Source organism: Corynebacterium sp. ACRQP, assembly GCF_022345915.1.
Taxonomy (GTDB): domain Bacteria; phylum Actinomycetota; class Actinomycetes; order Mycobacteriales; family Mycobacteriaceae; genus Corynebacterium; species Corynebacterium lehmanniae.
The window spans coordinates 1-56,451 of record NZ_JAKRMZ010000001.1 but is presented as its reverse complement, the minus strand read 5'-3'; the positions used below and the strand labels follow the sequence as shown (position 1 = coordinate 56,451).

General features: G+C 66.5%; 53 protein-coding genes and 1 pseudogene (1 of these 54 only partly in view). 35 read left to right on the top strand and 19 right to left on the bottom strand.

Features of this window, described 5'->3' with window-relative positions; genetic code table 11:
* Window positions 1–1,612, bottom strand: partial view of a maltotransferase domain-containing protein gene (locus MHY23_RS00265; protein WP_239305930.1) — the 5' portion only. 416 nt of this gene lie to the left of the window's left edge; 1,612 of the gene's 2,028 nt are visible here — the first part of the coding sequence; its start codon is at window positions 1,610–1,612; the stop codon falls past the left edge of the window.
* A gap of 139 nt (window positions 1,613–1,751) precedes the next feature.
* Between MHY23_RS00265 and MHY23_RS00260 the strand changes: the two genes are divergently transcribed.
* From MHY23_RS00260 to MHY23_RS00240, 5 genes are read left to right on the top strand one after another with little or no spacing between them, the layout of a single operon-like run.
* Entirely contained in the window at window positions 1,752–2,546 is a 795-nt protein-coding gene (locus MHY23_RS00260) for an ABC transporter ATP-binding protein (RefSeq protein ID WP_239306089.1), read from the top strand.
* Window positions 2,547–2,564: 18 nt separating this feature from the next.
* Window positions 2,565–3,440 (top strand): NUDIX domain-containing protein, encoded by an 876-nt coding sequence (locus MHY23_RS00255; RefSeq protein ID WP_239305929.1) that lies wholly within the window; start codon window positions 2,565–2,567, stop codon window positions 3,438–3,440.
* Entirely contained in the window at window positions 3,430–4,569 is a 1,140-nt protein-coding gene (locus MHY23_RS00250; RefSeq protein ID WP_239305928.1) for an SAM-dependent methyltransferase, read from the top strand. Before MHY23_RS00255 ends, MHY23_RS00250 begins: the two co-directional genes overlap by 11 nt.
* Window positions 4,570–4,578: 9 nt before the next feature.
* Window positions 4,579–5,688 carry a cysteine desulfurase family protein gene (locus MHY23_RS00245; protein WP_255713727.1) on the top strand — a complete coding sequence of 370 codons (1,110 nt, stop codon included), beginning with the start codon at window positions 4,579–4,581 and terminating at the stop codon, window positions 5,686–5,688.
* Between the two features lie 51 nt (window positions 5,689–5,739).
* Window positions 5,740–6,804: a glycoside hydrolase family 25 protein gene (locus tag MHY23_RS00240; RefSeq protein ID WP_239305926.1), complete on the top strand. Its 1,065-nt coding sequence runs from the start codon at window positions 5,740–5,742 to the stop codon at window positions 6,802–6,804.
* Here the strand turns inward: MHY23_RS00240 and MHY23_RS00235 are convergent.
* On the bottom strand, window positions 6,801–7,415 hold the full coding sequence (locus MHY23_RS00235; protein ID WP_239305925.1) for a GPI inositol-deacylase: 615 nt from the start codon (window positions 7,413–7,415) through the stop codon (window positions 6,801–6,803). The two genes, MHY23_RS00240 and MHY23_RS00235, sit on opposite strands and share 4 nt — an antisense overlap.
* A gap of 20 nt (window positions 7,416–7,435) precedes the next feature.
* On the opposite strand from MHY23_RS00235, the gene MHY23_RS00230 reads away from it, so the two are divergent.
* Both MHY23_RS00230 and MHY23_RS00225 read left to right on the top strand, forming a co-directional pair.
* Window positions 7,436–8,656: an alpha/beta hydrolase-fold protein gene (locus MHY23_RS00230; RefSeq protein ID WP_239305924.1), complete on the top strand. Its 1,221-nt coding sequence runs from the start codon at window positions 7,436–7,438 to the stop codon at window positions 8,654–8,656.
* A complete protein-coding gene (locus MHY23_RS00225; RefSeq protein ID WP_239305923.1) occupies window positions 8,653–11,061 on the top strand; it encodes a bifunctional lysylphosphatidylglycerol flippase/synthetase MprF in 2,409 nt (802 codons plus the stop codon). The genes MHY23_RS00230 and MHY23_RS00225 overlap by 4 nt, the downstream gene beginning before the upstream one ends.
* On the opposite strand, the gene MHY23_RS00220 is transcribed toward MHY23_RS00225, so the two are convergent.
* On the bottom strand, window positions 10,976–11,797 hold the full coding sequence (locus tag MHY23_RS00220) for a spermidine synthase (RefSeq protein ID WP_239305922.1): 822 nt from the start codon (window positions 11,795–11,797) through the stop codon (window positions 10,976–10,978). The genes MHY23_RS00225 and MHY23_RS00220 overlap by 86 nt on opposite strands.
* Before the next feature lie 6 nt (window positions 11,798–11,803).
* A pseudogene (locus MHY23_RS00215) lies at window positions 11,804–11,923 on the bottom strand (DNA-binding response regulator); the annotation flags it as partial.
* Window positions 11,924–12,127: 204 nt separating this feature from the next.
* Here MHY23_RS00215 and MHY23_RS00210 point away from each other — a divergent pair.
* Window positions 12,128–12,316, top strand: coding sequence for a hypothetical protein (locus MHY23_RS00210; protein WP_239305921.1), 189 nt, complete (start codon window positions 12,128–12,130; stop codon window positions 12,314–12,316).
* Window positions 12,317–13,041: 725 nt separating this feature from the next.
* On the opposite strand, the gene MHY23_RS00205 is transcribed toward MHY23_RS00210, so the two are convergent.
* Window positions 13,042–13,329: a metal-sensitive transcriptional regulator gene (locus MHY23_RS00205; RefSeq protein WP_070844118.1), complete on the bottom strand. Its 288-nt coding sequence runs from the start codon at window positions 13,327–13,329 to the stop codon at window positions 13,042–13,044.
* 31 nt (window positions 13,330–13,360) lie between these two features.
* Window positions 13,361–15,307 carry a heavy metal translocating P-type ATPase gene (locus tag MHY23_RS00200; RefSeq protein WP_370645778.1) on the bottom strand — a complete coding sequence of 649 codons (1,947 nt, stop codon included), beginning with the start codon at window positions 15,305–15,307 and terminating at the stop codon, window positions 13,361–13,363.
* Between the two features lie 30 nt (window positions 15,308–15,337).
* Between MHY23_RS00200 and MHY23_RS11945 the strand changes: the two genes are divergently transcribed.
* The 4 genes from MHY23_RS11945 to MHY23_RS00185 all read left to right on the top strand — a co-directional run bounded on the left by MHY23_RS11945 (window position 15,338) and on the right by MHY23_RS00185 (window position 18,022).
* On the top strand, window positions 15,338–15,562 hold the full coding sequence (locus MHY23_RS11945; protein WP_370645777.1) for a hypothetical protein: 225 nt from the start codon (window positions 15,338–15,340) through the stop codon (window positions 15,560–15,562).
* 114 nt (window positions 15,563–15,676) lie between these two features.
* The gene (gene mnmA / locus MHY23_RS00195; protein ID WP_239305919.1) at window positions 15,677–16,774 is read left to right on the top strand and encodes a tRNA 2-thiouridine(34) synthase MnmA; all 1,098 of its coding nucleotides are present in this window, start codon (window positions 15,677–15,679) and stop codon (window positions 16,772–16,774) included.
* Window positions 16,775–16,784: 10 nt separating this feature from the next.
* Window positions 16,785–17,642, top strand: coding sequence for a methionine synthase (locus MHY23_RS00190; RefSeq protein ID WP_239305918.1), 858 nt, complete (start codon window positions 16,785–16,787; stop codon window positions 17,640–17,642).
* A complete protein-coding gene (locus MHY23_RS00185; RefSeq protein WP_181888268.1) occupies window positions 17,639–18,022 on the top strand; it encodes a hypothetical protein in 384 nt (127 codons plus the stop codon). The genes MHY23_RS00190 and MHY23_RS00185 overlap by 4 nt, the downstream gene beginning before the upstream one ends.
* 7 nt (window positions 18,023–18,029) lie before the next feature.
* Here the strand turns inward: MHY23_RS00185 and MHY23_RS00180 are convergent, their stop codons facing one another.
* Both MHY23_RS00180 and MHY23_RS00175 read right to left on the bottom strand, forming a co-directional pair.
* Window positions 18,030–18,704, bottom strand: a complete 675-nt coding sequence (locus tag MHY23_RS00180; RefSeq protein WP_181888269.1) for a 3'-5' exonuclease — start codon at window positions 18,702–18,704, stop codon at window positions 18,030–18,032.
* Window positions 18,705–18,747: 43 nt separating this feature from the next.
* Window positions 18,748–19,371, bottom strand: a complete 624-nt coding sequence (locus MHY23_RS00175; RefSeq protein ID WP_239305917.1) for a Fic family protein — start codon at window positions 19,369–19,371, stop codon at window positions 18,748–18,750.
* A 254-nt stretch (window positions 19,372–19,625) separates the two neighbouring features.
* Here MHY23_RS00175 and MHY23_RS00170 point away from each other — a divergent pair, with 254 nt between their 5' ends.
* Both MHY23_RS00170 and ligA read left to right on the top strand, forming a co-directional pair.
* On the top strand, window positions 19,626–20,366 hold the full coding sequence (locus MHY23_RS00170) for a cyclase family protein (RefSeq protein ID WP_239305916.1): 741 nt from the start codon (window positions 19,626–19,628) through the stop codon (window positions 20,364–20,366).
* Window positions 20,367–20,396: 30 nt separating this feature from the next.
* Window positions 20,397–22,424, top strand: a complete 2,028-nt coding sequence (gene ligA / locus MHY23_RS00165) for an NAD-dependent DNA ligase LigA (protein WP_239305915.1) — start codon at window positions 20,397–20,399, stop codon at window positions 22,422–22,424.
* Here ligA and MHY23_RS00160 read toward each other — a convergent pair.
* The 4 genes from MHY23_RS00160 to MHY23_RS00145 are packed head-to-tail and all read right to left on the bottom strand — an operon-like array spanning window position 22,369 to window position 24,838.
* Window positions 22,369–22,647, bottom strand: a complete 279-nt coding sequence (locus MHY23_RS00160; protein WP_070474869.1) for a hypothetical protein — start codon at window positions 22,645–22,647, stop codon at window positions 22,369–22,371. The two genes, ligA and MHY23_RS00160, sit on opposite strands and share 56 nt — an antisense overlap.
* A complete protein-coding gene (locus tag MHY23_RS00155) occupies window positions 22,644–23,657 on the bottom strand; it encodes a serine hydrolase (RefSeq protein WP_070474870.1) in 1,014 nt (337 codons plus the stop codon). The genes MHY23_RS00160 and MHY23_RS00155 overlap by 4 nt, the downstream gene beginning before the upstream one ends.
* Window positions 23,657–24,121, bottom strand: a complete 465-nt coding sequence (locus tag MHY23_RS00150) for a helix-turn-helix transcriptional regulator (RefSeq protein WP_070844130.1) — start codon at window positions 24,119–24,121, stop codon at window positions 23,657–23,659. Before MHY23_RS00150 ends, MHY23_RS00155 begins: the two co-directional genes overlap by 1 nt.
* 51 nt (window positions 24,122–24,172) lie before the next feature.
* A complete protein-coding gene (locus MHY23_RS00145) occupies window positions 24,173–24,838 on the bottom strand; it encodes an amino acid-binding ACT domain protein (protein ID WP_070844132.1) in 666 nt (221 codons plus the stop codon).
* 82 nt (window positions 24,839–24,920) lie between these two features.
* Between MHY23_RS00145 and MHY23_RS00140 the strand changes: the two genes are divergently transcribed.
* The 6 genes from MHY23_RS00140 (at window position 24,921) to MHY23_RS00115 (ending at window position 30,892) form a co-directional block, all read left to right on the top strand.
* Window positions 24,921–26,060 (top strand): cytochrome P450, encoded by a 1,140-nt coding sequence (locus MHY23_RS00140; protein WP_239305914.1) that lies wholly within the window; start codon window positions 24,921–24,923, stop codon window positions 26,058–26,060.
* A 67-nt stretch (window positions 26,061–26,127) separates the two neighbouring features.
* Entirely contained in the window at window positions 26,128–26,427 is a 300-nt protein-coding gene (gene gatC, locus MHY23_RS00135; protein WP_070474874.1) for an Asp-tRNA(Asn)/Glu-tRNA(Gln) amidotransferase subunit GatC, read from the top strand.
* Between the two features lie 6 nt (window positions 26,428–26,433).
* A complete protein-coding gene (gatA, locus tag MHY23_RS00130; protein WP_239305913.1) occupies window positions 26,434–27,915 on the top strand; it encodes an Asp-tRNA(Asn)/Glu-tRNA(Gln) amidotransferase subunit GatA in 1,482 nt (493 codons plus the stop codon).
* Window positions 27,890–29,200, top strand: a complete 1,311-nt coding sequence (locus tag MHY23_RS00125) for an MFS transporter (protein WP_370645775.1) — start codon at window positions 27,890–27,892, stop codon at window positions 29,198–29,200. The genes gatA and MHY23_RS00125 overlap by 26 nt, the downstream gene beginning before the upstream one ends.
* A 10-nt stretch (window positions 29,201–29,210) precedes the next feature.
* Window positions 29,211–30,242, top strand: a complete 1,032-nt coding sequence (locus tag MHY23_RS00120; protein WP_239305911.1) for an ATP-dependent 6-phosphofructokinase — start codon at window positions 29,211–29,213, stop codon at window positions 30,240–30,242.
* A gap of 125 nt (window positions 30,243–30,367) precedes the next feature.
* Window positions 30,368–30,892, top strand: coding sequence for a mismatch-specific DNA-glycosylase (locus MHY23_RS00115; RefSeq protein ID WP_239305910.1), 525 nt, complete (start codon window positions 30,368–30,370; stop codon window positions 30,890–30,892).
* Here the strand turns inward: MHY23_RS00115 and MHY23_RS00110 are convergent.
* Complete coding sequence (locus tag MHY23_RS00110) at window positions 30,850–31,653, bottom strand: PrsW family glutamic-type intramembrane protease (RefSeq protein WP_239305909.1); 804 nt, start codon at window positions 31,651–31,653, stop codon at window positions 30,850–30,852. The genes MHY23_RS00115 and MHY23_RS00110 overlap by 43 nt on opposite strands.
* A complete protein-coding gene (locus tag MHY23_RS00105; protein WP_181888284.1) occupies window positions 31,653–32,174 on the bottom strand; it encodes a hypothetical protein in 522 nt (173 codons plus the stop codon). Before MHY23_RS00105 ends, MHY23_RS00110 begins: the two co-directional genes overlap by 1 nt.
* A 75-nt stretch (window positions 32,175–32,249) precedes the next feature.
* Between MHY23_RS00105 and MHY23_RS00100 the strand changes: the two genes are divergently transcribed.
* Window positions 32,250–33,197: a GNAT family N-acetyltransferase gene (locus MHY23_RS00100; protein ID WP_239305908.1), complete on the top strand. Its 948-nt coding sequence runs from the start codon at window positions 32,250–32,252 to the stop codon at window positions 33,195–33,197.
* 36 nt (window positions 33,198–33,233) lie between these two features.
* Window positions 33,234–34,736: an Asp-tRNA(Asn)/Glu-tRNA(Gln) amidotransferase subunit GatB gene (gatB, locus tag MHY23_RS00095; protein ID WP_239305907.1), complete on the top strand. Its 1,503-nt coding sequence runs from the start codon at window positions 33,234–33,236 to the stop codon at window positions 34,734–34,736.
* Window positions 34,737–34,941: 205 nt separating this feature from the next.
* Here gatB and MHY23_RS00090 read toward each other — a convergent pair whose 3' ends face one another.
* Window positions 34,942–36,345: a hypothetical protein gene (locus MHY23_RS00090; RefSeq protein WP_239305906.1), complete on the bottom strand. Its 1,404-nt coding sequence runs from the start codon at window positions 36,343–36,345 to the stop codon at window positions 34,942–34,944.
* A gap of 178 nt (window positions 36,346–36,523) precedes the next feature.
* On the opposite strand from MHY23_RS00090, the gene MHY23_RS00085 reads away from it, so the two are divergent.
* Window positions 36,524–37,387 (top strand): DoxX family protein, encoded by an 864-nt coding sequence (locus MHY23_RS00085; RefSeq protein ID WP_239305905.1) that lies wholly within the window; start codon window positions 36,524–36,526, stop codon window positions 37,385–37,387.
* Here the strand turns inward: MHY23_RS00085 and ilvD are convergent, their stop codons facing one another.
* Both ilvD and MHY23_RS00075 read right to left on the bottom strand, forming a co-directional pair.
* Window positions 37,388–39,226: a dihydroxy-acid dehydratase gene (gene ilvD, locus MHY23_RS00080; RefSeq protein WP_239305904.1), complete on the bottom strand. Its 1,839-nt coding sequence runs from the start codon at window positions 39,224–39,226 to the stop codon at window positions 37,388–37,390.
* Window positions 39,227–39,231: 5 nt separating this feature from the next.
* Window positions 39,232–39,780 carry a PH domain-containing protein gene (locus MHY23_RS00075; RefSeq protein ID WP_239305903.1) on the bottom strand — a complete coding sequence of 183 codons (549 nt, stop codon included), beginning with the start codon at window positions 39,778–39,780 and terminating at the stop codon, window positions 39,232–39,234.
* Window positions 39,781–40,024: 244 nt separating this feature from the next.
* Between MHY23_RS00075 and MHY23_RS00070 the strand changes: the two genes are divergently transcribed.
* The 3 genes from MHY23_RS00070 to ilvC all read left to right on the top strand — a co-directional run bounded on the left by MHY23_RS00070 (window position 40,025) and on the right by ilvC (window position 43,498).
* Window positions 40,025–41,887, top strand: coding sequence for an acetolactate synthase large subunit (locus MHY23_RS00070; RefSeq protein ID WP_370645774.1), 1,863 nt, complete (start codon window positions 40,025–40,027; stop codon window positions 41,885–41,887).
* Window positions 41,888–41,889: 2 nt separating this feature from the next.
* Complete coding sequence (gene ilvN, locus MHY23_RS00065) at window positions 41,890–42,408, top strand: acetolactate synthase small subunit (RefSeq protein ID WP_181888292.1); 519 nt, start codon at window positions 41,890–41,892, stop codon at window positions 42,406–42,408.
* 73 nt (window positions 42,409–42,481) lie between these two features.
* Window positions 42,482–43,498 (top strand): ketol-acid reductoisomerase, encoded by a 1,017-nt coding sequence (ilvC, locus tag MHY23_RS00060; protein ID WP_239305902.1) that lies wholly within the window; start codon window positions 42,482–42,484, stop codon window positions 43,496–43,498.
* Window positions 43,499–43,628: 130 nt separating this feature from the next.
* Here ilvC and MHY23_RS00055 read toward each other — a convergent pair whose 3' ends face one another.
* A complete protein-coding gene (locus MHY23_RS00055) occupies window positions 43,629–44,267 on the bottom strand; it encodes a hypothetical protein (protein WP_239305901.1) in 639 nt (212 codons plus the stop codon).
* Between the two features lie 270 nt (window positions 44,268–44,537).
* Here MHY23_RS00055 and MHY23_RS00050 point away from each other — a divergent pair, with 270 nt between their 5' ends.
* The 8 genes from MHY23_RS00050 to MHY23_RS00015 are packed head-to-tail and all read left to right on the top strand — an operon-like array spanning window position 44,538 to window position 53,913.
* Window positions 44,538–45,434: a cation diffusion facilitator family transporter gene (locus tag MHY23_RS00050; RefSeq protein WP_239305900.1), complete on the top strand. Its 897-nt coding sequence runs from the start codon at window positions 44,538–44,540 to the stop codon at window positions 45,432–45,434.
* A 22-nt stretch (window positions 45,435–45,456) separates the two neighbouring features.
* Complete coding sequence (locus MHY23_RS00045; RefSeq protein WP_239305899.1) at window positions 45,457–47,226, top strand: DUF262 domain-containing protein; 1,770 nt, start codon at window positions 45,457–45,459, stop codon at window positions 47,224–47,226.
* Window positions 47,227–48,084 (top strand): hypothetical protein, encoded by an 858-nt coding sequence (locus MHY23_RS00040; RefSeq protein ID WP_239305898.1) that lies wholly within the window; start codon window positions 47,227–47,229, stop codon window positions 48,082–48,084.
* A 60-nt stretch (window positions 48,085–48,144) separates the two neighbouring features.
* Window positions 48,145–49,161, top strand: coding sequence for a 3-isopropylmalate dehydrogenase (locus tag MHY23_RS00035; protein ID WP_239305897.1), 1,017 nt, complete (start codon window positions 48,145–48,147; stop codon window positions 49,159–49,161).
* A 10-nt stretch (window positions 49,162–49,171) separates the two neighbouring features.
* Complete coding sequence (locus MHY23_RS00030; RefSeq protein ID WP_239305896.1) at window positions 49,172–50,620, top strand: cell wall-binding repeat-containing protein; 1,449 nt, start codon at window positions 49,172–49,174, stop codon at window positions 50,618–50,620.
* A 42-nt stretch (window positions 50,621–50,662) separates the two neighbouring features.
* A complete protein-coding gene (locus tag MHY23_RS00025) occupies window positions 50,663–52,528 on the top strand; it encodes a DUF294 nucleotidyltransferase-like domain-containing protein (RefSeq protein WP_239305895.1) in 1,866 nt (621 codons plus the stop codon).
* Between the two features lies 1 nt (window position 52,529).
* On the top strand, window positions 52,530–53,087 hold the full coding sequence (locus tag MHY23_RS00020; protein ID WP_239305894.1) for an exonuclease domain-containing protein: 558 nt from the start codon (window positions 52,530–52,532) through the stop codon (window positions 53,085–53,087).
* Between the two features lie 34 nt (window positions 53,088–53,121).
* Window positions 53,122–53,913: a fumarylacetoacetate hydrolase family protein gene (locus MHY23_RS00015; protein ID WP_239305893.1), complete on the top strand. Its 792-nt coding sequence runs from the start codon at window positions 53,122–53,124 to the stop codon at window positions 53,911–53,913.
* On the opposite strand, the gene MHY23_RS00010 is transcribed toward MHY23_RS00015, so the two are convergent.
* Window positions 53,914–55,029: an isochorismate synthase MenF gene (locus tag MHY23_RS00010; RefSeq protein ID WP_239305892.1), complete on the bottom strand. Its 1,116-nt coding sequence runs from the start codon at window positions 55,027–55,029 to the stop codon at window positions 53,914–53,916.
* Window positions 55,030–55,114: 85 nt separating this feature from the next.
* Between MHY23_RS00010 and MHY23_RS00005 the strand changes: the two genes are divergently transcribed.
* Window positions 55,115–56,167: a PHB depolymerase family esterase gene (locus MHY23_RS00005; RefSeq protein ID WP_239305891.1), complete on the top strand. Its 1,053-nt coding sequence runs from the start codon at window positions 55,115–55,117 to the stop codon at window positions 56,165–56,167.
* The last annotated feature ends 284 nt before the right edge of the window (window positions 56,168–56,451 follow it).

Genomic DNA, 56,451 nt, shown 5'->3' with positions numbered 1-56,451 from the left:
GCGAGGCTCCCTTTTCCAGCGCGGCGGCGAAGTCGCGGTGGCGCAGCTGGTACTTCTCGCTGTCGTGGTACTCCTCGCTGCCCTCGCTAACGGGGCGATCTTCGTAGAGCTCGTAGCCGGAGTAGACACCCCACAGCGGGCTCATGGTGGCGGCCAGGGTGGCGCGCAGCGCAAACGCCGCCGGGCCGCCCTGCTGCAGCGTGGCGTGCAGGATGTCGGGGGTGTTGACGAAGAGGTTGGGGCGGGAGACGTCTGCGACGTCGACGAGCAGCTGGGCGAAATCGGTCAGCTCCGCCTTCGTGGTCTTCCACGTGAAGTGGGTGTAGGACTGCGAGAACCCGGCCTTGGACAGCCCGTACATGCGCGGCGGGCGGGTGAACGCCTCCGCCAGGAAGATCACGTCCGGGTCGGTCTCGTGCACCTTCGCAATCAACCAGTGCCAAAAATCCACCGGCTTGGTGTGCGGGTTGTCCACGCGAAACGTGGTCACGCCCAGGTCCACCCAGTACATGAGCACGCGGTAGATCTCGGCGTAGAGCTTCTCCGGGGCGTTGTCGAAGTTCAGCGGGTAGATGTCCTGGTACTTCTTGGGCGGATTTTCGGCGTACGCAATGGTGCCGTCGGCCAGCACGGTGAAAAACTCCGGGTGCTCTTTCGCCCACGGGTGGTCGGGGGCGGCCTGCAGGGCGAAGTCGAGGGCGATTTCCAGGCCTAGCTCGTTGGCGTGGTCCATCATGTCGAGGAATTCGTCCTCGCCGCCCAGGTTCGGGTCGAAGGCGTCGTGGCCGCCGTGCTTGGACCCGATCGCCCACGGCGAGCCGACGTCGCCGTCCTCCGGGGTCAGCGTGTTGTTGCGGCCCTTGCGGTTGACCTCGCCGATGGGGTGGATCGGCGGGAAGTACACGGTGTCGAAGCCCATGTCGGCCACGCGCTGCAGCTGGTCCGCGGTGGTTTCCCACGTGCCGTGGACGGGGTTGCCCATCGCGTCCACGCCGCCGGTGGAGCGGGGGAACAGCTCGTACCAGGAATTCACCAGCGCCTCGCGGCGCTCCACCAGGATGTCGGCCACGGGTCCGCGGGTGACCAGCTCACGCAGCGGGTACTCGGCCAGCACGTCGCGCACCTCACTTGAGACGCAGGGCGCGATGCGGTCGGCGAGCGGCAGCGTGTCGTCGAGAAGCAATGTGCGCGCGTTCTCCAGCACCTGCGGCGAGGGGGTCTGGGCGATGGCCGCGGCGAACAGGTCCGCGCCGTGGGCGATGTCGTTGGCGAGCTCCTTTTCCGACTGGCCGGCAGCGAGCTTCTTCTCCACCGCATTGCGCCACGTGGCCATCACGTCGCTCCACGCGTCCACCCGGTAGCGCCACAGCCCCTTTTCGCGGGGGATGAAGATGCCGTGGACGTAATCCGGGCGGTAGACCTCCTGGTGCATCGGCACCGAAAACTGCTCGCCGGACGGAGAAACCAGCACCAGCGTCGCCGCGATGGCGTCGTGGCCCTCGCGCCACACCAGCGCCGAAATAGGCACCACCTCGCCGACCACCGCCTTCGCGGGCAGCGTGCGCCCGGAAACCTGGGGGCGCACATCGTCGATGCCAAAGCGAGCAACCATTTTTCAGACCCTCTCAACCTGCCTGCATTCCATCAGCCAGGGTAGCGCGGGCCTCCCACACACGCGGGCCGAAATAGGTAAAGATGGATGCGTGAATGCGAGTGAGGAATTGGTGACAGACCCGGACCTGCTGGTGGACATGCGCGACGTGGAGTTCATCCGCGGCGGCAACACCCTAGTGGGCCCCGTGACATGGCAGGTTGAGCTGGACGAGCGGTGGGTGGTCATCGGCCCCAACGGCGCCGGCAAGACCACCCTGATCCGCATGGCCTCGGCCCAGGAGTTCCCGTCCAAGGGCACCGTGTTCATCATCGGCGAGCGCGTCGGCGCCACCGACATGCGCGACCTGCGCGCGGCGATCGGCGTGACGTCATCTGCGGTGGCGCAACGCGTGCCGGACAACGAAAAGGTGGGCGACCTGGTCGTCTCCGCCGGCTACGCCATCTTGGGGCGCTGGCGCGAGGACTACGACCAGATGGACTACGACCAAGCCCTCGAAGTGCTCGAGCAGGTCGGCGCGATCCACCTGATTGACCGCACTTGGGGCACGCTGTCCGACGGCGAGAAGAAGCGCGTGTTGGTCGCGCGCGCGGTGATGACCAATCCGGAGCTTCTGATCCTGGACGAGCCGGCCGCAGGCATGGACCTGGGCGGGCGCGAGGACCTGCTGGCCTACCTGGGCGATCTGGCCATGGACCCGGACGCACCGGCGATTGTCATGATCACCCACCACTTAGAGGAGATCCCGGCGGGCTTCACCCACGCCATGCTGTTGGACGAGGGAGAGGTGGTCGCCCAGGGGCTTATCGACGACGTGCTGACCTCCGAGAACGTCTCGCGCGCATACCACCAGCCCATCGAGGTCACGGTGGACGAGGGCCGCTTTACTGCGCGCCGGGCTCGCGCCAAGCGCGGGGGTGCGCACCGGGCGTAAGCCTGGGGGTTTTCGGCCATGCCCACGAGAAGGAATCGCACCCAGGGCGTGCTGACGCACGACGTCGGCGACACCATCGACGTCCACGAGCGCAGCGGGTTTCAAGGTGCCCGCCTGTCCGCGACGGTGATGCTGCTTCGCGACGGTGCGGACGGGCTCGAGGTGTGGATGCAGGAGCGCGTGTTATCCATGCCGAATTACCCGGGCATCACGGTCTTTCCCGGCGGCGGGGTGGATTCGCGCGATTTCCCGCCGCGCGCGTGGGACGACGGCGAGCTGTGGCTCGGCCGCTCCGCCATTTCCCTGGCCCGCCAGCTGGGCGTGACCAAGTACAAGGCGCACGCGCTGCTGTTCGCGGCGGTGCGCGAGCTGTTCGAGGAAACAGGCACGCTGCTCGCAGTTGATGACGACGGCGTGCTGCTCGACGACGCACGCCCCTTCCACGACCACCGCCTGAAGCTGGAGTCGCACGAGCTTTCGCTTACCGACGTGCTCCGCGAGTCCAACCTCAACGTCTGCGCCGACCTCCTGAAACCGCTCGCGAGGTGGGTGGGCAAGTCTGAAAGCGGCAACTGGTTCGACACCTTCACCTTCGTCGCCGCCAACCCGGAAGGCCAGGAGCCGGATTCCAACACCGAGGAGGCGGACGACGCCAACTGGTTTCCGCCGCAACTGATCTTGGAGGGGTGGCGCCACGGCTTGGTGCGCCTGGCACCGTCGACGTGGGCGCAGCTGAACGAGGTGGCGCGCTTCGAGGACGCGGAAGAGGCGCTGGCCGCCGCCTGGCGCGCCGACCTGTCGCCGGTGGTGGGCGACCCGGTTGACGACCTGCGCTACCACGACTTCTTCTCGTTCACGCCCATCGACAGGATTGGACGCCGCGGTGGGATTTAGCGTTGCGGAAGCTCGCTTTCTAGCGGCGCACGCCGGGGAGATCGCAGACGTTGCGCCGGAGGTGGCGCTGACCAAGCAGTCCGTGTTTGCGGACCGCGCGGTACTCGATGCCCGCTTCGGCGAGTACGCCCGCGCTGTCAGCGTGCTCATCTCCTCCCAGCGCGTGGCGGCGGGGAAGTTCCCGGAGGATTGGCTCACCGATGCCGACGCCGTGCAGCAGGCCACCCCGGCGCGCGTGGCGCGCGTTCGGGCGCAGCGGATCGCGGCGGCAGGGGTGGAGTTCGTCCACGACGTGACCTGCTCGGTGGGCTCGGAGGCTCCGGCCTTTTGTGATGCTGACGTAACGTGGCTCGGCTCGGACCTGGACGCCGCCCGCCTGGTCATGGCACGCCACAACCTCGGACCGGACGCTTGGCTGGCCCGCGCGGACGCGCTTACGCCGGTGAGCACCGGCGGGGCGGTGGTGGCCGACCCCGCGCGCCGCGCCGGCGGCAAGCGGATCACCGACCCGGCGAAGCTCCTGCCGCCGCTGCCGGACCTGCTGGCCGCGCACACCGGCCGCGAGTTGGCGGTCAAGTGCGCGCCGGGCATCGACTACTCCGGGTGGGACGGGCTGGTCAGTGTCGTGTCCGTGGATGGGGGAGTCAAGGAGGCGTGCCTGTATACGCCGGGGTTGGCGGGCGGAGCGCGCAGAGAAGCAGTAGTGCTGCGGGACTCTGAGGAGCGCGTCACCGACGACGAGCCGGACGAGGTGGAAATCACCGCGCCGCGCAAATGGATCATCGAGCCGGACGGGGCGGTGGTGCGCGCCGGGCTGGTTCGGCAGTGGGCCGCGCGCCACGGGCTGAGCATGCTGGACGAGCACATCGCCTACACCACGGGAAATGCGATCCCGGAGGGTTACAGCGGCTTCGAGTTCATCGAGGCGGTGCCGCTGCGCGCGCTGAAGAAGACGCTTGCCGGCCACGGCGCGGGCAGCGCGGAGATCCTCGTGCGCGGGGTGGACGTGGACCCGGACCAGCTGCGCAAGAAGCTCAAGCTGCGCGGGGACAGGCAGATGGGCGTGGTGATCGCGCGCGTGGGCAACGACGCGGTGGCGCATGTGTGCGGCGCGCGCGTGCACGCCTAACCTGTGGGCATGGTCTACCTCGATCACGCAGCCACCACTCCCATGCGCCAAAGCGCCATCGATGCGTGGGTGGAGCACGCCGGCGCCCTCAACGCCGGCAGCCAGCACGCCGCCGGACGCAAGGCCAACGCGGTGCTCGCCGACGCCCGCGAGCGCATCGCCGCGGCCCTGGGCGCGGACCCGGTGGAGGTGGTGTTCACCGGCTCCGGCACCGAGGCGAACAACATCGGGGTGCGTGGGCTTCACGACGCCTCCGGCGGAGGCCGTGTCGTGTCCACCCCGATCGAGCACCCGGCAGTGCTCGAGGTAGTCAAGTCTCTGGGCCAGACCGAATGGCTGCCGGTGGGGCGAGACGGCGTGGTCTCGGATCTTGCCGCGCTGGATGCCCCGGCCGCGGTGGCGGCGGTGATGTGGGCGAACAACGAAACCGGCGCGATCCAGCCGGTGCACGAGGCGGTTGCGCGTGCCGAGGCCGCGGGCACCCCGGTGCACGTGGACGCGGTGCAGGCGGTCGGGCACATCCCGGTTCACTTCCACGAGCTCGGCGCGGCCACGCTTGCGGCCAGCGCCCACAAGTTCGGCGGCCCGCGCGGGATGGGCCTGCTTCTGGCGCGTCGTTCGCCGGCGCCGAAGCCGGTGATTCTGGGCGGCGGGCAGGAGCGCGGCATCCGCTCCGGCACGGTGGACGTGGCCTCGGCCGCGGCCACGGCGGCGGCGCTGGAGGAGGCTGTCGCCGAGATGGGGCAGGAGCAACAGCGGATCGCGGGCCTGCGCGATGCGGTGATTGCGGGGGTGAAAGAGGCGGTGCCGGAGGTGATCGTCGCAAAGCATGAGCCCTGCCTGCCGGGGCACGCGCACTTCATGTTCCCCGGGGCGAACGCGGACGCGCTGATCATGCTGCTGGATGCGCAGGGCATTCAGGTGTCGGCCGGCTCGGCGTGCGCCAGCGGTGTGCTGCGCATGAGCCACGTGCTGGAGGCGATGGGGTTTTCCGAGCGCGAAGCGATGGGCGCGCTGCGCGTAACGGTGGGGCGGACGAACACGCGCGAGGACGTGGAGAAGTTCCTCGCCGCGATCCCGGAGGTGGTGGAGCGGGCGAGAGCCGCCGGCGCGCTGTAACTTGCGTGTCGCGTGTGGTGCGTGTGACTTGAGTGGTTTAGTGTGTCGGTCATGCAGATTTCTCGCCGCATCCGTACCGCAGCCGCCGCCGTGACCGCGCTCGCCGTGGGCTTAAGCGTGGTCAACCCGGTGACCGGGCCCGCAGACGCCCAGTCCATCCCGGGTGTTGTCTCCGGCGTGGACGTGGCGGGCCACCAGCGCCCGGGCGGCGCAGCCATCGACTGGGGCTCCGTCCGCACCGCCGGCGGCCAGGACTTCGCCTACGTGAAGGCCTCCGAGGGCGACGGCTGGAAGAACGACTTCTACGACGAGGACGCCAAGGCCGCGGCCGATGCCGGGCTGAAGGTGGGCGCCTACCACTACGCGCGCCCGGCGGAGGACCCGGTGGCGCAGGCGCGCTACTTCGCCTCCGTGGTCAACGACGGCCCGGCCACCCAGCTGCCGCCCGTGCTGGACCTCGAGGTCGACGAAGGCCTGGGCCCGGTGCAGCTGGCGGGCTGGACGCAGGCGTTCCTCTCCGAGCTGGAGGCGCGCACCGGCAAGCGTCCGATGATCTACACGTACCGCTACTTCTGGTACGAGCGCATGAACGACACCCGCGCGTTCACCTCCTACCCGCTGTGGCTGGCGGCCTACCAGAACCGCCCGCCGGCCCCAGTCGGCGGCTGGGACAAGCTGACGTTCTGGCAGCGCAGCGAATCCGGCCGCGTGGTGGGCATCAACACGCCGGTGGACATGAACATCTTCAACGGCAACGGCGCGCAGCTGGACCAGTTCGCCGCAGGCGATCTGCGTGCAGGCGGCGGCGTGCTCGAGCAGTTCCAGGTGCAGGACTCCGGCGAGCTGAAGGTGCTCGAGCAGGACAGCACCAAGCTCGTGGTGGCCATTCTCGCGCTCGCCGCGGGCGGTCTGGGGGCGCAGCAGCTTATCGACGCCGCCCGCCTCGCCGGCTTCGACCCGACCGACGCGGACAACATCGCCAACCTCGTCCGCGCGTTGGCGGGCCAGGGCGAGCTGCCGATCGAGGACCTGCAGAAGATGATGGTCGGTGACTACCAGATCGGCGACCTGCTCATCCTGCTGGACAACGCCGCGAAGGAAGCGAACAGGGGCTAAAGACCGAGCGCACTCAGGATCGCCCCCGTCTGCTGCGGCAAGCGATTGTGCGCGACACCGTGCACTTCCACCACGCGGCCCAGACGCGATGACGCGGCCGGCACCACCCGGTCCGCGTCGGAGGTAACCGAGACGACCTTCACACCTTCCGGGATCTGAGGCGCGGTGTCGTGCTGGTCCAGCTGCGTGAACGATTCTCCGAGTACGCGGCGGATCAGCCATTTCGGGCGCCAGCCGGTGTCGGTGCCGCGCCAGGACGCGCCAAGGCCGACAAGCGTGTGCACGCGCTCGCGCACACCGGGCACCGCAAGGGTACGCAGCCCGACCAGGCCGCCGTAAGAATGGCCCACGATGTCTACCCGTTTCGTGCCCTCGGGCAGCGACATGACGAGTTCGGCGATTTGGGCGGAGCAGACGTCGAGAAGCTGGGTGCCCCGGCGCCCGTAGAACGGGGCGAAAAGCCCCACGCCCCGGACGGCCAATTCGTCCGCGAGCGCGCGGAACACGTGCGGTTCGCCGAGCGTGCCGTGCAGGGCGACCACGATGTGGGGCTGGGAGGTTGCTGTGGAGGGGTCGGGAAGACACCTCGGGATGTAGGACGCGAGCGCCATAGGGAGTAAACCTACTCACCGTGGAAGCAATTCGATCGATCCCGGTGGTCGGCCACGACGCCGCCGTGGTGATCTTCGCCCTGCTCGGCCTTGCCGCCTTTGCAGTGCTGGCCCTGCTGGGGCTCCGCCGCCGAACGCTGTGGGCGGTGCTGGCAACCGTTGTGGTGATGGGCGCGGTGGTCTTGGCGCTTTCGGTGTGGCCGAAGCCGTTCCCCGACGGCATCCCGGCGCCCGTCTATGCGAGCTGGGCAGTCGGCGTGTTTGCGTTGGCGGCGCTAATCTTCGGGCGGCGACGGGTGTTGTTGGCGTGCGTGGCGGTGCCCGCAGTGCTGCTGGCGTACCTGGGTACGAACACGCAGTACCAGCAGTACCCAACGGTCGGTGCATTCCACCCAGTGCCGGTGACCGTGAACATGACGCTCGAGCAATTCCAGAAGACCACGTCCGCGCCGCAGCTGCACGGCCGCGAAGTCGGCGCGTTGGTGACGGTGCCTGCGGCCCCGTTCCGCGACCTAGTGGCATACATCCCGCCCGCCTACTGGCACGGTGCGAACCTGCCGGTGCTGATGCTGCTCTCCGGCAGTCCGGGTTCGCCAGCCGGATGGTTTTCCGACGGCCAGGCCGCACAAGCGGCGGACGACTTCCAGCAAGACCACGACGGGAAGGCACCGATTATTGTCGGCGCCGACGGCACCGGATCGACCACCGGCAACCCGGCGTGCATCGACGGGCCAGACGCGCAGATGCAGACCTACCTCGCACACGACGTGCCCGAGGTGGTGAAGCAGACCTTCCGGGTGGAGCCCGACCAATCCAAGTGGACCGTCGGCGGGTTGAGCTACGGCGGCACCTGCGCGCTGCAGATCGTCACCAACAACCCGCAGTCTTTCGGATCCTTCCTCGACTTCTCCGGGGAACCTGAGCCGTCGGTGGGCAGCCACCAGAAAACCGTGAACCAACTCTTCGGCGGCGACGAGGGCGCTTTCCGGGCGGTGAACCCCTCCACGCTGCTTATCCGCGCGACGGGGACGCAGAAGTACGCAGGCATCCACGGCCGGTTTGTCGCCGGCGAAAACGACCCCATGAGCCGGACCGCGCTGCCGCACTTGAACAGGCTTGCGCGCGCCGCGGGAATGGACACCACCTACACGGCCCTGCCCGGCGGCCACAGCTACCAGGTATGGCGGGTTGCGCTGCGGGAGAACCTCGACTTTGTGGCGCAGCGGGGAGGCATCCGATGAGACTTGTCCGGACGATTCCCTTCACCCTCGCATTGGTGGTGGCGCTGTGGGCCTGCTTTCCTGTGCGAGGACAGCTCGGCTACGACCTGCCCGCAGACGCGCATCTGTGGCACCTGCTCACCTGCGGCGTGACGGGAAACAACCTCGCAGCCGCCGTCTACGCCACGTTTGCCGCTCTGCTGTTTGCCGCACCGGCGGAGCGGGCGCTTGGCTCCCGCGCCTTCGCCGTCGCTGCCGTGTCGTCCCAGGCAGTGGTCATGCCCGTCGCCTGCGTGGTGGGCGCAGCCATCGAACGAGCCGGATTCAACAGGTGGGGTACCGACCTGGTCAACGAGGTGTACTGCACTCCACTCGCCTGGATGATCGGCCCGCTCGCATTCGCCACGGCGCGCATGGGCGTGCTGTGGCGCAGGAGGCTGCGCCTGGTGCTGGCCACACTCACCGGCACCCTGGTGCTGTATTCGGGCACGCTTTCCGACGTCGTCGCGCTCACCGCCGTGATCGCCGGCGTGGCCGCCGGGGAAGTGGTGTGGGGCCACACCAGGCCGACGCGCAGCGCGTCGTTGCGCGAGTCCAGAGTGCTCGTCGCCGCCGGATTCGTCGCAGTTTCCGTCGGCCCGGTGCTCACCGCACTCAACCCTGCCGCGCAGGGGCCGTTCGCCGCGGAAAGCCTGCTCATGTGGGAGCCCGCTGTTGACGCGGAGGACGTGCGCAAACTGTGCGGGGACCCTACCGCCGCTTCGTGCGTGGAGGCGATGTCGATCAACCAACTCCACGGGATTGCGCCGCTGCTGCTCAACGTCGTGCCGGTGGCGCTCGCCCTTGTTGTGGCGCTCGGGCTCGTCCGCGGCCGCAGGCTAGCGTGGTGGGGAGCCATGGCGTTGAGCGTGGCGTCGCTCGCAGTGGTGGTCGGGCAAGTCGCAGGTAGGGAGAGCGACGTTGTCAGCGCGGCGAACAGCGCCTTGGTCGTGCTTCCGTGGGTGGCGTCGATCGTCGTACTTGTGGCAACACGGGGGAAGTTTCCCGTGGCGTCGGACTGGAGGCGTGCCGTGCGCCCGCTGGCAATTTCGCTCCTCGCGACGGCTGCCGCATGGGTCGCGGGATCGCTGCTGCTCGCGGACGGGTTCGTGGGGGAGGCTAACCTGCGCAACACGCTGTTCGAGCTGCCGTTGCGGTACTTGCCGCCCGCAGTGGCCGTCGAGCTGCCGCACCGCATGTTCCCGCACACTGCCGGCGCGTGGGTGCTGTACGAGTGGGTCGGCGTCGTGTTCTGGTGCGCGGCGCTGTGGGCGCTGTTCCGGGTGCTGTCGTCGGCTCCGTCACCCGCAGCAGAGGCAGACCGGGCACGAGCCCGCGACATCCTCGTCCACGGCACCGGCGACCACCTCGCATGGATGGGGCTGTGGGAAGGCAACCGCTACTTCTTCGCCGGCGATGCCGGTTACGTGGCGTACCGCGTCTCCCACAATGTCGCGGTGACGGTCGGCTCGCCGGTGGTCTCCGGAAGTAATCAGGCTGAGGTGGCGGGCGAGTTCGAGCAATTTGCCGCCTCTCAGGGGTGGCGCGTGGCCTGGTACTCCGTCCCAGAGGACTTCGCGCGGCCCGGGTTCAATACGGTCCACGTAGCGGAGGAGTCGGTGCTCTACACCGACAACCTGGAATTCAAGGGCAAGAAGTTCCAGAACATCCGTACCGCGAGAAACCGCGCAGGGAAGGAAGGGGTGCGCGCGGTGTGGACCACGTGGGCGGAGTGCAGCCTGGAGATGCGGGAGAAGATCGCTGCGCTGTCGGAGCAGTGGGTGGCGGACAAGGCGCTGCCCGAGATGGGGTTTACCCTCGGCAGCCTGGAGGAGCTGCGGGATCCGGATACCAAACTGTTGCTCGCCGTCGACGATTCCGGCCACCTGCACGGCGTGACCAGCTGGCTCCCCGTGTACGAACACGGCGCGGTGGCCGGCTACACGCTGGATTTCATGCGGCGCGACGCGGACGGATTCCGCCCCGTGATCGAATTTCTCCTCGCGGAGGCAGCGGTGGTCGCAGGCAGCGAAGGGTTGGGCTGGGTGTCGCTGTCCGGTGCGCCGCTTGCGCGTACAGACGAGCCTTCGGCGTTCCTCGATATCCTCCTGGACAAGACGGGCGCGACCATCGAGCCGCTCTACGGCTTCCGTTCTTTGGCCGCGTCGAAGCACAAGTTCCACCCGACGCACACCAGCTGGAACCTCGCCTACGACGACGAGCTCGCTCTCGCCTCCATCGGGCTGGCGGTGGTGAGCTGCTACCTGCCGGACATGAAGACCGCCGACGTGGCGGCGGTGGTCAGGGAGTTTCTGAAGCGGCGGGATCGGGGGTTGGATCGCGCCGAGGTTGCGTCGCCAGGCGGCGGCACCACGCCTCGTCCTTGAACTGCGCCGGCACCCCGCCTTTGAGCAGGTTGCGGGTGAGCGCGTCGCTCGCCTCGAGCGGTGAGTTCGCGCCGATGAGCACGATGTTGCCGTAGCGGCGGCCCTTGAGCATCGGCGGGTCCGCGATTGCCGCGACGTGCGGGAACACCTCCAGCATCCCCGCCAGCTCCTCTTTGGCCTCCTTCAGGTCCGAGTGCGACCCGCAGTTGGCCACGTAGAAGCCGCATTCGCTTAACGACGTCCACGCCGCTGCGTAAAACTCCACCGTCGTAAGGTTGCGCGGCGTGGTGGCGGAGGTAAACACGTCGCGGATGATCACGTCGCGGGTCGCCGGCTTGAACGCGTCGGTGACCTCGCGGGCGTCGCCGACGCGGATTTTCACGGTGGGGGACCGGGGGACGTCGAAAAGCTCGCGCGCAAGAACGGCCAGCTCCGAATCGATCTCCACGACCGTGCTTCGCGAGCCGGGCCACGCGGCGGCGAAGTAGCGGGCGAGGGTGCACGCGCCGCCGCCGAGGTGCGTCAGGCGCGACTTGGCGCGCTTTGTCTCCGGGTAGGCGGAATCGAGGAAGTCCGCGATCCAGCGCATGTACTCGAAATCCAGCCGGGTCGGCTCGCCCGGGACGATGTGGGAGCTGGGCACGCCGTTGACCAGCAGCACCATGGAGCCGTCGGGTTCGTGCAGGACTTCGGCGACGCCGGTGTCGATCTCGTGAAACTCACTTTTGGCAGCCATGGCAGGTCAGGGTACTAGAGGCGCGCGTGAGACTAACCCGGTGCGGTAGGCAAAAAGCGCCGGGTGCACCCGGTCGCGCGACTGCGTTTTAGCCAGCACCCGCCCCACTTGCGTCTTCACTGTGGGCCGGCGACCGTGCGGATCGTGTTCAAGAGCGCCAGGACGATGGTGCCGACGTGGGCGCTTTCCGCTACTGGCCGCCTCGTCGTACTGCGGTATGACGCTGGTGAGAATGCAAGTTGAACCTTGAAAATCAAGGTCTTGCGCTACGATCGCTAGTACTGATCCAGGGGATCGATGTCTAAGGTATCTACGCGGAAGGAGGGGCAAATGTCGACTCCGGTTACCAGGATGCTCTCGAACGACGAGATCATCCAGGAATTGGCCAACATCGAAGAAGAGATGCAACCGTACAACGTCGATGTCTTGCGTCGGCTTCGCGAGGCCGGTGCCCTGAAGTTCGAAGAAGAACGCCTGTTAGAACGTCACGAAGCGTTGTCGTGGATGCTCAACGGGTAGATGTCTTGTCTGAGCACGCCTGGATAGAACATGCAACGACGTTCGTTGGCGAAATACAGGATCTGCTCGAAAACACATTAGTAGGTACCACCACGCTAGAGACTTTCGAAACCTCCAAAGAGACCTTTCGCTCATGGTTCAAAATCTCGAAGGAACTCGCCATAGGTAGATCGGGAAGCAACCGTTTACACCTAGCTGTCGACTTCCGGCTGCGGCCAAGCAATTCCAGGAGTGGGGTTGCGGTTGAAAAAGCTCGATAAAGGTCGAATTCAAGGCGACACAACGTTTCGTACCAATTGTTCGCTTCGAGTTCGACCGCGAAGCCAGAAACAAACCCTCGAGCCATTTTAAGTTTCACGCGGAATCCGTACCGTTGGGGTTACTCCTAGCAAGAAGCGGCCGCTACGAGACTGCGGCGCAGCAGCAGAATATTCACTTTCCCCTCGGTGATTCGCAGTTCCGCGTCACGGTGGAGGATGTTGTGGAGTTAGTTGTTAGAGAATTCGATGCACAACCAATGCCGGGGTGGGAGGAACGCGTGGAGGAGGGGCGTAGACGATTCATTGAAATGCAAACTGAGGCAGTTATCCGGCGGGACCCCGCAAAGGCAGTTGAGGTATTACGCTCCGCCGGATGTTATGTGCAGCCTCCATCGGAGTGGACCGGCGTTTCACCTCTCGCTGAGTAGGGACACGCAACAGACGCACGAGTCCTCCCACGGCTGTCTAGGACTTCACCATTCGCGCGATTGCGGCGGACGCCTCTTCGATCTTGGCGTCGGCTTCCTGCCCGTCGCTGATCGCATTGGCAACACAGTGCTTCAAGTGGTCGTCCAGCAAACCCAGTGCTACGCCCTTCAGCGCCGCGTTGACCGCACTGATCTGGGTGAGGATGTCAATGCAGTAGGCGTTTTCGTCGATCATGCGGTGGATACCGCGGGTTTGCCCCTCGATTCGTTTGAGCCGGGCGAGGTAGCGGTCTTTATCGCTGATGTAGCCGTGGTCGTTCATCATGGGCCTCCTGAGTGGTGTGGACGGTGTCGGGTCACTTGGACCGGTTAAGCATCCGGTCGGCGCTGCTCTGCGGGGTGAGGTCGAGGCGGCGGAGCAGCTGCGCATTCAGCGCCACGACGACGGTCGAGGCCGACATCAGAATTGCGCCGACGCTCATCGGCATCACGAACCCGATTGGGGCGAGGATACCGGCAGCCAGCGGAACGGACAGCAGGTTGTAGCCGGCCGCCCACCACAGGTTCTGCTTCATCTTCCGGTAGGTCGCACGGGAGAGCTCGATGACCGAGAGCACCGATCGCGGGTCGGAGCTTGCCAGGACGACGCCCGCCGAGCCGATGGCCACGTCTGTGCCGGCACCGATCGCGATGCCGACATCGGCCTGGGCCAGCGCGGGGGCGTCGTTGACGCCGTCGCCGACCATGGCGACCTTGTGGCCCTCGCCTTGCAGTTCCTTGACTTTCGCGGCCTTGTGCTCGGGACGCACACCCGCGAAGACCCGGTCAATGCCCAGATCCTTGGCGACGGTGTCCGCGACGGCCTGCGCGTCGCCGGTGATCATGACGACCTGGGCGCCCGCAGAGTGCAGTGCGTCGACGGCGTCGCGGGACTCGGGACGGATCTCGTCGGCAAGCCGGAGTGCTCCGATCACTTCGCCGTCGGCGAGGACGTGGAGAATGATCGCGCCCTCCTTTCGCCACTCGTCTGCGATGGGGAGCTCTTCGGCGGAATGCTTCTCAAGCAGGTAGGGGCCGCCGACCTCGATTACCTCACCGTCAACAGTTGCCTTCACGCCCACGGCTGGCGACGAGGAGAAGTCGCTGGCACTCGGCACAGCCACGTCACGGGTCTCCGCCGCACCGGTGATGGCGCGAGCGAGTGGGTGCTCACTGTCCGCCTCGGCGGCCGCTGCCAGCGCGAGCACGTCTGCTTCCTCATATCCGCTGATGGTGTCGATCGCGGTGACGGTGGGTTCGCCTTTGGTGAGGGTGCCGGTCTTGTCGAACAACACGGCGTCGACGGTGCGCATGGATTCGAGAGCGAGCCGATCCTTGATCAGTACCCCACCGCGGGCGGCGCGCTCAGTCGCAATCGAGACGACCAGCGGGATTGCGAGACCTAGGGCGTGAGGGCAGGCGATGACGAGCACCGTAATGGTGCGCACTACGGCGTCGTTTGGCATGCCGACGACGGTCCAGACCACGGCGGTCAGAATGGCGGCGCCGAGGGTGAACCAGAACAACCACGCGGCGGCCTTGTCTGCGAGGCGCTGCGCCCGCGATGACGATTCTTGCGCATCGGTGACGAGCTTTTGAATGCCGGCCAACGCGGTGTCGCCACCCGTGGCTGTGACCTCGATGCGCAGACCCGAGTCTGTCGCGATGGTGCCAGCGACCACGTGCTCGCCTTCACCGCGCCGCACCGTTTTCGACTCACCGGTGACCATCGACTCGTCCATGCTGGCGCTGCCGTCGACGATTATGCCGTCGGCAGGCACGGACGCGCCGGGCCGCACGATCACGACATCGCCGACCTCAAGATCCGCCGGGGTGACCTTCACTACTTCGTCGCCGTCGATCTTCTCGGCCTCGTCGGGCAGAAGTGCGGCGAGCGAATCCAGGGCCGAGGTGGTCTGGGCGAGGGAGCGCATCTCGATCCAGTGCCCCAGCAGCATGATGACCACCAGCAGCGCCAGTTCCCACCAGAAATTCAGCTCGCGGTCCAGCAAGTTCAGGCTCGCACCCCAGGAGGAGACGAAAGCGACCGTGATCGCCAGGGCGATCAGCAGCATCATGCCGGGTTTTCGTGAGCGGATCTCGGAGACAGCACCCGTCAAGAACGGGCGACCTCCCCAGAAGTAAATGACCGTGCCCAAGAGCGGCGAGATCCAGCGGGTCCATTCCGCGTCAGGCAGCTGGTAGCCGATGAGGTGGGCGAAGGTTTCGTTAAATCCGACGACCGGGATCGCGAGAACCAGCATGATCCAGAAGAGCCTGCGGAACTGGGCTACGTGATCGCCATGGCCTGCGTGGCCCGCGTGGCCATGGCCTCCATGTTCTCCGTGGCCCGCGTGCTCTGTGTGGTTGTGGCCGGCATGGCCTCCGTGGTTGCTGTGTTCGTGATGGCTGGCGTGCCCACCGGGTTCGGTGCCGGAGTGGGCGTGTCTGTCGTTCATGGTTCTGTCCTCTCGTTGCAGTTCATCATTGTGGTCGGTTCGGTCGTGCCGGGGGCCTAGCACGACGGCCGTCTTCCACCTTAATACCCCAGGGGGGTATGTGTCGAGGGGGTGTTTCCACGCGACCAGCCGGACGTTTCACCTTTCGCCTTCACGGGACTACACTGCGCCGACATGCGAGTATTGGCGGCCATGAGCGGGGGAGTGGACTCCTCTGTCGCTGCTGCGCGCCTGGTGGAGGCGGGCCACGACGTTGTCGGCGTGCACCTTGCACTGAGCAAGGACGCGCAGCAGACGCGCGAGTCTGCCCGCGGCTGCTGTTCCCTGGAGGACTCCGCCGACGCGCGCCGCGTGTGCGACCACCTGGGTATCCCGTTTTACGTGTGGGACTTCTCTGACCGCTTTAAAGAAGAGGTCATCGACAACTTCGTGTGGTCCTACGAACACGGCGAGACCCCCAACCCGTGCCTGCGCTGCAACGAGAAGATCAAGTTCGCGGCACTGCTCGACCGCGCGGTGACCTTGGGCTTCGACGCGATCGCCACCGGGCACTACGCAATTATCGACGACCAAGGAAACCTCCGCCGATCCACCGACCCGAAGAAAGACCAGTCCTACGTGCTCGGCGTGCTCACGCGCGACGAGCTGGACCGCTGCATCTTCCCTGTAGGGGATACTGAAAAGCCGCAGATCCGCGAGGAGGCGGCCCGCCACGGGTTCGCCACTGCGTCCAAGCCGGATTCCTACGACATCTGCTTCATCCCCGACGGCAACACCCAGGCGTTTCTGGGCCGCTCGATCGGCATGCGCCCCGGCATGATCAAAGACACCGAGGGCCACGAGTTGAAAGAGCACGACGGCGCGTTCCAGTACACGATCGGCCAGCGCAAGGGACTGAACATCCGCGTGCCTGCGGACGACGGCAAGCCGCGCTACGTCACCGACGTGGACACCTCCACCGGCACGGTCACCGTCGGCCCGCGGGAGGCCCTGAAGGTCAACGAGATCACCGCTGACCGCCTGAAGGTACTGCACTCGGCGATGTCCGAAGCCTCCGTGAGCGGCGAGGAACTCGCTGCTCACGTGCAGATCCGCGCCCACGGCGGGGTCGTGCCATGCACTGCCCGCATCGAGGACGATCAGATGGTGCTTACGCTGCACGAGCCGCTCGAGGGCGTGGCGCGCGGCCAGGCTGCGGTGCTCTACCTGCCGGACCCGGACGGTTTGGGGGACATCGTGCTGGGCTCCGGAACCATCTGCGCCACTGCGTAACATCGGCTCCGTGACAACACTTCCTCCCACCGCGTTCGGCCTCGGGCCGCTGCCCGGCACCGACCTCACGCAAGCCGCGGACGTGGTGCTCTCCGAGTCGCCGCTGCCGCACGTCCCGCAGCTGCCGGACCGCGGCGTCGGCTCGGACCTGATCGGCCGCACCGCCGCGATGCTGGAAATCCCCGTGGCGCGCGGGCCCCGCGGCTGGCGCGTGGCGGCTCGGGCACGCAAGGATGCCGACCGCATGGAGCGCGACCTCGACCACCTCGAGGAGCTCTGGCACGGCAAGGCGGACACCGTGAAGGTGCAGCTGGCCGGCCCGTTCACGCTCGCCGCCGAGATCGAGATGGCCAACGGCCACCGCATGATCACCGACCCTGGCGCGCTTCGCGACCTCACAGACGCGCTGTTGGAGGTGTGCGTGGGGCACCGGAGGGACGTCGAGAGGCGGTTTGGCAAGAGTGTCTTGCAGTTGGACGAGCCACGCCTGCCCGAGGTCGTCGCCGGCACGCTGCAAGGCGCGACCGACTTCGAGACCATCCGCGCGATCCCCGAGCCGGAGGAGACGCTCGCGCGCTTCGGCGAGCACCTGCTGCATACGCCCAAGCTTGTCGACGTTCCGTGGCTCACCTGCGACCCGCGCCGCGCCGGCAAAGACGCGCTTGCCCGGCTGCTGGACGCCGGCACACGCATCGCGATTCCCGTTATGGCCCCGCGCGAGCTGTACAACCTCTTCGACGAGCTGCAGCTTGACCCGGCCACCACGACCGTGGACGTCTACGCCGAGCCGGCCGCCACACTGGTGGACAGCGCGGCGAACTACCGGGCGGCCCGGGAGATGGCCGAGGCACTTACAGTGGAGGCATGAGCGCACCGCTGCACTGGGACAAGAAGAAGGCCGACCTCTCCACAGGGATCGTTTTCGGCGTGATGTTCTTCGTCGTCTTCGGCCTCATGATGGACGACATGATTTTCGGCATTGCCATCGGCATCGCGTTCTTCGCCGCGTTTGGGCTTTTGTCGGGCAAGCGCGAGGCCGATTTTGACGGGCAGACGCTGCGCCTGGTGGAGAAGAAAGAGACCACAGAGCTCGATTCCGCCAGCATTGCCGACGTGATCATCAGCGAGTCGGGCGCAATGGTGGTGAAGACGAAGTCGGGGGAGACGTACTCGGTCGAATCCGAGGGCGACAACCGGGGTCTGCACGACTTCGCCGAGAAGCTGCGCGCGGAGCTTGCGCTCAACTAGCCCAGAACTAGCCGAGCATGGGCCAGCCGGGCAGCACGTTCGAAGCGTCGCGGCCCTGGGACTCGAAGTAGCGCTTCCGATCCTCCTGCAGCGTGAAGTACTGCACCGCCTGATATTCCATGAGCTCGCCGGTGTCCATCTGGGCAAGATCCGGGTAGAGCTTGCGCACCTGCATCCACGCCACACGCGCGGCGGCGAACGCGTCGGCGGTGGCCTCGTGCGCGTTGTCCAGCCGCACGCCGTAGTGCTCGCACATCGACGTCAGGTTGCGCGGGCCTTTTCGGTAGCGGTCCTTGGCGCGGTCGATGAGCAGGGGGTCGAATACCGGTCCGGTGACCGTGAAGTCACCGGTGAGCTGGCGCAGCACCGTCAGGTCGTAGGGGGCGTTGAACACCACCAGGGTCAGTCCGTCCTCCCAGCCCTGCTTGATCGCCTCCACGGTCTCGCGCACCACCTCGTCGTGGTCGCGTCCCTCCGCGCGGGCCTTCTCGGTGGTGATGCCGTGCACCTTCGCGGCCTCTTCCGGGATCTCCACCCCAGGGTCGGCGAGGGTTTCGTTGGCGTCGACCTCGGAGCCGTCGATACGCACGAGCGCAGAGGTGACCACACGGGCCTCGCGCGGGTTGGCGGAGGTGGTCTCCAGGTCGAAGGAGAGCATGCGGGAGGCGTCGAAAGTGGCCATGAGCGACATTGTAATGAGCGCGCCGACACGGGCAGCGGGCAAGTCATTCGCCGAGCGTACGCACGCTGATGAACTCCGACAGAGGCACTGGGTCGCGGTTGAGGTCGTAGGCGCGCAGCAGGCGGATGTATTCGGACTTATCCAGGTCCCAGTCGTACTCCTGCGCGTGCGGGAGGCGCTGCGCGGCGGCGAAAACGAGGTCTGCCATGAGACGGGTGACGCGACCATTGCCGTCCGAGAACGGGTGAATGCGGACGAGCTCTGCGTGGGCGGCAACGCCCAGCTGGCGGGCGGTGAGAAGCCTCTCGCTGGCCTGGTAGCCGAGGTTGCCAAACGCGGTGTGCAACTCCGTCGAAATCAGGTGCGGATCCACCCCAATGTTCAGACCCGTCCGACGCAGTGCCCCGGCCCACGTCCAGATGCCCCCGAAGAGCTGTTCGTGGAGGTGTACGAGAAACGACGTGGTGAGGATGTCGTCGAGGGAAAGCCGGGCGGCGTCGACGCTTTCGAGCAGCCTGGTCCGGGCGATGAAAAGCAACTCTGTTTCGAGGTCGTAGAGCTCAGCCTTGCTAGGAATTCGCCCGTACCGGTCGAGCACCAGCGGCTCCAGAGCATCGATGCGATCACCTTCGAGCGGTGTTTCGCCATACCCGGGGTTTAATCCCACCCGCGTGCCCTTCGGAGGTCAGAAAGAATGGTTGCCGTCGTTTCAGATCGTGTGTACTCGGGCGGAAGATTTCGGCCTTCGAGCTTCATCGATGCCACTGCAGCCTCACGGGAAAAATCCGTCGGGGTCGAAGTGGTGGTTGTTCGTGCTGCGGTCATGAGCTGTCCTCCTTTCCTATAACGCATTCTAGGTGCACCAGAGCACTGATGAATAGAAACTTGTCTGGAGCAGACAGGTCGCTGATAGTCAATTCCATGACAGAACTCAACGAATGGCAGAAGCAGATTCTTAGCGCAAAGCGCGTGGATCTCTCACACGACGTCCACGCCGGTATCCCGCGTTTCCCTGCTTTCAACCCGATGACTGAACGGACAGTCAACACGATTGAAGAGCATCGATTCTTCGCCAAGGAGTACACCCTGGCCACCCCGTACGGCACGCACATCGACGCGCCGGGCCACTTTGCAACAGGGAAGCGGCTCGTCGATGCGATCGGTGCCGACGAACTGATCCTCCCGTTGTTCGTACTGCACCTGGAAGATTCGGTCGCGCAGAACCCCGACCACGGAGTGACCGTCGAAGACATCGAGACCTTCGAAGCCGAGCACGGTGAAATCCCAGCCGGTAGCTTCGTTGCGTTCTCGAGCAATTGGCACAAGCGTTGGGAGGACCCGGACGCGTTTGTGAACCACGACGACAACGGCGTGCAGCACACCCCGGGGTGGACCCTGGACGCGCTCAAGTTCCTAGTGGAGGAGCGCAACGTTGCGGCTATCGGCCACGAGACGCTCGACACAGATCCTGGCGTGGTTGCTGCCGAAACCGGCTTTTTGTACGGCGAGCTCTACGTACTCGAGCAGAACATCTATCAGGTAGAGGTCATGGCAAATCTGGACCAGGTCCCTGCCACCGGTGCGGTTATCGTTGTTGGTCCTCCGAAGATCCAGGGCGCGCCGAGTATCACCTCACGCGTGTTCGCCCTCTTCAACAACTAGAGATCCGCACTATCTCTACACTGGCTTGCCGTGAGTGAAATTTCCGCTGATCTGCACCGTGAATGGGACGAGCTGGCCGCGAAGGTGCGCAAGCACCGGGACTTGTACTACAACGGCCAGCCGGTGATCACCGACGGCGAGTTCGACGAGCTGTTCCGCCGCCTTCAGAAGCTGGAGGAGGACCACCCGGAACTCGCCGTGCCGGACTCGCCCACGAAGGAGGTCGGCGCCCCCGCCACCGACACCGCGTTCGCGGACGTGACCCACCCGGAGCGCATGATGAGCCTGGACAACGTCTTCAACGAAGACGAGATGCGCGAATGGCTTGCCAAGGCACCCGGCCCGTACTTAACGGAGCTGAAGATCGACGGGCTGTCCATCGACTTGGTCTACGAAAACGGCGAGCTGACGCGTGCGGCCACCCGCGGCGACGGCACCACCGGCGAGGACATCACCGCCAACGCGCGAGTGATCGAGGACATCCCGCAGAAGCTCACTGGCGACGCCCCGGCGTTCCTCGAGGTCCGCGGCGAGGTGTTCATCCGCCCCGAGGACTTCCCGGAGCTCAACGAGCTACGCCAAAAGGAAGGCGGCAAGCCGTTTGCCAACCCGCGCAACACCGCGGCTGGTGGGCTGAGGCAGAAGAACCCGGAGGACGTGAAGAAGCGAAAGCTCCGCATGATCTGCCACGGCATCGGCGCGCGCGAGGGCTTCGCCCCGGAAAGCCAACACGAGGCCTACGAAAAGCTCGCCGAGTGGGGCCTGCCGGTCAGCGAGTACACGCGCCGGGCGGAGACCGCCGACGAGGTCATCGAGGCCGTCAACTACTGGGGCGAGCACCGCAACGACGCCATCCACGAGATGGACGGCCTGGTGGTCAAGGTCGACTCGGTTGCCGAGCAGCGTCAACTCGGTGCGACCTCCCGCGCGCCGCGTTGGGCGATCGCGTACAAGTACCCGCCGCAGGAGGTGACCACGAAGCTGCTCGACATCGAGGTTTCCGTCGGCCGCACCGGCCGCGCCACCCCGTTCGCGGTGTTGGAGCCGGTGTTCGTCTCCGGCTCGACGGTGTCCATGGCCACGCTGCACAACCAGCACGAGGTCAAGCGCAAGGGTGTGATGATCGGCGACACGGTGGTGGTGCGCAAGGCCGGCGAGATCATCCCGGAGGTGCTCGGGCCTGTGGCGGATCTTCGCGACGGCACCGAGCGCGAGTTCGTCTACCCCGAAAACTGCCCCGCCTGCGGCACGAAGCTCGCGCCCGCGAAGGAGGGCGACGCGGACTGGCGCTGCCCGAACACCCGCTCGTGCCCGGCGCAGCTGGCGACGCGTTTGGAGTACATCGCCTCGCGCGGCGCGTTCGACATCGAGGCGCTGGGGGAGAAGGGCGCGGTCGACCTTATCGCCTCCGGCGTGCTGGAGGACGAGGCGAAACTATTCGACCTCACCGAGGACGACCTGAAAAAGTCCAGCGTGTACACCCGCAAGGACGGCGAGGTCAACGCCTCCGGCAAGAAGCTCCTGGCCAACCTGGAAACCGCGCGGCACGCCGACCTGTGGCGCGTCATCGTCGCGCTATCCATCCGCCACGTCGGCCCCACCGCGGCCCGCGCGCTCGCGTCGCGCTTCCACTCGGTGCAATCGCTTATCGACGCCCCCGTGGCCGACCTCGCCGACACCGACGGCGTGGGCGACGTGATCGCCGAGAGCTTCAAAGAGTGGTTCACCGTGGACTGGCACCAAAACATCGTGGACAGCTGGGCCGCGGCAGGCGTGACGATGGAGTCCGCGGAGGAGGACCGCGCCCCGCAGACGCTGGAGGGGCTGACCATCGTCGCCACCGGCACGCTGGAGGGCTTCACCCGTGATGAAATCAAGGAAGCCATCCTGTCGCGCGGCGGCAAGGCGGCCGGCTCGGTGTCGAAGAAGACCGACTACGTGGTCGTGGGCGAAAACGCCGGATCGAAGGCCGCGAAGGCGGAGGAGCTGGGCCGGCCGATCCTCACCGAGGCGCAGTTTGTGCAGCTGCTCGAGGGCGGCCCCGACGCGCTTGCGTAAGGCGCGCGGCGCTCAGGCCGATCAGTGCAGCCGCCCAGACGGCGAGGGCCCACCACAGCCAGATGGGGAACTGGCCGTTCCAGTTCACGCCGAATGAGAGCAACCACACCACCGCTGCGGAGATCACAGCGTTGACGAGGGCGTAAGTGGGGCCCTTGGCGTTCCGCACGGCGCTGAACGTCGCGGACGCAAGGAGCAGCAGGATCATGACGAGTGCGATCATCGGGTCTCCTTCATAAGGTCGATGCCGAGCGCGTCCACCCAGGCTTCGGTGTCGCCCGCGACAAACGCGGCGCGGCTGTGGTCGGTGCGCTCGGGGTCCCAGACCAACATGGTGCGGAAGCCGCCGGTGCCGCCGTTGTGGAACGTGATCTCCTGTCCGTCTTCGTCGAGGCTTGCCCAGCCATAGTCGGGCACACCGTGCGAGGACACCCATTCCACGTATTTCGCCATGTCGGCAGCAGTGGAGCGGATCGCGCCGGCCGGGGCCCAGCCGTCCATGTCCCACGGGCCGGCGGGGTGCCCGTTGGCGGCCAGGCCTGTGGGTGCTTCGTCGACGGTGCCCGGTAGCGCCACGTAGGTCGACGTCATGCCGGCGGGCTCGAAGATGCGGGTGCGCAGCAACTCGTCGTAGGGCACGCCGGCATGCTTGGCAAGCAGTTGGCCGAGCAGCGCGTGGCCGTAGTTCGAGTACTGCTCCTCGCCGCGGTTGTTCAGCTCGGCGGAACCGGCGGCGTCGAGAATGTCTTGCGGTGTGTCGCGCCGGTAGGGGTTACCGCCATCGCGGATGTTGGCCGCGAACATGTCCGCGAGGCTGAGGCTTTCGGTGGTGGCGAGCCCGGAGGTGTGGTTGAGCAGCTCCTCGATGGTGACATCGGCAACGGGGGCGGAGGGGACGTCGATAAGCTCCTGCACCTGAGTGTCCAGGCGGAGCTCACCGGCCTCGATGAACTGGCGGACCAGCTCCGCATTGAATGTCTTGGTGATCGAGCCGATTTCGAACTCGCTGTGCTCGTCGGCGCCGAGGCCGCCGAAGCAGACCTCGCCGTCGTCGTAGGTGAAGGCGGCGAGGTTGTGGTGGCCGTTTTCCGCGAGGTGTTCGAGTGCGGAGGAGATTTCAGTATCGCCGGTGTGTTCAGAGGCCACGGAAATGTCGCGGGGGCCGGTGGAGAGCATCAACGCGGCGGCGAGGACAGCGGAGATTCCTCCGGTGGCAATGTTGGTAGCGCGCATCAGTGGTCCTCCCCGGCGATTACGATCGTCATGAGCGGGATGACGCGGGCCGGGGGAATCTCAAACATCCCGCCCTGCTTGCGCACCCAGCCGGCGGCCTGCAGTTCCTTCAGGTGGTGGTACGCGGTGCCGGTGGAGGAGACCAGCTCAGATTCGACCAGCTCCGTCACGCTCGCCGGTGCAGCTAAAAGGTGGCGCAGGATGGCGCCGCGGACGGGGTGCGCGAGAGCGGCGATGCGGTCCATCGCGTTGTCCCACGGTTGGTCCGTGATCCACGCCGTTGGGCGGATCCATTCGTAGGAGTAGGTGCCGGTCGGAAGCTCCACGTCGCCTTTGAAGGTGACTGTGCCTTGGTCCGCCTCGTTGCTGGAACTGGGGCGTGAGGTGGACTCGGGCGATGGGGCCTGTTCGAGCGCGGCGACGCGCGCTTCGAGGTCAGAGAGGCGTGCTTCAATCGGTTGCATGCTTTCTAGAATTACAGAAATCTAGAAAACGTGCAACGGTTGAGGCTTTGGCTAGCGCAGCATCGCGCCTGTGATGCAGCCGAGGTCGCCGATCTCGCGGACCTCGGACGCCAGGAAATCCGGCCCGCCCACGCGGCCGACCACCAGCACCATGTCGGTGCCGTGCAGGGGAGTGATGGTGAGCGATGTGCCGAGCTGGAACCAGGACTCCGGTGCCCAGTCGTCGAAGTCGGGCTGGAGGATGCGCGCGGCCTCGACGGGCGGCATCTGCGGGGTAGATCCGTCGTCCTCCGGCGCGGCGGGGGAGGCGGCGGCACGTGTGAGCCCGTCGTCGGAGGAATGCAGCACCACGGCCCAAGAAGAGGTCACAGCACTCGGCATGACGTCGACCAGCTCGCTGAGGCGGTCCTCGACGCTGCCGGACTGCGCCGCGATTTGGGCGAGCATCTGGATCTGCCCGCGGCGGTCCACGCGTCCGGTGAACGGGCGGATGGAATCCACCTCCGCGCCGTCGACAGAAGAGACGGCGGTGATCAGGGTGTCCGCCATCACACCGGTGGGCAGGGTGACCACGATGTCGTCGGTCACAGCGCCGTCGGTGGAGGTCTCCACAATGTCCACGGAGTTGATGTCGGCGTCGACCATGCCGAACGCCTCGGCGAGCTGACCAAGGCTGCCGGGGACGTCCGGAAGGGAAACGCGGATGAGGTACGACATGGCCTTATTTATAGCAATTCGGCACACCGGCAGCGGGTGTACGGTCGAAACCGCAGCAGTCTTCTAACTAAGGAGGAGCACGATGAGCCGCACCGAAATCCCGCAGACCACACTCGCCGGCGCCGAACCCCGCGCGGTCGGGGACGCGTTACTTCGCGACGGCGCGAAGTTGGCTCGCGACGGCAAGGAGGTCGTCGTCACGGGCAACGCTCTCGCCCGCGAAGTGGCGGAGAACCCGGAACAGTTCTCGTCGGGTGTGTCGCGATTTTTGCAGTTGCCCAACGGCCTTGACGGCGAGAAGCACACCGAGATGCGTGCGTTGATCGATCGTTACCTCGCGGCGGAGGAGGTCGATCAGCTCGCTCCGATGTTCCACAAGATCGCGCGCCAGTTGGCAGAAGGAGCGCTGTCGAACGGCAAGGTCGACGCCGTCGGCGACTTGGGCGCCCAGTATGCGGTCCGCGCGATGACCGCCTGGCTCGGATGGCCAAGCGAGCTCGACGACACCCTCATTGCGTGGGTGGCCGACAACAACGCGGCAACGCGGTCCGGCGAACTCGAGCGCACAGCGGCGGTCGCCGAGCGTTTCGACGACATCATTCGCTCCGTCGTGCAGCCCCTCCAGAACAGCCCCGACGATTCGGTCACCTCGCGTCTCGTCCACGACGACAGTCTCGGTCGGCGTCTGGAATTCGAGGAAGTGGTCTCCGTGCTACGCAACTGGACTGCGGGAGATTTGAGCTCGATGGCCTACTGCATCGGGGTTGTGCTTGAAGCACTGATCGAACGCCCCGAGCTCCAGGACCGCCTCGCAGGCGGCGTTTCGCAAAAGGAGTTCACTGCGATCGCCGACGAAATCCTGCGCGCCGACTCGCCGTTTGTGAGCAACCGGCGAGTGACCACGTGTCCGGTGTCGCTCGACGGGCACGATCTGCCTGAAGGCCAAAGGGTGCGCATCCACTGGACAGCGGCAAACCGCGACCCGGAAACGTTTGCAGACCCGGACGGCTTCGAACCGGAGACGAACGCCGACGAGAACCTGGTCTGGGGCGCAGGGCCGCACGCGTGCCCTGGCAAGACGTTGTCGATCGTTGAGCTGCAAGCGTTCACCGAAGAACTCCTCGCAGTAGCGCAGGTCTCCAGCGCCGGACAAGGCGAGCGGGAGGTGCACCCGGTGGGCGGCTGGGCTTCGCTGCCGGTGCGCCTCACCGCTCGCGGGTGAGCGAATTGCGTTGACGTAAGATAAGGCGCGTCATACGCAACCCACGCGATGTGGAAGGGATTGGACTGTGGCTGAGATTTCACGCGACGAGGTGTCGCGCATCGCACGCCTGGCGCGAATCGCGCTGAAGGACGAGGAGCTGGACGACATTGCCCAGCAGCTGGACACGATCGTGGACGCGGTCTCGAAGGTGCAAAGCGTCGACACGGAGGGTGTCACGCCGATGAGCCACCCGCACTCCATCGACGCAGGTATGCGCGAGGACGTGGAGAAGAAGACGCTGACGCAGGCCGAGGCGCTGGACCAGGCCCCGGCCGTGGAAGACGATCGCTTCGTGGTTCCGCAGATTCTCGGAGAGGGAGACTAGAAGGAAATGACGCAGTACACGATTCCGGCCGAAGGTCTCGTCGCAAAACCAGCGCACGAGCTCGCAGCAATGATCCAGTCCGGCGAGGTCTCCTCCCGCGAGGTCACGCAGGCGTTTTTGGACCGCATCGCTGAGGTCGACGGCGAGCTCGGCGCCTTCCTGCACGTCGGCGCCGAGGAGGCGCTTGCGGCGGCGGACAAGGTGGACGAGCAGGTCAAAAACGGCGATGAGCCGGCCTCCGCGCTCGCGGGCGTGCCGCTGGCACTCAAGGACCTGCTGGTGACCACCGACGCGCCGACCACCGCCGCGTCCAAGATGCTCGAGGGCTACATGAGCCCGTACGACGCCACCGTGGTAGCCAAGCTGCGCGCTGCCGGCATCCCCATTCTGGGCAAGACCAACCTGGACGAGTTCGCCATGGGCTCGTCCACGGAGAACTCCGCGTACAAGCAGACGAAGAACCCGCACGACCTGGAGCGCGTCCCTGGCGGCTCCGGCGGCGGAACCGCTGCGGCGCTCGCGTCCGGCGAGGCCCCGCTGGGCATCGGTACCGACACTGGCGGCTCGATCCGCCAGCCGGCGTCGCTGACCGGCACCGTGGGTGTGAAGCCAACCTACGGCGGCGTGTCGCGCTACGGCGTGATCGCGTGTGCGTCGTCGCTCGACCAGGTGGGCCCGTGCGCGAACAACGTGCTGGATACCGCGCTGTTGCACGAGATCATCGGCGGCCACGACGAGTTCGACGCCACCTCTGTGGACCGCGAAGTGCCGGCGCTCGCCGACGCCGCGCGAGAGGGCGCGAAGGGCGACCTCAAGGGTGTGAAGATCGGCCGCGTGAAGCAGTTCGAGCGCCCCGGCACGCAGGACGGTGTGAAGGAAGCCATCGACAAGGCGTATGCGCAGCTTGAGGCGCAGGGCGCGGAGATCGTCGAGGTGGACTGCCCGAGCTTTGAAGACGTGATGGGCGCGTACTACTTGATCCAGACCTCCGAGGTCAGCTCCAACCTCGCGCGCTTCGACGGCATGCGTTACGGCCAGCGCGCCGGCGACGACGGCACCCGCTCCGCCGAGGAAGTTATGGCCGCCACCCGCGGCGAGGGCTTCGGCGCCGAGGTCAAGCGCCGCATCATCCTGGGCACCTACGCGCTGTCCGTGGGCTACTACGACGCCTACTACCTGCAGGCGCAGCGCGTGCGCACCCTGGTGGCGCAGGATTTTGCCAAGGCATTCGAGCGTTGCGACGTCATCGCCGCCCCGGCCGCTCCCACCACCGCGTTCAAGCTGGGCGACAAGGTGGACGACCCGCTGGCGATGTACAACTTCGACCTGTTCACGCTGCCGCTGAACCTGGCCGGCCTGCCCGGCATGTCGGTGCCGGCGGGCGAGGCGTCCGACACCAACCTGCCGGTGGGCCTGCAGCTGATCGCCCCGGCCTTCGAGGACGCGCGCTTGTACCGCGTGGGTGCCGCTTTTGAAGCCGGCCGTTAATCCCTGGAATACCCTCGCAGCCCTGGCTGCGGGGTATTTTCTTGTCCTGATCGATCAGGGCTTCATGCCCGTGATCACGCCGCTGTTGCCTTTCGACGTCGGCTCCGCCGTGTGGCTGACCAGCATTTACCTGCTGTGCACAGTGGCCCCGATGCCGGCGACGGGCAAGCTTGGCGACGCCTTCGGGCAACGCCGCGTCTTCCTCATCGGCTTGGCCATCTACGTGGCCGCGCTGGTGTTCGCGGGCGCGTCCTGGTCCTTCGGCTCACTCGTGGTGGCCCGCGGCCTGCAGGGTGCGGGCGCCGCGGTGTTCTTGCCGCAGGCGTTTGGGCTGATCCCGCGGGTGTTCGCGGAAGATAAGCAAGGCCGCGCGTTCGCCGCCTGGGGCGTGATCGGCTCGGTGGCGTCGCTGATCGGCCCGGTGGTCGGCGGGGCAGTGGCAGACAGCTTCGGCTGGCGCGCGGCGTTCTTCGCCCAAGCCGCGCTCGGCGCGGTCGCGCTTGTCGCCGGGCTGGTTGCGCTGCCGCGGCTGCCGCGCAGTGGCGAGCGGGTGACCCTGCTGCCGGTGCTGCTGTCCTTCGGCGGGCTGGGGCTTTTGGTCTATGGCATCCAGTTCGGCCAGTGGCCCTCGATCCTCTTCGGTGCGCTGCTGATCGGCGTGCTGGTGCTCTCCGCCCGCAACGGCACCGACGACGGGTTCCTGCCCGTGGAGCTCATGCTCAACCGCTCGTTCGCGCTCGGCGCCCTGGGCGTGGCTGCCATGGGCTTTACCGTGGCGTCGATGTTTATCCCGCTGATGTACTGGCTGCAAACGGTTGCCGGCGCCTCGCCGACAGCATCCGGCGCGATCACCGCGCCGATGTCCGTGTTCGCGCTCGTGCTCACCCCGGTTGCCGGGTACCTGACGGACCGGCGCGACCCGGGCAAGCTCTGCGCCGCGGGCTTTGCCGTCTCCGCGGCCGGGCTTGCGCTCGCCATCGCGCTGATCCACACCGGGATGGGCGTGTGGTGGTTTACCGCCGTGACCTCGCTTCTGGGCATCGGCGGCGCGTTCGTGTGGGCTCCCAACGCTGCGGTGACCATGCGCGGCATCCCCGAGCACGAAACTGGCGCGGCCTCCGGTTTGTACAACACCGCCCGCCAGGTCGGCTCGGTGCTCGGCGTGGCTCTGGTGGGCGTGGTGCTCGCCTCCGGCGCCATCGAATCCACGGCCGGGTGGGCGCTCGCGCTGCCGTGCGCCGCGATGCTGATCGGGGCGGTGTCGTCGCTACGTCTTCGGGGGTAGCCTGGCAAGTATGCGACTTGCCACTTTGACCTCTGGCGGCGACTGCCCCGGCCTGAACGCCGTCATCCGCGGCATCGTCCGCACCGCCAACACGGAGTATGGCTCCACCGTCGTGGGCTACCGCGACGGCTGGGTGGGGCTGATGGAGGACCGCCGCGTCGATCTTTACGACGACGCATACATGGACTCCCTCCTCCTGCGCGGCGGCACCGTGCTGGGGACCGGCCGCCTCCACCCGGACAAATTCAAGGCCGGGCTGGACACCATCAAGGCCAACCTCGACGACGCCGGGGTGGACGCCCTGATCGCCATCGGCGGCGAGGGCACGCTCAAGGGCGCCAAATGGCTTTCCGACAACGGCATCCCCGTCGTCGGCGTGCCCAAGACCATCGACAACGACGTCGCCGCGACCGACTACACCTTCGGCTTCGACACCGCCGTGTCCGTCGCCACCGACGCCATCGACCGGTTGCACACCACGGCCGAGTCCCACAACCGCATCCTCATCGTTGAGGTGATGGGCCGCCACGTCGGCTGGATCGCCCTCCACGCCGGCATGGCCGGCGGCGCCCACTACACCGTGATCCCGGAGGAGCCGTTCGACATCGCCGAGATCTGCAAGGCCATGGAGCGCCGCTTCCAGATGGGGGAGAAGTACGGCATCATCGTCGTCGCCGAGGGCGCGACGCCTAAGGAAGGCACCATGGATGCCGGGCTGGGCGAGGAAGACGAGTTCGGCCACAAGACCTTCAACGGCATGGGCCAGATCATCGGCGACGAGGTGAAGAAGCGCTTGGGCTACGACGTGCGCACCACCGTGCTCGGCCACACCCAGCGAGGCGGCACGCCAACCGCCTACGACCGCGTGCTGGCCACCCGCTACGGCGTCCACGCCGCCCGCGCCGCCCACGAGGGCAAGTACGGCACCTGCGTGGCGCTGCACGGCGAGGACATCGAACTCGTGGCGCTCGAGGACGCCGTCGCGCAGCTCAAGACCGTGCCGGAGCACCGCTACACCACCGCGAAGGCCATGTTCACGTAGGCAGGTTTGTAAAAGTCGGCGAGGGTGCCGCCGGCGACCTTGGGGGACTTGCATCTAGGGGCCGTGTTCTGCCGACTTTTACAAAGCCGGCGACCTGGGAGGCCAGCCCAGTAGGGTCGGAAGACATGCACGACCGTATCCCGGACCCCTGCCGTCTGCTCGTCGTCGGCATCAACCCCGGCCGCCTCACCGAGGAGGTGGACGCGCCGTTCGCGTTCCCGGGTAACCGCTTCTGGCCGGCGCTCGAGGCCGCGGGCATCACGCCCTACCGCGTCCACGCCAACGAGGGGCTGTCCGACAAGGACGCGGCCATGCTCGCCGAGCTCGGCATCGGGTTCACCAATCTGGTGAACCGCATGACGCCGAAGGCGTCCGACCTGACCAAGGCGGAGTTGGTTGAGGGAGGCGAGGTCGTGCGGAGTGTCGTCGAGAAGCATCAGCCCACTGCCGTCATGTTCGCAGGCATCGGGGCGTACCGCGATGCCTATCGACGACCAAAGGCCACCCGCGGCCTCCAGCCCGAGACCCTCGCCGGCGTGCCGGTGTGGGTGGTGGGCAACCCCAGCGGGCTCAATGCGCACGAGACGGTGGTCACGCTCGCGGAGAGCTACCGCGAGGTGTGGGAGGCGACGGCTCGGGAGCGGCGGTAGAGCCAGATCAACAGCCCCCACAGCAAGATCGTGATCGCGATCGAGCCGAAGAGACTCGCGACACCGGGAAGCTCTTTGGAGGCGTTGAACGCCCCGTGGATCGCGGCGGCGAGGAGGAACCAACCGATGAGCCGCGACACGCGCCAGCCGAGAGGCTGATCGGTGCGGCACAGGAATTGGCCGAGGCCCCACGCCGCCAGACCGGTGTACACGGCGTGCGAGAACGGGCCCGTGACAACCATTACGAGCATTGACGCGACACCGTCGTAGTACTCGGACTGCAGATCTAGCGCCGCCGCGATCGCGGAATTGTTCACGGTCTCGGCGACGGTGTATCCCGCGCCGATGGCCATGCCGACCACGGCTGCCTCGACGGGCCGGCGCACCGGCGCGAAAGCGGCGATGACAAGGAACGCAGCCAGTAGTTTGGCAGTCTCCTCCGGAATCGAGGAAAACAGGTACGTAACAGCGTCGGGCAGCTCCTGCGCCGCGGCGAGGTACGCGGAGTTGACGAAGGGCACTACGCCGCACAAGCCCGCCGCGGCAATCATGCCGACTGGCAGCCACCACGGATTCTCAGGCCGTCCTGGGTGGCGGTGCAAAAGGAGCCACGCCACCGCGACAGAAATGAGGACGAATGCCGCCGCTGCAGCGCCGAACGCGGGCGTCCACGGCACCTGGGTGAGCGCGTAGACGTAGCGCGCCACGCCCGCGAGGATGACCAGGCCAGCGATGCCTTGGAAAATACGGTTCTTCTGCACTACCGGGCCTCCTCTTCGACTAGACGCTCGACGATCTCTTGGCCGGCGGCGAGAGCCGTTGCCACGTACACCGTGAGGTCACCGCGTTCGACGGCGGCGACGGAAATGTCGTTGCGGTGCACCGCGTACACCCCGGGCGCTGGCTGATCGAGCTCGTCCGTGTCGATTCGCTCGCCGTCTGCTGCCAGCCAGTACATGCGCGTGACCGCGTTGGCGCGCTCGGCCTCGTCGGTCATGGTGTAGTCGGTGCGCAGCTGGATTTTCGTGCCGTCACAGTCCCACACCCACGTGCCGGTGCCGTCACCCGCACTGTCGGCGGCAGCAGTCTGGGTGCACTGTAGAGGAGCGCCGTCCGCGTCGCGCAGTGTGACGCCACCAGCGGACACCTCCGTGGTGGCGGGCTCGCCTCCCTCCGCCGCTGCCTGGGCCACGAATGGTGCCGCCAAGATGAGCGCTCCGACGGCGACGATCCCTATGGTGCCGGTGCGGGTGTTTTTGTCAGAAAAATCGGGGAAATTCACTTGAGCCAGCATAGGGAAACCCTCTCTCGTTCGCATCGGGGTCCTATATGTGCGGGGAGTGGCTAGGGTGATCGCATGAGTCTGCTTGACCAGATGACTAACGCCTACGAGGCGTGGATGCCTCAACAGCTACGCGAGTGGTACACCGCAGACCAGCGGCGTGAGCTCGCGGTGAAGGAGATGCGCCCGCAGGCCGAGCACACTGCCGACGTGGACTTCGGCGCTGGCTTCCGCGACCATCTGAAACCCCTCGGCGGGCCGGACATGTCCGACCCTCTGGCGTGGGCGAACCGGCGCGTGGAGTTTGCGGACGGGCACTGGTGCGTCGCCGGGATCCGCTTTTTGGGGCTGGACCCGGAAAAGCCGTTCGTGCACGTCGTCGCCACGTCGGTGCCGCCGCAGCTCGCTCTCCTAGACGCGTACGCCGAGCATCTGCACCGCGAGTTCGCGGACTTCGGCCCGCTGGCCATCCGCTTCGAGCTGCCGAACCCGCCGGAGGACGCGGACATCGACCAGTGGATCATCGCCGGGCTCGTCTCCGGGCTGCGGCGGAAACCGCGTCGCCCGCAACACGAACGCGTGCGCCTTACCCCGGCGGACTCCGCGGAGACGGCAGGATATGCCGACGAGGTGCTCGGCAACGTCGCAAAGCAGTTGCCCGAGGTGCGCACCTGGACGGAGGCCGCAACTCTGGAGCAACTGCAACGCTGCGCGGACACGGGCGCGCTGCGCGAAATCGAGGTGGACGGGCAGCGCGCGGGCATCATCGCCGCAGCCCGCGACGACGCAAACGGCATGCGCGGATTCCAGGTCTACGAATTCCTCCTCGACGACAATGCTCGCGGACGCGGCCTCGCACCGGCGGCGATGCAGTTGCTTTGCGACGTCCTACCGGCCCAAACCGGCGACACATTGTGGGGGACGGTGCACGTGGGCAATGGGCCGTCGATAGGCAATGCGCTCGCTGTAGGCCGCGAGAAGACAGCCGCATTTGTGTGGGTGCGGCGGCGCGGCGAGCTGTAGCGCGGGTGCGCGGGGCGGGGCAGTAGACTGATGCGCATGACTGCGTACGACCTGATGGATTACGACGAAGTACTGGAAAAGTACGACCCCGTGATGGGCCTTGAGGTGCACGTCGAGCTCGCCACCGAGACGAAGATGTTCTCCACCTCCTCCGCCCACTTCGGCGCGGAGCCGAACACCAACATCGACCCGGTCTCGCTCGGGCTGCCGGGCGCGCTGCCGGTGGTCAACGCCAAGGGCGTGGAGTGGGCCATCAAGATCGGCCTGGCGCTGAACTGCAAGATCGCCGAGTCCTCGCGGTTTGCGCGCAAGAACTACTTCTACCCGGACCAGCCGAAGAACTACCAGATCTCCCAGTACGACGAGCCAATCGCCTACGACGGCTACCTGGACGTCGTGCTCGAGGACGGCACCGAGTGGCGCGTGGAGATCGAGCGCGCGCACATGGAGGAAGACACCGGCAAGCTCACCCACCTGGGTTCTGCCTCCGGCCGCATCACCGGCGCGACCGCGTCGCTTGTGGACTGCAACCGCGCCGGCATCCCGCTGATCGAGATCGTGACTAAGCCGATCATCGGCGCCGGCGAGCGCGCACCTGAGGTGGCGAAGGCCTACGTGGGCGCGCTGCGCGAGCTGGTCAAGGCCCTCGGCGTCTCCGACGCCCGCATGGACCAGGGCAGCATGCGTTGCGACGCCAACGTGTCCCTGCGCCCGGTCGGCCAGGAAAAGTTCGGCACCCGCACCGAGACGAAGAACATCAACTCCCTGAAGTCCGTGGAGCAGGCCGTGCGCTTCGAGATGCAGCGCCAGGCCGCCGTGCTGCAAGACGGCGGGGAAGTGGTGCAGGAGACCCGCCACTACCAGGAGAAGGACGGCACCACCTCCAAGGGCCGCCCGAAGGAAGAGGCTTCCGACTACCGCTACTTCAACGACCCGGATCTGCCGCCGGTGATCGCGAAGCCGGAGTGGGTCGAGGAGATTCGCGCGACCCTGCCGGAGCTGCCGTGGGTGCGCCGCGCACGCATCCAGGAGGAGTGGCAGCTGCCGGAGAAGGAGTTCCGCGACCTGGTCAACGCCGGTGCGCTCGACCTGATCGTGGACACCGTCGAAGCCGGTGCCACGCCGGATGAGGCCCGCGCATGGTGGGTTTCCTACATCAACGGCAAGGCCAACGAGGCCGGCAAAGACCTCGACGCGCTCGGCGTCACCCCGGCCGACGTCGCCCGCGTGGTCGAGCTGGTCAAGGAAGGCAAGCTGACCACCAAGCTGGGCCGCCAGGCCATCGACGGCGTCATCGCCGGCGAGGGTTCTGTCGACGAGGTAGTCGCCGCGCGCGGCCTCGAGGTCGTGCGCGACGACGGCGCCATTGAGAAGGCCGTCGACGAGGCGCTGGCTGCCAACCCGGACATCGTGGAGAAGTACCGCGCCGGCAACAAGAAGGTCACCGGCGCCATCGTCGGCGCCGTGATGAAGGCGACCCAGGGCAAGGCCGATCCGGGGCAGGTCAACCAGCTCATCGCGAAGAAGCTCGCGGAGTAGCGTCTAACTTCACTAACCCGCCACGAAACCGGCTACCTAGAACCGGCTACCTGTGGATTTTCCGCCTGGTAGCCGGATGTAGGTAGCCGGTTTCGGCGTTGTTGGTCGGGGTTTCGGCGTTGTTGCCGTGGATTCCAGCAACGCAAAACCCCGGCCAACAGTGCGTTGGCCGGGGCGAAGCGGGACGTCGTAAAGCGAAAAGTGCTTACTTGTCCTCAGGCTTGACGGCGGGGAACTCGCCCGTCTTGTACATCTCCTCGTACGCCTCCCAGTGGATCTTCTCGCCCTGGGAATCCGGAGCGCCGGCGTAGGAGTCGGACTCGGGGTCCAGGGCCGGGACGGTCTTGATGTCGAAGTCGCTGGAGGAGTCGGCGTGCATGTCAGCCGCCACTTCCTCCTGTACGGACTGCCACAGCTCGCTGCCGCCGACGTTGGAGTCGGAGGTCAGTTCGTCGACCTCGTTGCGCTCCGCGCCGGTGAGATCCGAGCTCTCGGGGTCCAGCTGGCTGCCGGCGAGCTCGGCGAGGCGCTCGCGGCGGCCCGTCTCGTCCTGGATGTTCTTGCGGTCGCGGAACCAGGCAACGCCCATGACGATGCCCAGCACGAGGCCCAGGTAGCCCAGGACCGGGTAGACCCAGCCGACCAGGTCGGCGAAGCCGATGAAGGACAGCGCGAAGCCGACCAGCACGACGATGCCGTAGTAGACGCGGAACTTGCCCGGCTTGTCGTTGCTCAGGCGGCGGCCGAGGGCGTAGAAGAGGCCAACGGCGGTGTTGTAGATCATCAGGTAGATCACGATGGACACGAACACGCCCACGGCCGGGTGCATGGTGTCGAAGACCTTCAGCAGCGGCAGGTCGGCGTCCATGACGTTTTCCATGTTGCAGAACAGGATGAACACCAGGATCATCAGCAGCACCGCGAACATGATGCCGCCGAGCAGGCCGCCCTTGCCGGTCTTGGCCGGGTTCATGTGGGAGCCGGCGAAGACGAGCATCATGGAGGTGTCCATGATCATCACCAGCGTGGCGTAGTTCAGCGCGGTGATCAGCCAGTTGTCGAAGGTGCCGGATGCGTGCGGGTTGGTCTGGGCGATCTCGTTGATGTAGCCGAAGTCGTCCGGGATGTTCATCAGCGTGATCACGAATGCGCCGAGCAGGCAGATGATCAGCAGCGGCGTGATAAAGGAGATCACGCTGGTGAGACGGTCAACGTCGAGAAGCCCGGAGAGCAAAAGCAGCACGACCATGATGGCCGAGCCAACCCAGGTGGGGAAGCCGAACTGCTGCTCCAAGTTGGCGCCGGCGCCGGCGACCATGACAAAGCCGATGCAGAACAACGTGAACATGGTGGTGATGTCCATGTACTTGGCCAGCCATGGTCTGGACACGCTGCGGAAGACCACACTGTGGTTGTCTGCCAGGTAGTAGGAGCCGAGCTGGTAGACCCAGCCGCTGAACACAGCGATGGCGGTGCCGGCCACCGCGGCGCCGAGGATGCCCCAGTAACCGAATGACAGGAAGTACTGGATCACCTCCTGGCCGGATGCGAAGCCCGCGCCGACCGTGAGGCCCACAAGCGCAAGGGCGATTTTAAAGGTTTTACCCATAATTTTCCTCAAAGAAATCTAGAAAAAGAGCGGAGCCGAGGGTAACACCATTACAAGGCCATTGCTAACCGACGACCACAGGTTCCCACTGTCAACAGCGCAGCGCACAGGCTCGGATTTGCTGTTTCAACGGCGCGTTACCAAGGATCAGACAGCGCTTTCGCATACATTTGTTGGCATGGCTAACAACCCACGTGACCTCACCCCCAACGAGCAAAATGACCTGACGAACCTGGATTCTTCCGAGGTGCCGGAGTACACCGGCGACGCGAGGAGCGCCTCGGACGGCCTGTACACCCGCACGGGCAAGGCCGCCCCGACGGAGATTTTCCCGCGCGGCGAGCAGAACAACGGCCCGCTGATTCCACAGGCGCCGGAGACCACCTCGTTTGAAAGCGCCAACGAGACGGTGGCCGTGGACCGCGATCCGGCCTATGCCACGCCAGCGTACACCGCCGACACTACCGGTGCGGCTGACCCGGTCTACGCCGAGACCGCAGAGCCGGTCGTGGTGGAGGACGCGACCCGCCGCGGCACCACGGACTTCGGCCTGTTCTTGATGCGCCTGTTCCTCGGCGCGTTTTTGATCATCGACTCTGTGGGCACCTTCTTCCGCCTCGGCGGCAACGAGGGCATCTCCGGGCTAGAGAGCGCTTACGCGGATTACCCGTACGGCTCCGGCCTTGCCGTTGTCGTGCCCACCCTGGAGCTGGCCGCCGGCGTGTTCCTGGTGCTGGGTCTGCTCACCCCGGTTGCGGCGCTGGTCGCCATCGCCGTGACCGGCTTCATGGCGCTGCACGCGTTTACTGAACAGCCGGACGGTTTCAACGTTTTCGCCTGGACCCCGGAGACCTGGGTGCCGGTCATGCTGCTGGCTGCGTCCCTGGTGGTGCAGTTCACCGGCCCGGGCCGCTACGGCGTCGACGCGTCGCGCGGCTGGGCCAAGCGGCCGCTGGTTTCCAGCTGGATCTGCGCGCTGCTCGGCCTCGCGGCAGCCGGGCTGATGTGGTGGTTCGGCACCGGCATCAACCCGGTCACCTAGTTAGTCCACCTGGCGCACGGCGCCCTTGTCGGCGCTGGTGGCCATCTTCGCGTACGCACGCAAAGCCTTCGACACCTCACGGACGCGGTTCGGCGTCCAGGGGTTGTCGGAGGCTTCCATCGCTTCGCGGCGCTTTTCCAGCTCCGCCTCGTCCACGTCGAGCTTCAGCTCGCGGTTGGACACGGAGATGGAGATTGTGTCGCCGTCTTCGATCAGGCCGATCAGGCCGCCGGCCGCAGCCTCGGGGGAGATGTGGCCGATGGAAAGCCCGGAGGTGCCGCCGGAGAAGCGACCGTCCGTGATCAGGGCGCACTTCTTGCCCAGGCCGGCGCCCTTCAAGAACGAGGTCGGGTGCAGCATCTCCTGCATGCCCGGCCCGCCCGCGGGGCCCTCGTAGCGGATGACCACGACCTCGCCCTCGAGCACCTCGCGGTTGAGGATCATGGAAACGGCCTGCTCCTGCGAGTCGACCACGCGTGCAGGACCGGTGAACTCCCACAGTCCTTCTTCCACGCCGGCGGTCTTCAAAATCGCGCCGTCGGGCGCGAGGTTGCCGCGCAGCACCACCAGGCCGCCGTCGGAGGTGAAGGGGTGCTCGACGTCGTGGATGACGCCGTTTGCCGCGTCCGTGTCCAGCTCGGCCCAGCGCGCGCTCTGGGAGAACGCCTTCGTGGTGCGCTCGCCGCCGGGGGCGGCGTGGTACAGCTCGAGCGCCTCCTCGGTGGCGGCCCCGCCGCGGATGTCCCAGTCGGAGAGCCATTCGCTTAACGACGGATACGCGATCGAGTGCACATCCGTATGCAGCAAACCTGCGCGGTTGAGCTCGCCTAGAATCGCCGGGATGCCGCCGGCGCGGTGGACGTCCTCGACGTGGGCCTCGCCGTTGGGCGCGACCTTGGACAGGCACGGGATCTGGTGGGACAGCTCGTCGATGTCGTGCAGGTCGAAGTCGATCTCGCCCTCTTGGGCTGCGGCGAGGATGTGCAGGATGGTGTTGGTGGAGCCGCCCATGGCCATGTCCAGCGCCATAGCGTTGCGGAAGGCGTGGACGTTGGCCACGTTGCGCGGCAGGACGGATTCGTCCCCCTGGCCGTAGTAGCGCTCGCACAGCTCCATGACGGTGCGGCCGGCCTTTTCAAACAGTTCGCGGCGCGCAGTGTGAGTGGCCAGGGTGGTGCCGTTGCCCGGCAGGGACAGGCCGAGCGCCTCTGTGAGGCAGTTCATGGAGTTGGCGGTGAACATGCCGGAGCAGGAACCGCAGGTGGGGCAGGCGTTGTTGGCGATGGCGTCGAGCTCGTCGTCGGACACGTCGTCGTTGGCGGACAGCGTGATCGCGTCGATGAGGTCGGACTTCGGCTTGGTCACCCCGCCGACGGAGAACGCCTTGCCGGCCTCCATGGGGCCGCCGGAGACGAACACGGCAGGGATGTTCAGGCGCATCGCGGCGTTGAGCATGCCCGGTGTGATCTTGTCGCAGTTGGAGATGCAGACCATGGCGTCCACGGTGTGGGCGTTGACCATGTACTCCACGGAGTCGGTGATGATCTCGCGCGACGGCAGGGAGTACAGCATGCCGGAGTGCCCCATGGCGATGCCGTCGTCGACGGCGATGGTGTTGAACTCCTTGGGCACGCCGCCGGCGGCGCGCACGGCTTCCGCGACGATGTCGCCTACCTCTTTCAGGTGCACGTGCCCTGGCACGAACTGGGTGTAGGAGTTCACGATGGCCACGATCGGCTTGCCAAACTCGTTTTCGCCGGTGCCGGTGGCGCGCCACAGCGCGCGGGCGCCTGCGGCCTGGCGGCCGATGGTGGTGACGCGTGAGCGAAGTGGGATCACGGAATTTACTCCTTATTATCTGGGGAAGTCTTAGGCGCGGACGGGCGCGGGCCTGGCAGATCCGGGTGCTCGGCAACGTAGGCGTCGTACTCTTCGCGGGAGAGCAGAACCTTGTGGCCGCCCTTGTCGATGATTTCGTACTTGCCGTCGGCAGCCTCCTGGGCTGCGGTGATCACGTCGGTGATGCGGCCGTTGGAGGCCTCGGCCAGGTCGGGCAGGGAATTGAAGGTCACGCCGGGCAGCGGGTGCTCCGCGCCGTCGACAGTTACCGCGTTGACGGCGGAGCCCTTGAAGGCGAGGCCTTTCAGGTCGCGCCACGGCAGGGTGGTGTTCTTGCGCACGAGGTACTTGGCGGTGATGCCGCGCTCGTCCACGGTGGTGGAGGAGGCCAGCACCCACGCCAGCCAGATGGCGGGGAAGATCAGTAGCCAGGCCAGGTACTTCGGCGCCCAGAGGATGCCCATCAGGGCGATGCCGGTGGCGAGCACGATGGCGAGGATGTGCTCGCGCGTCGGCTTGAAAACGTGCTGGGTGTGCTCCGGCGTGTCAGTCATAGTTCGGGATGGTAGTCACCTTTGGTACGTCGATAGGCAATAGCCCGCAATTTAAATACTTGAATAAAAACTCCCGCGGAGTTGCCTGTGCCACTACAGTTTTGAATCGTGATCAACGAGCGACTTGTAATTATTCTCTCCCGACGGCGCTTGCCGTAGCGGGTGCGTTTTACACGCCGCTGACACACACCAAGCGCCCTCGAGAGCAGACGCTCGCCGGGGGCTTTTGTTGTATGAGATCGCGATGACAAGCAGAGTCGAGCTAACAAGGAGCCTTCACGTGGCAGCTTCAGAGAAACGAAAGCCCGAACGCATGACGGGTGCGGACGCCGTCGTGCGCAGCCTCGAGGAACTGGGCACCGAGATCGTGTTCGGTCTGCCCGGTGGTGCAGTGCTCCCGCTGTACGACGCGCTGTTCCGCGCCGAGAAACTGCGCCACGTGCTCGTGCGCCACGAGCAAGGTGCAGGACACGCCGCGGAAGGCTACGCGGTGGCCTCCGGCAACGTGGGCGTGTGCATCGCCACCTCCGGCCCGGGCGCGACCAACCTGGTCACCCCGATCGCGGACGCTTACCTGGATTCGGTGCCGATGGTGGCCATCACCGGCCAGGTCGGTTCGCCGCTGTTGGGCACCGACGCGTTCCAAGAGGCGGACATCCGCGGCGTGACCATGCCGATTACCAAGCACAACCTCATGGTGTCCAAGGCGGAGGAGATCCCCAGCGCAATCGCCGCGGCGTTCCACATCGCCTCGACCGGCCGCCCCGGCCCGGTGCTGGTGGACATCCCGAAGGACGTGCAGAACGCGGAGATCGAGTTCGCGTGGCCGCCGAAGGTGGACCTGCCGGGCTACAAGCCGAACACGAAGCCACACAACCGCCAGATCGCGCAGGCCGCGAAGATGATCTCGAAGGCGAAGCGCCCGGTGCTCTACATCGGCGGCGGCGTGGTCAAGGCGAACGCGCACAAGCAGCTGGCCAAGTTCGTGGAGGCTACGGGCATCCCGGTGGTGACCACCCTGATGGCACTCGGCGCGTTCCCGCAGGACCACCCGCTCTACCTGGGTATGCCCGGCATGCACGGCACCGTCCCGGCCGTGGGCGCGTTCCAGGAGTCCGACCTGCTCATCGCAATCGGCGCGCGTTTCGACGACCGCGTCACCGGCGACACCGACACCTTCGCGCCGCACGCGAAGGTCATCCACGCCGACATCGACCCGGCAGAGGTGGGCAAGATCCGCCCGGTTGACGTGCCGATCGTCGGCGACGCCAAGCGGGTGCTGTCCGAGCTCACCGACTACTTCGACGACAAAGGTAAGGTCAAAGCGCCCAGCATCGAGCCGTGGATCGACCGCCTGGCTGACTTGAAGAAGCGCTTCCCGCGCGGCTACGAGGAGCACACCGACGGCACCCTTGCACCCCAGTTCGTCCTGGAGACCCTGTCGAAGACCGCGGGCCCGGACGCGATCTACGTCTCGGGCGTGGGCCAGCACCAGATGTGGGCCGCCCAGTTCATCGATTACGACAAGCCGCGCCACTGGATCAATTCCGGCGGCGCCGGCACGATGGGCTTTTCCATCCCGGCGGCGCTGGGCGCGAAAGCGGCGATGCCGGATAAAGAGGTCTGGGCCATCGACGGCGACGGCTGTTTCCAGATGACCAACCAGGAGCTCACCACCGCCGCCCTCGAGGGGTTCCCGATCAAGGTGGCCCTGATCAACAACGGCAACCTGGGCATGGTGCGCCAGTGGCAGACCCTGTTCTACGACGGGCACTACTCGCACACCAAGCTCGGCGGCGAGGTCTACGTCCCCGACTTTGTGAAGTTGTCCGAGGCGCTCGGCGCGGTGTCGTTCCGCGTCACGTCCGCCGACGAGGTGGAAGAGGCGATCCAGCGCGCCCACGAGATCAACGACCGCCCGGTGGTGGTCGAGTTCGTTGTCGGCGAGGACGCGCAGGTGTGGCCGATGATCGCGGCGGGCACCTCCAACTCCGACATCGAGTACGCGCGCGGCATGCGCCCGTTCTTCGGCGAGGAGGAGTCTGCGGCGGAGTCGCCGGAGACCATCAACGACACCATCGAAGCGCTCGACCAGGAGGGAAACTAACCATGGCACAGCCCGAACCGATCACCCGCCACACGCTGTCGGTGCTCGTCGACGACGTCGACGGCATCATCACCCGCGTCACCGCGCTGTTTACCCGCCGCGGCTACAACCTGGTCTCCCTCGTCTCCGCAAAGACGGCGAAGGAGGGCATCAACCGCCTCACCGTCGTCGTCGACGCCACGCCGCACTCCGTCGAGCAGATCACCAAGCAGCTGTACAAGCTCATCCAGGTGCACAAGGTGCTCGAGCTTGACGACGCCACGTCGGTTGGCCGCCAGCTGCTCCTGGTGAAGGTCAACGCGGACAACCTGACCCGCCCGCAGGTGGTGGACGCCGCCAACCTATTCCGCGCCCGCGTGATCGACGTGGCGGTGGACTCCGTGATCATCGAGGCCACGGGCAATTCCGCCAAGCTCAAAGCGTTTCTTGAGGTGATGGACTCCTTCGGCATCCGCGAATTGGCGCGCTCCGGCTCGGTGGCGCTCTCGCGCGGCGCAAAAACGATGGCAAAGTCCGAGTAAATCTTAAAAACCCGGGACGGTTGTGTCATAATGTGAAATGACCGTCTCACAGAATGAAGGAAGTGACGTACACATGGCAATCGACGTGCTCTACGACAACGACGCAGACCTGTCCCTGATCCAGGCGAAGAAGGTCGCCATCATCGGCTACGGCTCCCAGGGCCACGCGCACGCGCAGAACCTGCGCGAGTCCGGTGTCGAGGTGGTCGTCGGCCTGCGCGAAGGCTCCAAGTCCGCCGACAAGGCGCGCGAAGCCGGCTTCGAGGTCAAGACCAACGCGGAGGCCGCCGAGTGGGCCGACGTGATCATGCTGCTGGCCCCGGACACCTCCCAGGCCAAGATCTTCACCGAAGACATCGAGCCGAATCTCAAGGCTGGCGATGCGCTGTTCTTCGGCCACGGCCTGAACATCCACTTCGAACTGATCAAGCCGGCGGACAACATCACCGTCGCCATGGTCGCGCCGAAGGGCCCGGGCCACCTGGTCCGCCGCACGTTCGTCGACGGCAAGGGCGTGCCGGCGCTGATCGCTGTGGAGCAGGACCCGCAGGGCAACGGCAAGGAGCTCGCGCTGTCATACGCCGCGGCAATCGGCGGCGCCCGCGCGGGCGTCATCCCGACCACCTTCGAAGCGGAGACCGTTACCGACCTGTTCGGCGAGCAGGCCGTGCTCTGCGGCGGCCTGGAGAGCCTGATTATGTCGGGCTTCGAGGTGCTCACCGAGGCCGGCTACGAGCCCGAGATGGCCTACTTCGAGTGCCTGCACGAGATGAAGCTGATCGTGGATCTGATCTACGAAGGCGGCCTGGCCAACATGAACTACTCCATCTCCGACACTGCGGAGTTTGGCGGCTACCTGTCTGGCCCGCGCATCATCGACGAAGGTGCGAAGGACCGCATGCGCGAGGTGCTCAAGGACATTCAGTCCGGCAGCTTCACCAAGCGCCTCGTCGCCAACGTCGAAGGCGGTAACAAGGAGCTCGAGGGGCTGCGCGACAAGCTGTCCCAGCACCCAATTGAGAAGACAGGTGAAGAGCTGCGTGACATGATGAGCTGGGTGAAGAACCCGCTCACCGATACCGCCCGCTAAACCAGCAGCGCAAACGCGGCGGAGGCCTTAGGTCTCCGCCGCGTTTTTCGTGCGCGGTCCCGCAGCAGTCCCGCATGAGAAAACCCCGCACTCCCGATTGCGGGAGACGCGGGGTGAGTTGTGCGAACGACTAGTTGGTCGCTGCAGCACCCTCCGGAGCGCCCTCCGGTGCCAGGGTCTCGGTGATCTCGTCGACGATGTTGGTCTCGGTGACCGTCTCGTCTGCGGCATCGGCAGCGCCAGTTGCGGCGGACTCCTCAGCGCCGTCAAGGGTGGTGGTCTCGGAGATGACCTCGGTTGCGGCGGTGGTGGTGGAGGTGACGGTCTCACCCTCGCCGTTGTCGCCGGAGAACAGGGACCACAGCAGCCACAGCAGCAGCAGGGCGACCAGCGCGCCGAGCAGCCACTTCCACCAGCCGCTGCCGGTGTTGCCCTCTTCGGTCACCGCGGTGGAACCGGAGGTGGAACGAGCCGGGGTGGTAGCGGTGCGCTCGGTGGTGGTGCGCTCAACGCGGACGTCCTTCTCCGGCTCGACGTTGGTGCGGTCCACATTGACGCGCTCGACGTTGGAGCGGTCGACGTTAGCGTCCTTAACTTCCTTGACGCCGTCGACATCGCCGCGGCCGCGAAGGTCGTTCAGCTTGTCCTGGCCGAACTCCTTAGCGCCGTGGAGCTTGTCCTGGGCGTCGTGGATCTTGTCCTCGCCGAAGTCCTTAGCGTTCTTGGCAAAGTCCTTCGGGTTACGCTTCGGGTCGATAGGGTTGTTCATTGTAAATTCCTTTCGTGCTAACACAAGTGCTGGCATAACGTCTCCGTTGGACGCAGGGCTACGCCAGCATCCACGGTGAACGATCGCCCACTGTAACAAAACTTTCGCAAGCGGCGTGATGGGATGTGTGCTACACGTCTCAAAGTCTGCGGCGTTTCCCCTGCGCTGGCGGGGTAGTGGTGGCGTCAAGGAACGGTTTTCATTTAGTTGTCATTAAGGGAAACGGCGTATACCGTAGGTCGTCGATAGGCAATGCGAAGGGAACCGACGATGCACGATCACGCACACCACGACCACGGCCCCGCCCACGGCACACCGCTGCGGGCGCTGGCCGCCGCGCTCGCGATCACCGGCACGGTGTTTGTCGCGGAGGTTGTCGGCGGGTTGCTCTCTGGATCGATGGCGTTGCTCGCGGACGCGATGCACATGCTTTCCGACGCCGCGGGGTTGATCATCTCCCTCATCGCCATCATCGTCGGCCAAAAGGCAGCATCCGCGACCGCCACCTATGGCAACCGGCGTGTGGAAGTGCTCGCCGCCCTGATTAACGCGGTGGCGGTGTTGAGCATCTCCGTCTGGATCGTGGTGGAGGCGGTGCGCAGACTGCGCGACCCGCAGCCGGTGGAGACGGCACCGATGATGGTGATCGCAGTGATCGGTCTGCTTGCCAATGCGGCCTCGGCGTGGGTGCTCTCGCGCCACCGGGAGGGCTCCATTAACGTGCAGGGCGCGTACCTGCACGTGCTGGTGGACATGTTCGGCTCGGTCGCGGTGCTCGCGGCAGGCGCGGTGATCTCGCTGACCGGGTTTACCGGAGCGGATGTGGTCGCCTCTCTGGTCATCGCGGCGCTCGTGCTGCCGCGGGCGTGGCAGCTGATGGTGCGTTCCGCCCGCGTGATGCTGGAACACGTGCCGGCAGGCTTCGACGCAGACGAGGTGGAGCACGCGTTGAGGCAGGTCGAAGGGGCGATGGACACGCACGACCTGCACCTGTGGTCGCTGGACGGGGTGAGCGTGCTGGCCACAGTGCACGTGGTGGCGGCCCCCGGGGTGGACCGGGACCAGCTGCTGGACCGGGTGCAGGTCACCCTGGCGCAGCTCGGGGTAGAGCATGCGACGGTGCAGATTGAGCTGCCCGAGCACATCGGTCACGAGAAGGTGTGCTGAAACTGCACTACGCTTTGGTGCCATGGGTTTCACCACGCCGAGCTACTCACTCAAGGACTTGTTTTCCCGCGCGGGGCGGGGAGAGCTGCAGCTGCCCGATTTCCAGCGCGAGTATCTGTGGGACGTCGACAGAGTCCGCACGCTGGTGACGTCGGTGCTGCGCGGCTACCCGGTGGGCTCCTTCCTTGCCCTTGACACGCGCAACACGGAACAGCGCTTCAAGCCGCGCCCGCTCGAAGGTGTGGAGGTGCACGGCGTGGCTCCCGGGCTTCTGCTTCTGGACGGCCAGCAGCGCCTGACCTCGCTCTACCAGGCATTTAAAAAAGACGGCGAGGTCCGCACCGTGGATTACCTGGGCCGGCCGATCCGCCGCCGCTTCATGGTGGACGTGCGCGCCGCGGCGTCCGCGGACCCGATGCCGGTGGAGGCCCTGTTCGCAGTGGACGAGCAGGGGCAGGTGCGCTCCCACTTTGGCCCGGGCGTCGACGGCGACCTGAATTCGCGCGAGGCCTATATAAATAACGGAGTCATCCCGGTGAGCATGCTGCTGTGGCCGGAGGGCAACGACTTGCTCGTGGACATGGCCGCGAACACCGAGGACGAGCAGCTGCGAGGCGCGGTTAAACGCTTTGTCAACCAGGTCATGCGGGGGCTCTCGGCTTACGACGTGCCGGTGATCCGCGTGGACCGCGAAACCACGCAGGCGGGCGTCGGCCAGATCTTCGCGTTCGCCAATTCCGCCGGCGTGCAGATGGACGTCTTCGAGCTGCTCACCGCGGTCTTCGCTTCCGAGGATCCGTCGTTCGTGCTGGCGGAGCGCTGGCGTGACACGGAGCGCAAGCTGCGCGAACACCCTGTGCTGGACAGCGTGGGCCGCGTGGAGTTCCTGCGCGCGCTGTCGCTGCTGCTGACCAGCAGGAGGGGACAGGCGCGTGGCCACCGCGGCGATATTCTGGACATTTCGCTGGAGCAGTACCGGGCCCACGCAGGCGAGATGCTGGACGGCTTCCTTGCCGCCGCGGCGTTTTTGGAGGAGCGCCGTGTGGTTGCGGCTGATCAGGTGCCCTACCCGGCGCAGCTGATTCCGCTCGCGGTGATCCTGGCGCGTCTGGCGGACGAGCCTGGCGCACTGGAGCACAAGGAGGCGGCTGACAGGCTCAACCGATGGTTCTGGTGCGGCGTGTTCGGCGAGCTGTACGGCTCTCATGCGCCCACCATCCGCATTGGCCTGGACGTGACAGAGGTGACCCCGTGGGTGCGCGGCGACACCGACGAGCTGCCCCGCACAGTGGCGGACGCGCGGTTTGTCGAGTCCCGCCTGCGCAGCGCCGGACTGGACAGCGGCGTCTACCGCGGCCTGTACTCGCTGCTCATGGCGCGCGGCGCACGCGATTGGCGCACCGCCGAGCCCTTCACCGCAGAAACGGTGGGGCAGCTGCAGCCCCGCTTCCGGCAGGTGTTCCCGACTGAATACTTGGCGGTCACCGGTGCGCTGGATAATGACCCGGAGCTGGCCGAATCGGTGCTCAACCGCACCCCGATGGGGCGGCGCACCGACGTGGTTATCGAGCGCAACGAGCCGAAGCGCTACCTGCCCCGCCTGCAGTCGAAGTCCCTGCTGGAAGACGACGAGTTCGACGCAATGCTTGCGGGCCACGAGATGGATCCGGAGCTCCTTCTCGCCTCCGACTGGGAAGGCTTTGTCAGGGACAGGCGCGAGCGCTTCGTGGGCATGATCGAGTACGCCATGGACCGTGCTGCCGAGCGGGACTGGGAGCCGGGCGAGGCGTAAGTGGCGAAAACGAGAACTCTCGCGGGTGCGGCCGCCGTGCTCGCCGCCTCCGCGATGCTGGCGTCGTGTGCGCCCGAGGCGCAGTTAAGCCCGCTCGAGCGCGCCCGCGGCGTGAACCAGTCCAAGCACGTGGGAAAGCTGTTCGCGGAAGAACCGGAAGTCGTCGACGATGTGCTGGGCATCAAGACCACCAAGCTGTTTTTCCCGTCCTCGGAAACGCTGGTGCTCAGCGACGCGTCCATTGAGGCGCAGCTGCGCGCGGCGTCCATCGCGGTGACCACAAACGCGCCGATGATGGTGTACGAGCCCGCCCGCCACGCCGAGTACGTGCAGATGATCGCGGATATGCACACTGTCAACGTGCTCACGGTCGGGGACGTGGCCATCGCGCCGTCGTCAGGCGCAGTGAGCGTGCGACGGGACCCTGGCGGGCTGCGGGCGCTGGGGCAGATGACGGCGCTGCGCTACCAGGAGCGCACGGTTTCCACCCCGCAGGATGCGGTGCGGGCGGTCTCCGGGCTGTACCAGCGCGAGCCCACGTGGCTGCGGGCGGAATGGGCGGATCCGGTGGTGCTGCCCGCGGCGAAGCCCGAGCCGTTTCCCATTCAATCCCGCCGCGACGCGAACATGGCGCCGCGCGTGGTTGCCACCTGGGAGTCGTCGATTCCGTCCGTCGCAAATGCGCGCAGTTACGGCGCTGAGGTGACTGTTGTGCCGCTGTCTGACCCACGTGCCAGCGAGCAGACGTTGTTCGCCATGGCAGGTTTGGCGGAGCGGCCGCTGGTGGCGCTGGGCAGCCAGTTCGGCACATCGGAGGACCTGGCCGGCCAGATCCGGGAGGCGGAAGCGGCGTACTAGCGCCGCGCGAGGTGTTAGTCTGAGGCTGTTTTCTACTATGTGAGAAGAAGGTTTCAGAATATGAAAATTGCAGTACTCGCAGGCGACGGCATCGGCCCGGAAGTGATGGCGGAAGGCCTCAAAGTCCTGCACACAGTCCGCGATGACGTGGAGACCACCGAGTTCGACCTCGGCGCCCGCCGCTACCTGCGAAACGGCGAGCTGCTCACCGATGCGGACCTGGACGCGCTCAAGGACCACGACGCCATCCTGCTCGGCGCGATCGGCGACCCGGAGCGCGTTCCGGCCGGCGTGCTGGAGCGCGGCCTGCTGCTGCCGCTGCGCTTCAAGCTGGACCACTACGTCAACCTGCGCCCGTCGCGGCTGTATCCGTCGTCAGTCAGCCCCCTGGCCAACCCCGGCGACATCGACTTCGTGGTGGTGCGCGAGGGCACCGAGGGGCTCTACGCCGGCAACGGAGGCACCCTGCGGCAGGGCACCGAGCACGAGGTGGCCTCCGAGGTCTCCCAGAACACCTACCACGGTGTTTCGCGCGTGGTGCGCTACGCGTTCGAGCTGGCGATGACGCGCCACAAGAAGCTCACCCTGGTGCACAAGACCAACGTGCTGGTCAACGCAGGCGGGCTGTGGCAGCGCGTCGTCGACGAGGTCGCGGCCGAGTTCCCGGAGGTCGAGGTGGACTACAACCACATCGACGCTGCGACGATCTACATGGTCCAGGACCCGCAGCGCTACGACGTCATCGTCACCGACAACCTCTTCGGCGACATCCTCACGGACCTCGCGGGCGCCGTCGCCGGTGGCGTGGGACTCGCCAGCTCCGGCAACATCAACGCCGCCAAGGAGTTCCCCTCCATGTTCGAGCCGGTGCACGGCTCCGCCCCGGACATCGTCGGCCAGGGCATCGCGGACCCCACCGCGATGATCCTGTCGGTGGCGATGATGCTGCGTTTCCTTGGCGACGAGGACAACGCCGCGCGCATCGAGGACGCCGTCGAGCGCGATGTGGCGGAGCGCGGAGATGCGAAGGTGCGAACCGCCGAAGTAGGTGACAGGATCGCCGCAGCCCTGAAGTAGGGTTGTGCGCATGCATGTGACCCGCACGATTCCCGCCGTTTTGACCGCAACCGCACTGGTTCTGACCAGCTGCAGCAGCACGGAGGGCGGGATCGGCGCACCGGCCGCGCTCGAAACCAACGGCGACGAGGTGATCCAGGACGCCGACGGCACCGGTGCAGAGGTCTCGCAGCGCCTCTTCGAATCTTCGGAGACCGTCGTGGTCTCCGCCAAGGAGCGCGATCAGCAGCTCAAGGCTGCGGCGATTGCGGTCAAGCTCGGGGCGCCGATGCTCGTGCGTCTCGACGGCGCCGATGCCGCCGTCGACGCTGAAGTCGAGCGCCTGGGCGCCACGCGCGTGATCAACGTGCCGGGCGACGAAGAGGAAGCTGAGGCGGTCGCCTCCGCCGAGCCGGCTGGGGATGCCGCAGCCATCGCCGCGCTGGAGGCAAAGAATCCGAGTGAGCTGACCATGCCGCCGGTGTTCGCCACCGCGCTGTCCTCGCGCGCCTCCGTCGCCACTGCGCGTGCGGCCGGTGCGGACGTGCAGGTGCTGGCGGCACCGGACCCGCGCGCCACGGCGGACAGCATGCGCACGGTCACCGAGCAGGACACCCTCGCGCTGGGCCGCCAGTGGGGCGACAACGAGAACTTCCAGGCTCGTGCGGCGCTCGCAGGCAACGGTGAACTGCCGGGCGGCGGCGGCCTGGTGTTCCCGGGCCGCCGCATGGTGGCGCTCTACGGCCACCCCTACGGGCCTGATCTGGGCGTGATGGGGGAGCAGGATCCGGCGGCCTCGGTGGAGTTGGCCAAGAAGTACGCCGAGGACTACACGCCGTTTAGCGACGAGCCGGTCGTCCCCGCCTTCGAGATCATCGCCACCGTTGCCTCCGGCGGGCCGGGCGACGACGGCAACTTCTCCAACGAAACGCCGATGGAGGACCTCGTCCCCTACGTCGACGCCATTGTGGATGCTGGCGGCTACGCCGTGATCGACCTGCAGCCGGGCCAGGGCAGCTTCCTCGAGCAGGCCAAGATCTACGAGGAGCTGCTCAAGCGCCCGAACGTGGGTCTCGCGCTGGACGCCGAGTGGAAGCTCAACCCGGGCGAGGAGCCGCTGTCGCGCATCGGCAGCGCAACTTCGGGCGAGATCAACGAGGTGGCGGATTGGCTCGCCCAGCTCGTCCGCGACAACAACCTGCCGCAGAAGGCGATGATCCTGCACCAGTTCAACGTGGCCATGTACCCCGACCGCGAAAACATCGTCACCGGCCAGCCGGAGCTCGCCTGGGTCCTGCACGCCGACGGCCACGGCGGCCCGGAGCAGAAGTTCGACACTTGGAACGTGCTGCGCGAGGGCCTGGACCCGAACTTCTTCATGGCGTGGAAGAACTTCTTCGACGAGGATTTCCCGACGTTTACCCCGGAGCAGACCTACCGCGACGTCAACCCGCGTCCGTGGTTTGTCAGCTACCAGTAAAAACCGCCGGTATCGGGCATCGCGCCACGATATTCTTGCTCCATGAGTGTGGAGCTTGAAGAGGTCTACGGTTTTCTCGCCCAGCACGAGCCGTTCTCGACGCTGCCCGAGGCCACCCTCCGCGCCCTGCCCGCCCAGATGGGCATCACCTACGTCCGCCGCGGCCAGGCCGTGGTGGAGGTGGGCCAGCCCAACGACACGCTCTATGTCATCCGCTCCGGCGCGGTGGACGTCGTCAGCGAGGACGACCTCTTGCTGGACCGGCGCGAGGCCGGCCTGAACTTCGGCTACTCCACGCTGGTGGGCGAGCGCGAGTCCGCCTACCTCATGCAGGCGGTGGAAGACAGCATCCTGCTCATGCTCCCGCGCGAGGCGTTCCTCCAGCTGCTGGAGCAATTTCCGGACATGGGGCGGTACTTCCAAACTGCTTCGCGCCGCGTGCGCGCCGCCGCCGAGGAAGTGCGCGACAGCGGCGCCACCGATGTGCTCCGCACCCCGCTGCGCGAAATCTTCGCCGGGCGGGAACCGGTGACGCGTGGCAAGCACGTGAGCATCGCCGAGGCCGCCCGCACGATGGGCGAGGAGGGCATCAGCAGCCTGATCATCACCGACGGGCAGGAGGTCGCCGGCATCATCACTGACGCCGACATGCGCTCGCGCGTGGTCGCCGGCGGCGTGGACACGTCTAGGCCCGTGGCGGATGTGATGACCAGCCCGGTGCGCACCATTCAACCCAACGCGCTGGTGTTTGAGGCGATGCTGACCATGAGCGAGTTGGGCATCCACCACCTGCCGGTGGCCGGCGACAACCAAGTGGTGGGCGTGGTCACCGCCGCGGACATCATGCGCCAGCTCCAGGCGGACCCGATCTACCTGGCGGCGGACGTGGCACGGGCGTCGCTGGATGAGCTGGAGGGCGCCTACCGTGACGCGGCACGTGTCGCGGTGCGGTTTTTCGAGCGCGGCGCGTCTGCGGCCGAGACGCAGCGGTTGCTCACCTCGATCGCGGATGCGGTGGCGAAGAGGTTGGGCACTTTAGCCGTCGAGAAGCTTGGGCCCCCGCCTGTGCCGTTCGCGTTTGTGGCGGTGGGATCGCAGGCGCGCGGGGAGATGGGCCCGGCCAGCGACCAAGACAACGCGCTCGTGCTCGCCGACGCGTACGACGCCGCCCAGCACGGCGAGTACTTTGCCGAGCTCAGCGCGTTCGTCTGCGAGGGGCTCGCCCGCGCCGGTCAGGAGTTGTGCCCGGGCGAGATGATGGCGTCTTCGCCGCAGTGGCGGATGACGGAAAGCGAGTGGGGCCGCACGTTCCACGGCTGGGTCACCGCGCCGAAGCCGGACGCGCTACTTAACGCGCAGGTGTTTTTCGATTTCCGCGCCGTCTTCGGTTTCGGCGAGGGCTGGCAGGACATGGCCGTGCGGGTGCGCTCTGGCGCGCTGGCGTCCGCGCACGGCTCGCGCCGCCTGCACACGCACCTGGCCGCGCTGGCCACGTTCCGCGAGCCGCCGGTGGGCTTCTTCCGCGGATTCGTGCTCGAGCGCAGCGGCGAATACGCCCACACGCTGGACATCAAGCGCGGCGGCACCGCGGCGGTGGTGCAGATGGCGCGCCTGTACGCCATCGCGGCCGGGGTGGACGAGGTGGACACCATCGCGCGCCTGCGCGGCGCCGCTGGCGGTCCGGTTTCCGCGAAGGGGGCGACGGATCTTCTGGACGCTTACGAGTACCTGGCCAACCTAGCCATGCGGCATCAGGCCGCACAGGTGCGCGCGGGCGAGGCCCCGAACTACCGCATCGACCCGAAGTATCTGCCCGAGCGCGACCGTGCGGCGCTGCGCGACGCGTTCGGGGTGATCAAGTCGCTGCAGAACGCGCTGTCCACCGCGTACCCGACTCGGGCGGTGTGAGGTGTTCGGACCGAAGAAGCGGAAGCTTATCGACGGCGCCCTGCTCGCCGTGGACGTCGAAACCACGGGGCTTAAGCCCGCGCGCTCGCAGCTGGTGTCCGTGGGGTGGGTGCCGGTGAACGGCCGGGTGATCGACCTTTCCGGCGCTGAGTACTTCGTGCTGCGGGGCGCGGACGTGGGGGAGTCCGCCACCCTGCACGGGGTGACTGACGACGACGTGGCGTCGCTGGGCAGGGAGCCCGCAGAGGTGCTCGACGCATTCCTGTCGGCGCTTGAGGGGCGCAAGTTGCTCGCGCACTTCGCGCAGATGGAGACCGGTTTTTTGGGCAAGCTGCACCAGGATGTGCGCGGGAGTAAGTGGCGTCTGCACGACAGTGAGGTGGTGGACACCTTTGTGATGGAGCGGCGCCACATGGAGCGCATGGGCACCTACCCGCGCGGCGAGGACCTGCGTTTGCCCAGGGTGCGGCAGCGTTATACCCTGCCGGCGTACGCGAATCACAACGCGTTGACCGACGCGGTGGCGTGCGCCGAGCTCTATCTCGCGTTAACCGGGTAACGCCACTTTTGCAATTGGTTGTATGCTCTGTCACATGCGTTTTGGACGAATTGCAACACCTGAAGGAATGACATTCGCCGTCATCGACGACGAGGGAACAACTGCGAAGGCCATCGCTGGCACCCCGTTCACCGACCCCGAGTACACCGGCAGAGAGTACGCGCTTGAGGACGTCCGCCTGCTCGCCCCGACGCTGCCGTCGAAGGTGGTTGCAGTGGGCCGCAACTACGCCGACCACGTCGCGGAGGTGTTCAAGCAGTCCTCAGAGCACCTGCCGCCGACGATCTTTATCAAGCCGTCCACGGCAGTTGTGGGTCCGGGCGCCGCCATTAAGATCCCGGAGTACGCCACCGGTGTGGAGTTTGAAGGTGAACTCGCGCTCGTCGTCGGCGTGCCGTGCAAGAACGTCAAGGCTGCAGACTGGAAGTCCGTCATCCGCGGTGTGACCATCATTAACGACGTGTCCTCGCGGGACCTGCAGTTCGCAGACGGCCAGTGGGCCCGCGCCAAGGGCATCGACACCTTCGGCCCGATCGGTCCGTGGATTGAGACGGACCTGGAGAAGTTCGACTTTGCCAACCTGCCCATCAAGGCGCACCACACCCACGACGGCGTGACCGAGACCAAGCAGGACTCCAACTCCAACCAGATGATCAAGACTGTCGGCGAGATGGTGGAGTGGGTCTCCGAATCCTTCACGCTGCTGCCTGGCGACGTTATCGCCACCGGCTCGCCCGCCGGCACCGCAGAGATGGTCCCGGGCGACTACATCGAGGTGGAAATCCCGGGCATCGGCAAGCTGGGCAACCCGGTCGAACGGGCGTAACTACAGGCCGAGCGCGCGCATGATCGTGCGCAGCTTGGCCGAGGTCTCGTCGAGCTCGGCCTGCGGATCCGAGTAGGCGGTAAGCCCCCCGCCCGCCCAGGCGCGAGCCCGGGTGCCGTCGCCGTTGACCTCGGCGCAGCGGATCGCCACCATGTACTCGCCGTCGCCGGCGGCGTCCGTGTAGCCCACCGCGCCGGCGTAGAACCCGCGGTCCGATTCCGCGGTGGTGATCAACGCTTCCGCCGCCGCCTGCGGGGTGCCGCAGACCGCCGGGGTGGGGTACAGGCTCAGCGCGAGGTCGAGCGCGCTCGGCGCGGGATCTTTCAGCACGCCCTCAATCGGTGTGGCCAGGTGCCACATCTCGCTGGTCTTTTCCAGCCGCGGGCGTTCCGGGACAGTGAGCTCGCTGCACAGCGGTGCGAGGATGCGCCGGATGTGGTCGACCACGAAACGGTGCTCGTCCAAGTCTTTCGCAGAATCGCGCAGCGAGTTGGCCGCGGCCTGGTCTGCTTCCTGGTCGCCGGGCACGCGGGCGGCGGAGCCAGCCAGGGGGAACGACCAGACGCGGTTGCCGCGCCGGCGCACCAGCACCTCGGGCGAGGACCCCACGAGGAAATGCCCGTCGCGTCCCGACGGGGTGAGGTCCGCGATGAACCCGTCGTGCGTGTACGACAGGTCGATCAGTCTTGCCGCGACGAGGCGGGGATCCACCGGCGGGTCGAACGCGATGTCCACCGCGCGCGCCAGCACCACCTTGTCCAGAGCGGAGCTTTGGATCGTCGAGATGGCGGCTTCGACTCGGCGCAGGTGCTCAGCCGGGGACGGGTCGACGTCGATAAGCATTGCGCTCAGCTTCGAACCCTCGCCGACGCGGTAGTACGGGTGCGGCTCGAGCGCACCCGGCTCGCGGATGATGTGCTCGGGGACCGTGAGCGCCGCCGGACAATCATGGTCGAAGGGGAGTGCGCCGACAATCATCTCTTCCTCGCCGCGCGCGATCGCGTCCGCGGCCTCCCACGCGTCGTCGAAGGTGCGGAGTGCACCCTGGGTGCGCACGGAGCCGTCGCCACGCGAGAGCAGAAAGTCTGGGGCGCTATCGGGTCTGGAAGTGGGCATGTGACGATACTTTATCCAACCCCCATTTGTGCACGCACGTCTGTATCGCTTGTTGATACATAAAGGCGGGGTTAATGTGGCCGGTGTGAAAATTGTGAAAAGCCTTGCAGGTGGTCTCGCTGCCTTGCTCATCGCAGGTAGCGCGATCGCTCCAGTGCAGGCAGGGGCCCAAGACATGTCCTCGCAAATCAACGGGCAGGTCAACCGCGCTGTCAACGACGCCAACCGCGCCGCCGCCGACGCAGTAGACCGCGCGAACGCCGAATGGAACAAGTTTGTCCAGATGGCCAACGACACCATCCCCGGCAGCTCGTCGCTCCCGCGCAACCCTTTGCCTGCGCCTGCAGCGCCCGCCGCGCCGTGGGCGCCCCAGGCCCCCGCGCCGGTGGCAAACGGCACCAACGGCGAGATCCATGCCGCCGGACGCAGCTACCTCATCTGGGTGCCGCGAGGCTACAACCCGGCCAACCCGACCCCGGTGATGGTGGGGTACTCGGCGTTTCAGGATTCCACCGAGAACTTCCGCAACTACTCCCGCCTGCGCGAATCCTCCGTCGGGCGCGACGCCATCATCGTCTACCCGCGCGCCATCGGCGCTTCCTGGGAAGGCTCACCGACCGCCGTCACCCGGCCCGGGCAGGACATCGCCTACGTGCGCGCCATGATCAATGACGTGCAGCGCTACTACAACATCGACCGCCGACGCATCTACGCCACCGGCATGTCCACCGGCGGCGGCATGGCAGCAGTCTCCGCCTGCCATATGGCGGACCTTTTCGCCGGCGTCGCAGGTGTGTCCGGTGCCTACTACGCGCCGGTGAACCGGGGTTGCCAGAACTTGCCCATCGCATTCATGGCGCTGCACGGCATGAACGACACGCTCACCCCGTACTACGGCACCACCCGACGCGGCCAGCGCGTCCTGCCGGTGCCGGAACTATTCGGCTCCTACGCCGTCCGCAACGGTTGCGGCCCCGGCCTCAACCGCGCCCCGCTGTACAGCGCAACCCGCGTCTCCGCCCGCGGCTGCCGCAAGGGCGTCGAAGTGATCCAGGTGCACGGCTCCAACCACTACTGGTGGTACTCGCCGTCCGCCGCCGACGAAATGTGGGCGTTCCTTTCCCGCCACTCCAAGTAGCGCACCACCCAAGCGCCTCCCGGGGCGTGACCCGGGGCGCCTGTCAAGGCGCGGTTTTGTAAAACTCGGCCACAGTGGGGGCAGGAACCTGGGGGTATCGGGTTTTAGGCGTTGTTTTAGGACGAGTTTTACAAAACCATTCTGCCGGTTCTGCGGTCGCGTAATTCTGCCGGTTCTGCGGTCGCGTAATTCTGCCGGTTCTGCGGTCGCGTAATTCTGCCGGTTCTGCGGTCGCGTAATTCTGCCGGTTCTGCGGTCGCGTAATTCTGCCGGTTCTGCGGTCG

Excerpts from the sequence above, each read along its gene's own strand:
- MHY23_RS00180 (WP_181888269.1), bottom strand. The coding sequence starts at position 18,704 with ATGGCCACTTTCGACGCCTCCCGCATGCTCTCCTTCGACCTGGAGACC.
- MHY23_RS00050 (WP_239305900.1), top strand. The coding sequence starts at position 44,538 with ATGCACGATCACGCACACCACGACCACGGCCCCGCCCACGGCACACCG.
- MHY23_RS00100 (WP_239305908.1), top strand. The coding sequence starts at position 32,250 with ATGAGTCTGCTTGACCAGATGACTAACGCCTACGAGGCGTGGATGCCT.
- MHY23_RS00240 (WP_239305926.1), top strand. The coding sequence starts at position 5,740 with ATGCAGATTTCTCGCCGCATCCGTACCGCAGCCGCCGCCGTGACCGCG.
- MHY23_RS00170 (WP_239305916.1), top strand. The coding sequence starts at position 19,626 with ATGACAGAACTCAACGAATGGCAGAAGCAGATTCTTAGCGCAAAGCGC.
- gatA (WP_239305913.1), top strand. The coding sequence starts at position 26,434 with ATGACGCAGTACACGATTCCGGCCGAAGGTCTCGTCGCAAAACCAGCG.
- ilvN (WP_181888292.1), top strand. The coding sequence starts at position 41,890 with ATGGCACAGCCCGAACCGATCACCCGCCACACGCTGTCGGTGCTCGTC.
- MHY23_RS00220 (WP_239305922.1), bottom strand. The coding sequence starts at position 11,797 with ATGGCTGCCAAAAGTGAGTTTCACGAGATCGACACCGGCGTCGCCGAA.
- MHY23_RS00260 (WP_239306089.1), top strand. The coding sequence starts at position 1,752 with ATGCGCGACGTGGAGTTCATCCGCGGCGGCAACACCCTAGTGGGCCCC.
- MHY23_RS00115 (WP_239305910.1), top strand. The coding sequence starts at position 30,368 with ATGCACGACCGTATCCCGGACCCCTGCCGTCTGCTCGTCGTCGGCATC.
- MHY23_RS00235 (WP_239305925.1), bottom strand. The coding sequence starts at position 7,415 with ATGGCGCTCGCGTCCTACATCCCGAGGTGTCTTCCCGACCCCTCCACA.
- MHY23_RS00185 (WP_181888268.1), top strand. The coding sequence starts at position 17,639 with ATGAGCGCACCGCTGCACTGGGACAAGAAGAAGGCCGACCTCTCCACA.
- MHY23_RS00225 (WP_239305923.1), top strand. The coding sequence starts at position 8,653 with ATGAGACTTGTCCGGACGATTCCCTTCACCCTCGCATTGGTGGTGGCG.
- MHY23_RS00055 (WP_239305901.1), bottom strand. The coding sequence starts at position 44,267 with ATGAACAACCCTATCGACCCGAAGCGTAACCCGAAGGACTTTGCCAAG.
- MHY23_RS00045 (WP_239305899.1), top strand. The coding sequence starts at position 45,457 with ATGGGTTTCACCACGCCGAGCTACTCACTCAAGGACTTGTTTTCCCGC.
- gatB (WP_239305907.1), top strand. The coding sequence starts at position 33,234 with ATGACTGCGTACGACCTGATGGATTACGACGAAGTACTGGAAAAGTAC.
- MHY23_RS00150 (WP_070844130.1), bottom strand. The coding sequence starts at position 24,121 with ATGCAACCGATTGAAGCACGCCTCTCTGACCTCGAAGCGCGCGTCGCC.
- MHY23_RS00025 (WP_239305895.1), top strand. The coding sequence starts at position 50,663 with ATGAGTGTGGAGCTTGAAGAGGTCTACGGTTTTCTCGCCCAGCACGAG.
- MHY23_RS00245 (WP_255713727.1), top strand. The coding sequence starts at position 4,579 with ATGGTCTACCTCGATCACGCAGCCACCACTCCCATGCGCCAAAGCGCC.
- MHY23_RS00145 (WP_070844132.1), bottom strand. The coding sequence starts at position 24,838 with ATGTCGTACCTCATCCGCGTTTCCCTTCCGGACGTCCCCGGCAGCCTT.
- MHY23_RS00210 (WP_239305921.1), top strand. The coding sequence starts at position 12,128 with ATGTCGACTCCGGTTACCAGGATGCTCTCGAACGACGAGATCATCCAG.
- MHY23_RS00205 (WP_070844118.1), bottom strand. The coding sequence starts at position 13,329 with ATGATGAACGACCACGGCTACATCAGCGATAAAGACCGCTACCTCGCC.
- MHY23_RS00090 (WP_239305906.1), bottom strand. The coding sequence starts at position 36,345 with ATGGGTAAAACCTTTAAAATCGCCCTTGCGCTTGTGGGCCTCACGGTC.
- MHY23_RS00070 (WP_370645774.1), top strand. The coding sequence starts at position 40,025 with ATGACAAGCAGAGTCGAGCTAACAAGGAGCCTTCACGTGGCAGCTTCA.
- MHY23_RS00010 (WP_239305892.1), bottom strand. The coding sequence starts at position 55,029 with ATGCCCACTTCCAGACCCGATAGCGCCCCAGACTTTCTGCTCTCGCGT.
- MHY23_RS00030 (WP_239305896.1), top strand. The coding sequence starts at position 49,172 with ATGCATGTGACCCGCACGATTCCCGCCGTTTTGACCGCAACCGCACTG.
- mnmA (WP_239305919.1), top strand. The coding sequence starts at position 15,677 with ATGCGAGTATTGGCGGCCATGAGCGGGGGAGTGGACTCCTCTGTCGCT.
- MHY23_RS00155 (WP_070474870.1), bottom strand. The coding sequence starts at position 23,657 with ATGCGCGCTACCAACATTGCCACCGGAGGAATCTCCGCTGTCCTCGCC.
- MHY23_RS00015 (WP_239305893.1), top strand. The coding sequence starts at position 53,122 with ATGCGTTTTGGACGAATTGCAACACCTGAAGGAATGACATTCGCCGTC.
- MHY23_RS00075 (WP_239305903.1), bottom strand. The coding sequence starts at position 39,780 with ATGACTGACACGCCGGAGCACACCCAGCACGTTTTCAAGCCGACGCGC.
- MHY23_RS00035 (WP_239305897.1), top strand. The coding sequence starts at position 48,145 with ATGAAAATTGCAGTACTCGCAGGCGACGGCATCGGCCCGGAAGTGATG.
- MHY23_RS00120 (WP_239305911.1), top strand. The coding sequence starts at position 29,211 with ATGCGACTTGCCACTTTGACCTCTGGCGGCGACTGCCCCGGCCTGAAC.
- MHY23_RS00140 (WP_239305914.1), top strand. The coding sequence starts at position 24,921 with ATGAGCCGCACCGAAATCCCGCAGACCACACTCGCCGGCGCCGAACCC.
- ilvC (WP_239305902.1), top strand. The coding sequence starts at position 42,482 with ATGGCAATCGACGTGCTCTACGACAACGACGCAGACCTGTCCCTGATC.
- MHY23_RS00200 (WP_370645778.1), bottom strand. The coding sequence starts at position 15,307 with ATGCTGGTTCTCGCGATCCCGGTCGTCGGATTTAACGAAACCTTCGCC.
- MHY23_RS00085 (WP_239305905.1), top strand. The coding sequence starts at position 36,524 with ATGGCTAACAACCCACGTGACCTCACCCCCAACGAGCAAAATGACCTG.
- MHY23_RS00160 (WP_070474869.1), bottom strand. The coding sequence starts at position 22,647 with ATGATCGCACTCGTCATGATCCTGCTGCTCCTTGCGTCCGCGACGTTC.
- MHY23_RS00255 (WP_239305929.1), top strand. The coding sequence starts at position 2,565 with ATGCCCACGAGAAGGAATCGCACCCAGGGCGTGCTGACGCACGACGTC.